General features: G+C 66.1%; 53 protein-coding genes and 2 tRNA genes (1 of these 55 running past the window's edge). 19 read left to right on the plus strand and 36 right to left on the minus strand.

All coding sequences use genetic code 11. The features are described from left to right. The 14 genes from rpsO to rlmE all read right to left on the minus strand — a co-directional run. Positions 1-131, minus strand: partial view of a 30S ribosomal protein S15 gene (rpsO, locus tag ACYAF3_RS06995; protein WP_003095184.1) — the 5' portion only. Its footprint begins 139 nt before the window's first position; only the first 131 of its 270 coding nucleotides appear in the window; the start codon lies at positions 129-131; its stop codon lies beyond the left edge, outside the window. Between the two features lie 95 nt (positions 132-226). Next, complete coding sequence (gene truB / locus ACYAF3_RS07000) at positions 227-1,141, minus strand: tRNA pseudouridine(55) synthase TruB (RefSeq protein WP_003100522.1); 915 nt, start codon at positions 1,139-1,141, stop codon at positions 227-229. Positions 1,142-1,143: 2 nt separating this feature from the next. Beyond that, a complete protein-coding gene (gene rbfA, locus ACYAF3_RS07005; RefSeq protein ID WP_003095188.1) occupies positions 1,144-1,533 on the minus strand; it encodes a 30S ribosome-binding factor RbfA in 390 nt (129 codons plus the stop codon). Between the two features lie 102 nt (positions 1,534-1,635). Then, positions 1,636-4,158, minus strand: coding sequence for a translation initiation factor IF-2 (gene infB / locus ACYAF3_RS07010; RefSeq protein ID WP_003095190.1), 2,523 nt, complete (start codon positions 4,156-4,158; stop codon positions 1,636-1,638). A gap of 27 nt (positions 4,159-4,185) precedes the next feature. Then, entirely contained in the window at positions 4,186-5,667 is a 1,482-nt protein-coding gene (gene nusA, locus ACYAF3_RS07015) for a transcription termination factor NusA (RefSeq protein ID WP_003095192.1), read from the minus strand. A 44-nt stretch (positions 5,668-5,711) separates the two neighbouring features. Further along, positions 5,712-6,170, minus strand: a complete 459-nt coding sequence (gene rimP / locus ACYAF3_RS07020; RefSeq protein WP_003095193.1) for a ribosome maturation factor RimP — start codon at positions 6,168-6,170, stop codon at positions 5,712-5,714. Between the two features lie 126 nt (positions 6,171-6,296). Continuing rightward, positions 6,297-6,373, minus strand: a tRNA-Met gene (locus tag ACYAF3_RS07025). Positions 6,374-6,463: 90 nt separating this feature from the next. Next, positions 6,464-6,549, minus strand: a tRNA-Leu gene (locus ACYAF3_RS07030). 13 nt (positions 6,550-6,562) lie between these two features. Further along, on the minus strand, positions 6,563-6,952 hold the full coding sequence (gene secG / locus ACYAF3_RS07035) for a preprotein translocase subunit SecG (protein WP_003095194.1): 390 nt from the start codon (positions 6,950-6,952) through the stop codon (positions 6,563-6,565). A gap of 2 nt (positions 6,953-6,954) precedes the next feature. Continuing rightward, on the minus strand, positions 6,955-7,710 hold the full coding sequence (tpiA, locus tag ACYAF3_RS07040; RefSeq protein ID WP_016264150.1) for a triose-phosphate isomerase: 756 nt from the start codon (positions 7,708-7,710) through the stop codon (positions 6,955-6,957). A gap of 65 nt (positions 7,711-7,775) precedes the next feature. Beyond that, the gene (glmM, locus tag ACYAF3_RS07045) at positions 7,776-9,113 is read right to left on the minus strand and encodes a phosphoglucosamine mutase (RefSeq protein ID WP_003095196.1); all 1,338 of its coding nucleotides are present in this window, start codon (positions 9,111-9,113) and stop codon (positions 7,776-7,778) included. Between the two features lie 16 nt (positions 9,114-9,129). After that, positions 9,130-9,981 (minus strand): dihydropteroate synthase, encoded by an 852-nt coding sequence (gene folP / locus ACYAF3_RS07050; RefSeq protein ID WP_003121077.1) that lies wholly within the window; start codon positions 9,979-9,981, stop codon positions 9,130-9,132. A gap of 9 nt (positions 9,982-9,990) precedes the next feature. Continuing rightward, entirely contained in the window at positions 9,991-11,910 is a 1,920-nt protein-coding gene (ftsH, locus tag ACYAF3_RS07055) for an ATP-dependent zinc metalloprotease FtsH (RefSeq protein ID WP_003095200.1), read from the minus strand. 198 nt (positions 11,911-12,108) lie between these two features. Then, complete coding sequence (gene rlmE / locus ACYAF3_RS07060) at positions 12,109-12,732, minus strand: 23S rRNA (uridine(2552)-2'-O)-methyltransferase RlmE (protein ID WP_003095202.1); 624 nt, start codon at positions 12,730-12,732, stop codon at positions 12,109-12,111. 94 nt (positions 12,733-12,826) lie between these two features. Between rlmE and yhbY the strand changes: the two genes are divergently transcribed. Then, positions 12,827-13,141 (plus strand): ribosome assembly RNA-binding protein YhbY, encoded by a 315-nt coding sequence (yhbY, locus tag ACYAF3_RS07065; protein WP_003095204.1) that lies wholly within the window; start codon positions 12,827-12,829, stop codon positions 13,139-13,141. Positions 13,142-13,181: 40 nt separating this feature from the next. On the opposite strand, the gene ACYAF3_RS07070 is transcribed toward yhbY, so the two are convergent. The 9 genes from ACYAF3_RS07070 to grpE form a co-directional block, all read right to left on the minus strand. Next, on the minus strand, positions 13,182-13,589 hold the full coding sequence (locus ACYAF3_RS07070; RefSeq protein WP_003113906.1) for a hypothetical protein: 408 nt from the start codon (positions 13,587-13,589) through the stop codon (positions 13,182-13,184). A 10-nt stretch (positions 13,590-13,599) separates the two neighbouring features. After that, positions 13,600-14,076, minus strand: a complete 477-nt coding sequence (gene greA, locus ACYAF3_RS07075) for a transcription elongation factor GreA (RefSeq protein ID WP_003095206.1) — start codon at positions 14,074-14,076, stop codon at positions 13,600-13,602. Then, positions 14,073-17,294, minus strand: coding sequence for a carbamoyl-phosphate synthase large subunit (carB, locus tag ACYAF3_RS07080; protein ID WP_003095207.1), 3,222 nt, complete (start codon positions 17,292-17,294; stop codon positions 14,073-14,075). The genes greA and carB overlap by 4 nt, the downstream gene beginning before the upstream one ends. 19 nt (positions 17,295-17,313) lie before the next feature. Then, positions 17,314-17,964, minus strand: coding sequence for a leucine efflux protein LeuE (leuE, locus tag ACYAF3_RS07085; protein ID WP_003121078.1), 651 nt, complete (start codon positions 17,962-17,964; stop codon positions 17,314-17,316). An 11-nt stretch (positions 17,965-17,975) separates the two neighbouring features. Next, the gene (carA, locus tag ACYAF3_RS07090; protein WP_003095209.1) at positions 17,976-19,112 is read right to left on the minus strand and encodes a glutamine-hydrolyzing carbamoyl-phosphate synthase small subunit; all 1,137 of its coding nucleotides are present in this window, start codon (positions 19,110-19,112) and stop codon (positions 17,976-17,978) included. Positions 19,113-19,294: 182 nt separating this feature from the next. After that, positions 19,295-20,101, minus strand: a complete 807-nt coding sequence (gene dapB, locus ACYAF3_RS07095) for a 4-hydroxy-tetrahydrodipicolinate reductase (protein WP_003095210.1) — start codon at positions 20,099-20,101, stop codon at positions 19,295-19,297. A gap of 56 nt (positions 20,102-20,157) precedes the next feature. Further along, positions 20,158-21,291, minus strand: coding sequence for a molecular chaperone DnaJ (gene dnaJ / locus ACYAF3_RS07100; RefSeq protein ID WP_003095211.1), 1,134 nt, complete (start codon positions 21,289-21,291; stop codon positions 20,158-20,160). 115 nt (positions 21,292-21,406) lie between these two features. Next, positions 21,407-23,320, minus strand: a complete 1,914-nt coding sequence (gene dnaK / locus ACYAF3_RS07105; RefSeq protein WP_003095212.1) for a molecular chaperone DnaK — start codon at positions 23,318-23,320, stop codon at positions 21,407-21,409. Between the two features lie 89 nt (positions 23,321-23,409). Continuing rightward, positions 23,410-23,970 (minus strand): nucleotide exchange factor GrpE, encoded by a 561-nt coding sequence (gene grpE, locus ACYAF3_RS07110; protein ID WP_003095213.1) that lies wholly within the window; start codon positions 23,968-23,970, stop codon positions 23,410-23,412. 167 nt (positions 23,971-24,137) lie between these two features. Here grpE and recN point away from each other — a divergent pair, with 167 nt between their 5' ends. Continuing rightward, positions 24,138-25,814, plus strand: coding sequence for a DNA repair protein RecN (gene recN / locus ACYAF3_RS07115; protein WP_003100507.1), 1,677 nt, complete (start codon positions 24,138-24,140; stop codon positions 25,812-25,814). 69 nt (positions 25,815-25,883) lie between these two features. On the opposite strand, the gene fur is transcribed toward recN, so the two are convergent. After that, complete coding sequence (gene fur / locus ACYAF3_RS07120) at positions 25,884-26,288, minus strand: ferric iron uptake transcriptional regulator (RefSeq protein ID WP_003095216.1); 405 nt, start codon at positions 26,286-26,288, stop codon at positions 25,884-25,886. 97 nt (positions 26,289-26,385) lie between these two features. Here fur and ACYAF3_RS07125 point away from each other — a divergent pair, with 97 nt between their 5' ends. Beyond that, entirely contained in the window at positions 26,386-26,916 is a 531-nt protein-coding gene (locus ACYAF3_RS07125; RefSeq protein WP_003113904.1) for an outer membrane protein assembly factor BamE, read from the plus strand. Positions 26,917-26,983: 67 nt separating this feature from the next. Here the strand turns inward: ACYAF3_RS07125 and ACYAF3_RS07130 are convergent, their stop codons facing one another. Together ACYAF3_RS07130 and ACYAF3_RS07135 are read right to left on the minus strand one after the other, a co-directional pair. Continuing rightward, positions 26,984-27,289 carry an RnfH family protein gene (locus tag ACYAF3_RS07130; protein ID WP_003457175.1) on the minus strand — a complete coding sequence of 102 codons (306 nt, stop codon included), beginning with the start codon at positions 27,287-27,289 and terminating at the stop codon, positions 26,984-26,986. After that, positions 27,282-27,716: a type II toxin-antitoxin system RatA family toxin gene (locus tag ACYAF3_RS07135; RefSeq protein WP_003100497.1), complete on the minus strand. Its 435-nt coding sequence runs from the start codon at positions 27,714-27,716 to the stop codon at positions 27,282-27,284. Before ACYAF3_RS07135 ends, ACYAF3_RS07130 begins: the two co-directional genes overlap by 8 nt. Before the next feature lie 275 nt (positions 27,717-27,991). Between ACYAF3_RS07135 and smpB the strand changes: the two genes are divergently transcribed. Beyond that, positions 27,992-28,471, plus strand: coding sequence for an SsrA-binding protein SmpB (gene smpB / locus ACYAF3_RS07140; protein ID WP_003100496.1), 480 nt, complete (start codon positions 27,992-27,994; stop codon positions 28,469-28,471). A gap of 22 nt (positions 28,472-28,493) precedes the next feature. On the opposite strand, the gene ACYAF3_RS07145 is transcribed toward smpB, so the two are convergent. Further along, on the minus strand, positions 28,494-29,267 hold the full coding sequence (locus ACYAF3_RS07145; protein WP_003095221.1) for an FCD domain-containing protein: 774 nt from the start codon (positions 29,265-29,267) through the stop codon (positions 28,494-28,496). Between the two features lie 328 nt (positions 29,268-29,595). Between ACYAF3_RS07145 and ACYAF3_RS07150 the strand changes: the two genes are divergently transcribed. From ACYAF3_RS07150 to cueR, 9 genes are all read left to right on the plus strand, one after another. Next, positions 29,596-31,278 (plus strand): lactate permease LctP family transporter, encoded by a 1,683-nt coding sequence (locus ACYAF3_RS07150; RefSeq protein WP_003100495.1) that lies wholly within the window; start codon positions 29,596-29,598, stop codon positions 31,276-31,278. A 126-nt stretch (positions 31,279-31,404) separates the two neighbouring features. Next, the gene (gene lldD / locus ACYAF3_RS07155) at positions 31,405-32,550 is read left to right on the plus strand and encodes an FMN-dependent L-lactate dehydrogenase LldD (RefSeq protein ID WP_003100494.1); all 1,146 of its coding nucleotides are present in this window, start codon (positions 31,405-31,407) and stop codon (positions 32,548-32,550) included. A gap of 66 nt (positions 32,551-32,616) precedes the next feature. Next, on the plus strand, positions 32,617-35,433 hold the full coding sequence (locus ACYAF3_RS07160) for an FAD-binding and (Fe-S)-binding domain-containing protein (protein ID WP_003123510.1): 2,817 nt from the start codon (positions 32,617-32,619) through the stop codon (positions 35,431-35,433). A gap of 327 nt (positions 35,434-35,760) precedes the next feature. Next, positions 35,761-36,243 carry an adenosylmethionine decarboxylase gene (speD, locus tag ACYAF3_RS07165; protein ID WP_003095236.1) on the plus strand — a complete coding sequence of 161 codons (483 nt, stop codon included), beginning with the start codon at positions 35,761-35,763 and terminating at the stop codon, positions 36,241-36,243. Next, positions 36,243-37,370 (plus strand): fused MFS/spermidine synthase, encoded by a 1,128-nt coding sequence (locus ACYAF3_RS07170; RefSeq protein ID WP_003457185.1) that lies wholly within the window; start codon positions 36,243-36,245, stop codon positions 37,368-37,370. Before speD ends, ACYAF3_RS07170 begins: the two co-directional genes overlap by 1 nt. A gap of 2 nt (positions 37,371-37,372) precedes the next feature. After that, complete coding sequence (locus tag ACYAF3_RS07175; RefSeq protein WP_014603335.1) at positions 37,373-38,233, plus strand: hypothetical protein; 861 nt, start codon at positions 37,373-37,375, stop codon at positions 38,231-38,233. Between the two features lie 12 nt (positions 38,234-38,245). Next, complete coding sequence (gene pmrA / locus ACYAF3_RS07180) at positions 38,246-38,911, plus strand: two-component system response regulator PrmA (protein WP_003095244.1); 666 nt, start codon at positions 38,246-38,248, stop codon at positions 38,909-38,911. Between the two features lie 23 nt (positions 38,912-38,934). Next, on the plus strand, positions 38,935-40,368 hold the full coding sequence (pmrB, locus tag ACYAF3_RS07185) for a two-component system sensor histidine kinase PmrB (RefSeq protein ID WP_034022594.1): 1,434 nt from the start codon (positions 38,935-38,937) through the stop codon (positions 40,366-40,368). A 63-nt stretch (positions 40,369-40,431) separates the two neighbouring features. Continuing rightward, positions 40,432-40,830, plus strand: a complete 399-nt coding sequence (gene cueR, locus ACYAF3_RS07190; protein WP_003095248.1) for a Cu(I)-responsive transcriptional regulator — start codon at positions 40,432-40,434, stop codon at positions 40,828-40,830. On the opposite strand, the gene ACYAF3_RS07195 is transcribed toward cueR, so the two are convergent. The 6 genes from ACYAF3_RS07195 to yedA all read right to left on the minus strand — a co-directional run bounded on the left by ACYAF3_RS07195 (position 40,799) and on the right by yedA (position 45,820). Further along, the gene (locus ACYAF3_RS07195) at positions 40,799-41,365 is read right to left on the minus strand and encodes a nucleotidyltransferase family protein (RefSeq protein ID WP_016852167.1); all 567 of its coding nucleotides are present in this window, start codon (positions 41,363-41,365) and stop codon (positions 40,799-40,801) included. The two genes, cueR and ACYAF3_RS07195, sit on opposite strands and share 32 nt — an antisense overlap. Next, a complete protein-coding gene (locus tag ACYAF3_RS07200; protein WP_003102239.1) occupies positions 41,362-42,255 on the minus strand; it encodes an EamA family transporter in 894 nt (297 codons plus the stop codon). Before ACYAF3_RS07200 ends, ACYAF3_RS07195 begins: the two co-directional genes overlap by 4 nt. 89 nt (positions 42,256-42,344) lie before the next feature. Next, positions 42,345-43,238: a PA4780 family RIO1-like protein kinase gene (locus ACYAF3_RS07205; protein ID WP_003095255.1), complete on the minus strand. Its 894-nt coding sequence runs from the start codon at positions 43,236-43,238 to the stop codon at positions 42,345-42,347. A 123-nt stretch (positions 43,239-43,361) separates the two neighbouring features. Continuing rightward, positions 43,362-44,543 (minus strand): cyclic di-GMP phosphodiesterase, encoded by a 1,182-nt coding sequence (locus ACYAF3_RS07210; RefSeq protein ID WP_003102241.1) that lies wholly within the window; start codon positions 44,541-44,543, stop codon positions 43,362-43,364. Between the two features lie 107 nt (positions 44,544-44,650). After that, complete coding sequence (locus ACYAF3_RS07215; RefSeq protein WP_003102243.1) at positions 44,651-44,896, minus strand: hypothetical protein; 246 nt, start codon at positions 44,894-44,896, stop codon at positions 44,651-44,653. Positions 44,897-44,929: 33 nt separating this feature from the next. Continuing rightward, positions 44,930-45,820, minus strand: coding sequence for a drug/metabolite exporter YedA (yedA, locus tag ACYAF3_RS07220; protein WP_003102245.1), 891 nt, complete (start codon positions 45,818-45,820; stop codon positions 44,930-44,932). A gap of 154 nt (positions 45,821-45,974) precedes the next feature. On the opposite strand from yedA, the gene ACYAF3_RS07225 reads away from it, so the two are divergent. Beyond that, positions 45,975-46,442 carry an Lrp/AsnC family transcriptional regulator gene (locus ACYAF3_RS07225; protein ID WP_003095262.1) on the plus strand — a complete coding sequence of 156 codons (468 nt, stop codon included), beginning with the start codon at positions 45,975-45,977 and terminating at the stop codon, positions 46,440-46,442. Positions 46,443-46,764: 322 nt separating this feature from the next. Here the strand turns inward: ACYAF3_RS07225 and ACYAF3_RS07230 are convergent, their stop codons facing one another. After that, a complete protein-coding gene (locus ACYAF3_RS07230; protein ID WP_003102247.1) occupies positions 46,765-48,042 on the minus strand; it encodes an acetyl-CoA C-acetyltransferase in 1,278 nt (425 codons plus the stop codon). Positions 48,043-48,296: 254 nt separating this feature from the next. On the opposite strand from ACYAF3_RS07230, the gene ACYAF3_RS07235 reads away from it, so the two are divergent. Further along, a complete protein-coding gene (locus tag ACYAF3_RS07235; protein WP_003102250.1) occupies positions 48,297-49,652 on the plus strand; it encodes a 3-oxoacyl-ACP reductase in 1,356 nt (451 codons plus the stop codon). A gap of 60 nt (positions 49,653-49,712) precedes the next feature. Here the strand turns inward: ACYAF3_RS07235 and ACYAF3_RS07240 are convergent, their stop codons facing one another. Further along, the gene (locus tag ACYAF3_RS07240; RefSeq protein WP_003095270.1) at positions 49,713-50,714 is read right to left on the minus strand and encodes an AraC family transcriptional regulator; all 1,002 of its coding nucleotides are present in this window, start codon (positions 50,712-50,714) and stop codon (positions 49,713-49,715) included. Positions 50,715-50,974: 260 nt separating this feature from the next. On the opposite strand from ACYAF3_RS07240, the gene ACYAF3_RS07245 reads away from it, so the two are divergent. The 4 genes from ACYAF3_RS07245 to ACYAF3_RS07260 all read left to right on the plus strand — a co-directional run bounded on the left by ACYAF3_RS07245 (position 50,975) and on the right by ACYAF3_RS07260 (position 53,651). Further along, on the plus strand, positions 50,975-51,832 hold the full coding sequence (locus tag ACYAF3_RS07245; RefSeq protein ID WP_003095272.1) for a MaoC family dehydratase: 858 nt from the start codon (positions 50,975-50,977) through the stop codon (positions 51,830-51,832). Between the two features lie 81 nt (positions 51,833-51,913). Further along, on the plus strand, positions 51,914-52,219 hold the full coding sequence (locus tag ACYAF3_RS07250; protein WP_003102255.1) for a nucleotide pyrophosphohydrolase: 306 nt from the start codon (positions 51,914-51,916) through the stop codon (positions 52,217-52,219). Next, on the plus strand, positions 52,216-52,965 hold the full coding sequence (locus ACYAF3_RS07255) for a methyltransferase (RefSeq protein ID WP_003102257.1): 750 nt from the start codon (positions 52,216-52,218) through the stop codon (positions 52,963-52,965). The genes ACYAF3_RS07250 and ACYAF3_RS07255 overlap by 4 nt, the downstream gene beginning before the upstream one ends. Positions 52,966-53,030: 65 nt before the next feature. Beyond that, positions 53,031-53,651, plus strand: a complete 621-nt coding sequence (locus tag ACYAF3_RS07260; protein WP_003102259.1) for a DUF4136 domain-containing protein — start codon at positions 53,031-53,033, stop codon at positions 53,649-53,651. Here ACYAF3_RS07260 and ACYAF3_RS07265 read toward each other — a convergent pair. Further along, positions 53,636-54,571: a glycerophosphodiester phosphodiesterase family protein gene (locus ACYAF3_RS07265; protein ID WP_003102260.1), complete on the minus strand. Its 936-nt coding sequence runs from the start codon at positions 54,569-54,571 to the stop codon at positions 53,636-53,638. The two genes, ACYAF3_RS07260 and ACYAF3_RS07265, sit on opposite strands and share 16 nt — an antisense overlap. Positions 54,572-54,621 lie beyond the last annotated feature (50 nt).

Consider the following 54,621-nt stretch of genomic DNA (forward strand, 5'->3'; position numbering starts at 1 on the left):
TTGAAGTGATCCTGCAGCTTGTTGATGTTGGCGGACAGCAGGGCTACCTGCACTTCCGGGGAACCGGTGTCGCCTTCAGCTTGCTTGTATTCGTTAACGATCTGCGCTTTTTCTTCAACGCTCAGTGCCATGATGGGCTTCCTCTGAGTGAACAGGCCGGGAATCGCTTCCCGTGTTTTAAAAGGAGGAATGACCGTGCCTGCTGACAGCCACCCTCGTATCGGTCTTATGACCGAATCAGTCGACGCGGGGCGATACGCCCGTCGTCGGTCACTTCACCGATACCGATGAAACGACCTGTGTGATCCTGCACCCGCAGCCAGCCGAACTTCGGCGCTTCCGGGGCCCGCACCGGCTGCCCGTGCAGCCAGTAGTACGCACTGTGCTCGGACAACTGCAACACCGGCCAATGCAACAGGCCGCTGTCTTCCGGCATCAGGAATTGGTCCAGCGCTTCCGGACCACCTTCGGCATGCACGCGTTCGAGCGTCTCGAGGGTGATCGCCTGGGCCAGGGCGAACGGCCCGGCCTGGGTCCGCCGCAGTGCCGCGACGTGCGCGCCGCAGCCCAGGACCTGGCCGAGATCTTCCACCAGCGTACGCACGTAGGTGCCTTTGCTGCAGGAAACGGCCAGGGTCGCACAGGGCGGCTCGAAGGAGAGCAAATCCAGGCGCGTAATAGTAACAGAACGCGCCTCGCGCTCCACTACCTCTCCTGCACGGGCGAGCTTGTACAGCGGCTGTCCGTCTTTCTTCAGCGCCGAGTACATCGGCGGCACCTGCTCTATGTCGCCACGGAAGCGCGGCAGGGCCTGTTCGAGATCGTCCCGACCGACGGTCACGTCCCGCTCGGCGAGCAGTTCGCCCTCGGCGTCGCCGGTGGTGGTGGTGATGCCCATGCGCATCACCGTCTCGTAACCCTTGTCGGCATCGAGAAGATACTGGGAGAACTTGGTCGCCTCGCCGAAGCACAGCGGCAGCACCCCGGTGGCCAGCGGGTCGAGGCTGCCGGTGTGGCCGGCCTTCTCGGCATTGAGCAGCCAGCGGACTTTCTGCAGTGCCTGGTTGGAACTCATGCCGCGCGGCTTGTCGAGCACCAGGATGCCGCTGATGGAGCGGCGGATACGCTTCACCTGGGCCACGCTCAGTCCTCGGTCTCGTCGCCGTGGCGGCGGCCGTCTTCGGCCACCGCACGCTCGATCAGCGCCGACAGCTCGGCGCCGCGGCGGATGCTTTCGTCGTAGTGGAAATGCAGTTGCGGCACGCTGCGCAGCTTCATCGACTTGCCCAGCAGCATGCGCAGGTAGCCGGCGGCGTCGTTGAGGATTTCCATGTTCAGGGCGATCTTGCCGGCATCGTCCTGGCCCATGACGGTGATGAACACCTTGGCGTGCGCCACGTCGCGGCTGACCTCGACACCGGTGATGGTGACCAGGCCCAGGCGCGGGTCCTTGATCTCGCGCTGGATCAGTTGAGCCAGTTCGCGTTGCATCTGATCGCCGATACGCTGGGTACGGCTGTAGTCTTTTGCCATTTTTCAACCTGCCTCCAGCGACACCCGGTCACTGGAAAAAAAAGCGACAAACGCCCGGGACAGCTGGAAGCCGGCCCGGGCGCTGTGGTTACGCACTCGCCATCAAAGGCTGCGTGCGACTTCGACCTTCTCGAACACTTCGATCTTGTCGCCGACCTTGACGTCGTTGTAGCTCTTCACGCCGATGCCGCACTCCATGCCGGCACGCACTTCGGCGACGTCGTCCTTGAAGCGACGGAGAGACTCCAGCTCGCCTTCGAAGATGACCACGTCGTCGCGCAGCACGCGGATCGGACGGTTGCGGTGCACCATGCCCTCGGTGACCATGCAGCCGGCGATCGCGCCGAACTTCGGCGAGCGGAACACGTCGCGCACCTCGGCGATGCCCAGGATGTTCTCCCGCAGATCGCTGCCGAGCATGCCGGTCAGGGCCTTCTTGACGTCCTCGATGATGTCGTAGATCACGTTGTAGTAACGCATATCCAGACCTTCGGCTTCGACGATCTTGCGCGCGCCGGCGTCGGCACGCACGTTGAAGCCGAACAGCACCGCGTTGGAAGCCAGCGCCAGGTTGGCGTCGGACTCGGTGATGCCACCGACGCCGCCACCGACCACGCGGACCTGCACTTCGTCGTTGCCCAGGCCGCTGAGCGAGCCTTGCAAAGCCTCGAGCGAACCGCGCACATCGGCCTTGAGGACGATGTTCAGGGTCTTCTTCTCTTCCTGGCCCATGTTCTCGAAGATGTTTTCCAGCTTGCCGGCATGGGCACGCGCCAGTTTCACCTCACGGAACTTGCCTTGACGGAACAGGGCGACTTCGCGGGCCTTCTTCTCGTCGGCGACCACGGTCATCTCGTCACCGGCATCCGGCGTACCGTCCAGGCCGAGGATCTCGACCGGGATCGACGGGCCGGCTTCCTTGATCGGCTTGCCGTTCTCGTCGAGCATGGCGCGGACACGACCGTAGTTGATGCCGACCAGCACCATGTCGCCCTGGCGCAGGGTACCGTCCTGGACCAGCACGGTGGCCACCGGGCCGCGTCCCTTGTCCAGGCGCGACTCGACCACCACGCCACGGCCCGGGGCCGACGGAGTGGCTTTCAGTTCGAGCACTTCTGCCTGCAGCAGGACCGCTTCGAGCAGTTCATCGACGCCAGTACCGAGCTTCGCCGAAACCGGGACGAAGGGAGCGTCGCCGCCCCACTCTTCCGGGATCACGTCGAGAGCGGCCAGGCCGTTCTTGATGTTGTCCGGGTTGGCCTCGGGCTTGTCGATCTTGTTCACCGCGACCACGATCGGCACGCCCGCCGCTTTCGCGTGCTGCACGGCTTCCTGGGTCTGCGGCATGACGCCGTCGTCGGCCGCGACCACCAGGATCACGATGTCGGTCGCCTGGGCGCCACGGGCACGCATCGCGGTGAACGCGGCGTGGCCGGGGGTATCCAGGAAGGTCACCATGCCACGCTCGGTTTCGACGTGGTAGGCACCGATATGCTGGGTGATGCCGCCGGCCTCGCCCGCGGCGACCTTGGCGCGACGGATGTAGTCGAGCAGCGAGGTCTTGCCGTGGTCGACGTGGCCCATGACGGTGACGACCGGCGCGCGGGTGACCGCCTCGCCTTCGAACTTCAGGGACTCGGCCAGTTGTTCTTCCAGCGCGTTCTCGCTGACCAGCTTGACCTTGTGGCCCAGCTCTTCGGCGACCAGTTGGGCGGTCTCCTGGTCCAGGACCTGGTTGATGGTCACCGGGGAGCCCATCTTGAACATGAACTTGACGACTTCGGCGCCCTTGACCGACATCTGGGCGGCCAACTCGGCTACGGTGATGGTCTCACCGATGTTCACTTCACGCACGATCGGTCCTGTCGGGTTCTGGAACCCGTGCTGGTTGCGCTTCTTCAGCTTCGACTTGCCACCACGACCGCCGCGACGGTAACCATCGCTTTCCTCGTCGGTGCTGCGTGGAGCCACGCGCGGAGCAGGAACCTTTTCCTTCTCCTTGACCGAGGGACGGTGCTGGGTGTGCTTGCGGTCGCGGCGGTCATCGTCCTCGTCACGCTTGGGCGCACGGCGCGGCTCTTCCTTCTTGCGCTCTTCCACGGCGGCAGGCTTGGCCACCGGTTCGGCAACCGCGACATCCGCCACCACGGCAGGCTCGGCACCGGCAGTAGCCGCTGCTTCCTGGGCAGCCTTGGCACGCGCAGCTTCCTCGGCCTTGCGCGCTTCCTCTTCGGCACGCTGGCGGGCAGCGGCCTCTTCGGCCTTCAGACGCTCCGCCTCTTCCGCCGCGCGCTGCTCCTCGAGTTCGCGCTGGCGCTCGGCCTCGATCTCGTCGGGGCTGCGCTTGACATAGGTTTTCTTCTTGCGAACTTCGACGCTCACCGTCTTGCTGCCACCCACTTTCAGCGTGGTAGTGGTCTTGCGTTGCAGGGTGATCTTGCGCGGCTCGCTGGCGCGATCGCCATGGCTGCCTTTCAGGTGGGTCAGCAGGGCTTGCTTCTCGCTATCCGTTACAACTTGTTCGGCACTGGTGTGCGGCAGACCTGCGTCACGCATCTGCAGCAGCAGGCGCTCCACCGGTGTGTCGACCACCTGGGCCAGTTCTTTCACCGTGACTTGCGTCATGCACTTCTCTCCTCAGGCCGCGACTGCTTACTCGAACCAATGGGCCCGGGCGGCCATGATCAACTTGCCGGCACGCTCTTCGTCCATGCCGTCGATGTCGAGCAGATCGTCGATCGATTGCTCGGCCAGATCTTCACGGGTGGTTACGCCACGCAGCGCCAGGTCCAGGGCCAGCTCCTTGCTCATGCCATCGAGGCTGAGCAGGTCTTCTGCCGGTTGTGCGTCGGCGAGCTTCTCTTCGGTCGCAATGGCCTTGGTCAGCAGGCGATCCTTGGCACGGGAGCGCAGCTCGTTGACGATGTCTTCGTCGAAGCCATCGATGCTGAGCATCTCTTCCATCGGTACGTAGGCGATTTCCTCAAGAGTCGTGAAGCCCTCTTCCACCAGTACCTGGGCCAGTTCCTCGTCGACATCCAGCTCGTCGACGAAGCGCTGCAGGATATCCCCGGTCTCGGCCTGTTGCTTGGCCTGGATATCCGCCTCGGTCATCACATTCAGGGTCCAGCCGGTCAACTGGCTGGCCAGACGGACGTTCTGGCCACTGCGGCCGATAGCCTGCGCCAGATTGTCCTCGGCGACGGCGATATCCATGGTATGGGTATCCTCGTCGACGATGATCGCCGCCACCTCGGCCGGAGCCATGGCGTTGATCACGAATTGCGCCGGGTTGTCGTCCCACAGGACGATGTCCACCCGCTCTCCACCGATCTCGCCGGATACCGCCTGGACGCGCGAACCGCGCATACCGATGCAGGCGCCCTGCGGGTCGATGCGCTTGTCCTTGGAACGAACGGCGATCTTGGCGCGCGAGCCCGGGTCACGGGCGGCGGCCATCACGTCGATCAACTGCTCGGCGATTTCCGGTACTTCGATGCGGAACAGCTCGATCAGCATTTCCGGCGCGGTACGCGACAGGACCAGTTGAGGACCGCGGTTCTCGGTACGGATCTCCTTCAGCAGGGCACGCACGCGGGTGCCAACGCGGAAGGTCTCGCGCGGAATGATCTGGTCGCGGGCCAGCAGCGCCTCGGCGTTGTTGCCGAGATCGACGATGACGTTGTCGCGGGTGACCTTCTTCACGGTACCGGAAATGATCTCGCCGACCTTCTCGCGGTAGGCATCGACCACCTGGGCGCGCTCGGCCTCGCGGACCTTCTGCACGATGACCTGCTTGGCAGTCTGCGCAGCGATGCGGCCGAACTCGATGGATTCGATCTTTTCTTCGATGACCTCGCCGACCTTCGCGCCCGGCTTCTGCTCCTGGACGTCCTCGACGGTGATCTCGGTGGCGGGGTCCTGGTAGTCCTCGTCGGCGACGACGTGCCAACGACGGAAAGTCTCGTAGCTGCCGTTATGACGATTGATCTCGACGCGCAGGTCGACCTCGTCCTCGAAACGTTTCTTGGTGGCGGTCGCCAGAGCCAGCTCCAGCGCCTCGAAAATCACGCCGGCCGGTACGCCCTTTTCGTTGGATACCGACTCAACAACCAGCAGTACTTCTTTGCTCATTGTACGCCTCGCCTTTCAATCCATTGGATCCGCGGATTCGCGTCTCAATCAAAACGGGGAATGATGTTGGCCTTGTCGATCGAATCGATCGGCAGCAGGTACTCGTGATCGTCCACCAGGACCACCACATCCTGCTCCTCCACACCACGGAGAATGCCTTGGTAGTTACGCCGCCCCTCATAGGGCGAACGCAGCCTGATCTTCACTTGCTCGCCGGCATGCTTGGCGAACTGTTCGAGGGTGAACAGCGGCCGATCCATGCCCGGAGAGGACACCTCCAGGGTGTACTCGCCGCTGATCGGGTCTTCGACGTCGAGAATACCGCTGACCTGCCGACTGACGGCTTCACAGTCATCGATGAGGATGCCTTCGGGGCGGTCGATATAGACGCGCAACACCGAATGACGACCCTGGGAAATGAACTCGACGCCCCAGCACTCATAGCCGAGCGCCTCGACCACAGGGGCCAGCAAGGCCTGCAACTGTTCTAGCTTGCTCGACACCTGATCGCCTCGCGTATGTCGTAGAAACAAAAAATGGGCGAAACGCCCATCCCTAAATTGCCACTCGGAACCGTGGCATGGACTGTCCAGCTAACAAAAAGCCCCTAAAAAGGGGCCCTGAAAAACTGGTTGCGGGGGCTGGATTTGAACCAACGACCTTCGGGTTATGAGCCCGACGAGCTACCAGACTGCTCCACCCCGCGTCAAAGCTGGTGCAAGATTATACGACCGACACCCTGATGGGTCAACCGAACCTTGCGGAGACAAACCCCGCAGGACGGGGCTTGCTTATATGGTACCGAGGAGGGGACTCGAACCCCTACAGCCTATGGCCACTACCACCTCAAGGTAGCGTGTCTACCAATTCCACCACCTCGGCAGAAACCTTTCTCTTACTTCTGTTCAGGAGCAGCCGGTACATCGCCTGCACTTTCCGCAGGCTTGGACTGCTCCTGAAGAACCGGCACATCGTCAGCGGCCGGCGCTTTCTCTTGCTTCTGCTCCAGAACTGCCGGATCCGGCAGCCCGATGTGTTGCAGAGCATCAGACTTTTCTTTAGCGAAGTACGCTAAGCCAAGGCTGGTCAAGAAAAAAACCGCTGCCAGTATACCAGTAATCCGACTCAAAAAGGTAGCGGAACCTTGGCTTCCGAAAACAGTTGCCGAAGCACCTGCACCGAAAGAAGCCCCTGCATCCGCACCCTTGCCATGCTGAACGAGGATCAGGCCAACAAGACCCAATGCCATCAGCAGATGCACGACAATTACGACCTTTTCCAGCATCTTCAGCTTCCCGCGGCACGACAGATCGCGCCGAACTCATCCGCATTGAGGGAGGCTCCACCTACCAGCCCCCCATCGATATCCGGCATGCCGAACAACTCGGCTGCACTTGCCGCCTTTACACTGCCGCCGTAAAGGAGTCGCACACCTTTTGCGACCTCGGCATTTTCCGCTGCCAGTTGCGCGCGGATCGCCGCGTGCACTTCCTGGGCTTGCGCGGGGGACGCGGTCAACCCGGTCCCGATCGCCCAGACCGGCTCGTAAGCCACGACTGCGCGAGCAAAAGCTCCAACACCCAACTCGTCGATCACGCTTCCCAGCTGCCTTGCGACAACCTCCAGCGTCTTGCCCGCCTCGCGCTCCGCCCGGGTCTCCCCGACACACAGCACCGGCACCAGGCCGCACGACTGAGCCGCGGCAAACTTGCGACTCACAACCTCGTCACTCTCGCCGAGAATCAGGCGACGCTCCGAGTGGCCCACGAGGACCATGCTACAACCGACATCCGCCAACTGACTGGGAGCAGTCTCACCGGTCAGCGCGCCTTGCATCGGCTCGACGGCGCTGTTCTGCGCACCTACATCGATCGCCTTGCCGGCCAGGCCCTGGATGACCTGGCTGATGAACAAGCAAGGTGGCATCACAGCTACATCGACTCCGCCCGGCAACGCCAGCTGACGCAAGCCTTTGATCAACTCGGCCACACTGGAATGCGTACCGTGCATTTTCCAGTTACCGGCCACCAAGGGTCGACGCATGCTGTACCTCGCGGGGCAAAGTGGGCGCAGATGTTACTCAACAGTTTCCAGACTGGCAAGCAAAATCAAGCACATACCTCAGAAACAATTTTTGCCAGCTGTTCGGCGTGGGCACGAACGCTAGCTTCCTCGTCACCCTCGACCATCACCCGGACCAACGGCTCTGTGCCGGATTTGCGCAGCAGGACACGACCGCGCCCGCCCATTTGCTCGGTGACGCGGACGCTGGCCTCCTTCACCGAGGGGTGCTCGAGCGGATCGTTTTCGCCCTTGAAGCGCACATTGATCAGCACCTGGGGGCACTTGCGAATCCCCTGGCGCGCCTCGGCCAGGGTCTGGCCGCGATGCTTGAGCGCCATCAGCACCTGTAGCGCCGCGATGATGGCATCGCCCGTCGTGGTGTTCTGGCAGCAGACGATATGTCCCGAATTCTCCCCTCCCAGCATCCAGTTCCGAGCCAGCAGTTCGGCCATCACATAGCGATCGCCGACCTTCGCCCGCACGAACGGGATATGCAGTTCCTGCAAAGCCAGCTCCAGGCCGAGGTTGCTCATCAGGGTGCCGACCACACCGCCCTGCAGGCGCCCGCTTTCCTGCAGGTCGCGCGCGATGAGGAAAAGCAGTTCGTCGCCATCCACGACCGCACCGGTATGGTCGACCATCATCACCCGGTCGCCGTCGCCGTCGAAGGCGATGCCGAGGTCGGCATGGTGCTCGACCACCGCAGCCTGCAGGCCATCCAGGTGAGTGGAACCGCACTTGTCGTTGATGTTCAGGCCATTCGGGCTGGCCGCCAGCACCGTCACTTCCGCGCCCAGTTCCCGGAAGACGCTGGGAGCGATCTTGTAGGTAGCGCCGTTGGCGCAGTCGAGCACGACCTTGAGACCGTTGAAGTCGGTGCTGGTCGGCACGCTGCTCTTACAGAATTCGATGTAGCGCCCCGCCGCGTCATTGATCCGCGAAACCTTGCCGAGACGGGCGGACTCCACCACGGTCATCGGCGCATCGAGCAGCTCCTCGATCATCAGCTCGACGTCGTCCGGCAGCTTGGTCCCCTGCCCGGAGAAGAACTTGATGCCGTTGTCGTCGTGGGGATTGTGCGAAGCGCTGATCACCACCCCGGCCTCGGCGTGGAAAGTCCGCGTCAGGTAGGCGATGCCGGGGGTAGGCATCGGTCCCAGCAACAGGGTATCGGCGCCGGAAGCGGAGAGCCCGGCCTCGAAGGCCGACTCGAACATGTAACCCGAGCTGCGCGTGTCCTTGCCGATCAGGACCCGGCAGTTGCCCTGCCGGCGGAAGGCCATGCCCACCGCCCAGCCCAGCTTGAGAACGAAGTCCGGAGTAATCGGAAACTCGCCAACACGACCACGGATACCGTCAGTCCCGAAGTATTTTCTGCTCATCTTTTGTCTTCCGTGCTCAATCCGCCATTTCAACGGCGGAGATCATTCGCATCACGTCGACGGTCGCCGCCACGTCATGCACTCGAATTATCCGTGCGCCCTTGGCCAGCGCCAGGGCCGCCAGAGCTAGGCTGCCGTAGAGGCGTTCGTCCACCTCCCGCCCCAGTACCTTGCCGATCATGCTCTTGCGCGAAACGCCGACCAACAACGGCAAGCCCAGGCCATGGAGTGCCTGCAGATGCCTGAACAGCACCAGGTTGTGCTCCAGTGTCTTGGCAAAACCGAAACCCGGATCCAGCAACAGCCGCTCGCGGTCGATTCCGGCCGCCACGCAGGCATTCACACGCTCCTGCAGGAACGCGCCGACTTCCGCCACCACATCCTGGTAGGCAGGCGCATCCTGCATGGTCTGCGGTTCTCCACGCATGTGCATGAGGCAGACCGCCAGGCCGCTATCCACCGCAGCATCCAGCGCACCGTCGCGCTGCAGCGAACGGACGTCGTTGATCAGACCCGCTCCGAGACGCGCAGTTTCGCGCATGACCGCGGGCGTGGAGGTATCCACCGAAATCACGACGTCCAGCTCGCGAGCGATGCGTTCGACTACCGGAGCGACCCGCTCCAGCTCCTCCGTCGGAGAAACGCTGCGCGCACCGGGACGGGTCGACTCGCCGCCGACGTCGATGAGCGTTGCGCCTTCCCGCACCATGCGCTCGGCATGCCGCAGGGCATCGTCCAGCCGGTCGTAACGGCCGCCATCGGAAAAGGAATCGGGGGTGACATTGAGGATGCCCATGACATGTGGGCGGGCCAAATCAAGAACCCGACTGCCGCAAGGCAGTCGGGTCGGGTATTGCGGATTGCTCATTCAGGGCTCTCAGTGCTCGCCGGCCGGCCCACCGATGGGAGGGGTGTTCTCGCGGCGGCCCGACTCTTCCAGGTTGGCCGGCGGGGTGCCGGTACCCGAACCACCCTGCCAGTCACGCGGCTCGCGCGGCACGCGACCGGCCATGATGTCGTCGATCTGGTCGGAGTCGATGGTTTCGTACTTCATCAGTGCGTCGGCCATCATCTCCAGCTTGTCGCGGTTCTCGTCGAGCAGTCGCTTGGCGGTACCGTAGCAGTCGTCGATGATGCGCCGGACTTCCTGGTCGATCATCTTAGCGGTCTCGCCCGACACATTGGCGTGCTGGCTGCCGGCGCTACGGCCGAGGAACACCTCGCCCTCCTCCTCCGCGTACATCAGCGGGCCGAGCTTCTCGGACAGCCCCCACTTGGTCACCATGTTCCGCGCCAACTGGGTAGCACGCATGATGTCGTTGGAAGCGCCAGTGGTGACGCCTTCGAAGCCGAGGGTCATCTCTTCCGCGATACGGCCGCCGAACAGCGAGCAGATCTGGCTTTCCAGCGCGCGCTTGGACAGGCTGTAGCGATCTTCCTCGGGGAGGAACATGGTCACGCCCAGGGCGCGTCCGCGCGGAATGATGGACACCTTGTAGACCGGGTCATGCTCCGGCACCAGGCGACCGACGATGGCGTGGCCGGCTTCGTGGTAGGCGGTGTTGCGCTTCTCCTTCTCGGACATGACCATGGTCTTGCGCTCGGCGCCCATCATGATCTTGTCCTTGGCCAGCTCGAACTCGCGCATGTCGACGATGCGCTTGTTGGAGCGCGCGGCGAACAGCGAAGCCTCGTTGACCAGGTTGGCCAGGTCGGCGCCGGAGAAACCGGGCGTACCGCGGGCGATGACGGCAGGATCGACATGGTCGCCCAGCGGCACCTTGCGCATGTGCACCTTGAGGATCTGTTCGCGCCCGCGGATATCCGGCAAGCCGACCACCACCTGGCGGTCGAAGCGGCCCGGGCGCAGCAGCGCCGGGTCCAGAACGTCCGGACGGTTGGTGGCAGCGATGACGATGATGCCATCGTTCATCTCGAAGCCATCCATCTCCACCAGCAACTGGTTGAGGGTCTGCTCGCGCTCGTCGTGACCACCGCCCAGGCCGGCGCCGCGGTGGCGGCCGACGGCGTCGATCTCGTCGATGAAGATGATGCACGGCGCATGCTTCTTGGCCTGGTCGAACATGTCGCGGACACGGGAAGCGCCCACGCCGACGAACATCTCGACGAAGTCGGAACCGGAAATGGTGAAGAACGGCACCTTGGCTTCGCCGGCGATGGCCTTGGCCAGCAGGGTCTTGCCGGTGCCGGGCGGGCCGACCATCAGCACGCCGCGCGGGATACGGCCGCCCAGGCGCTGGAACTTGCCCGGATCGCGAAGGAACTCGACCAGCTCGCTGACCTCCTCCTTGGCCTCGTCGCAGCCGGCGACGTCAGCGAAGGTGGTCTTGACCTGGTCCTCGGACAGCAGGCGCGCCTTGCTCTTGCCGAAGCTCATCGGGCCGCCGCGACCGCCGCCGCCACCCTGCATCTGGCGCATGAAGAACATGAAGACGGCGATGATCACCAGGATCGGGAAGCTGGCGACCAGCAACTGGGTCCAGATGCTCTGCTGTTCGGGCTGCTTGCCCTCGACCACGACGTTGTTGTTGACCAGGTCGCCGATCAGGCCGTTGTCCTGGATCGCCGGGCGGATGGTCTTGAAGGTATCGCCGTCGCTACGCTTGCCGGTGATGACATAGCCATCCACGGTCACTCGCTCGACCTTGCCATCCTTGACCTGCTGGATGAAGTCCGAGTAGTTCAGCGTCTGTGGCTCGCTCGGGCTCGAGAAATTGTTCATCACGGTCACCAGTACCGCCGCGATGATCAGCCACAGAATCAGATTCTTTGCCATGTCGTTCAATTGACTACCCTCTGAAGCCGGCTCCGTCCTGGAAACCGCTTCACACGACGGCCAGACTCCTTCCGGCCAAAAGTACTACACAAGCGCCCGCGCACGCAGGCGTTGTCTGTAACCCTTTATGAACCCTCGCCCGTCCCGGCACAACAGGTCATCGACCAATAGACAGGCTATAGGGTCAATCATTCCAGTCTATTCCCCGCGAAAGCCGCGTGCGAGCAGATACTGTTCCCGCGAACGATCACGCGACGACAGGGGCTTGCGCATCTGTACCTTGTCGAACATTTCCCGGGCCTGCTTGTGGTACTGGTCGAAACCTTCGCCCTGGAAGATCTTGATCAGGAAATCGCCGCCCGGCCGCAGCACACGGCCGGCCAGGTCCAGCGCCAGTTCGCAGAGATACATGGCGCGCGGCTGGTCGGCGGCCCGCACTCCACTCATATTGGGGGCCATATCGGAAATCACAAGGTCTACCGGATGGTCGCCGATCGCCTCGAGGATCCGCGCGAACACCGCGTCCTCGGTGAAGTCGCCCTGGATGAAGGTGACGTCGGGGATACTGTCCATCTCGAGGATGTCCGAAGCGATCAGCCGGCCGCGGTCGCCGATCACCCGGCTGGTGACCTGCGACCACCCGCCCGGCGCGGCGCCCAGGTCGACCACGGTCATGCCCGGACGCAGGATGCGGTCCTTCTCCTGGATCTCCAGCAGCTTGTAGCTGGCGCGCGAGCGATAGCCATCGCGCTGGGCCATCTTCACGTAGGGATCGTCGAAATGTTCTTTCAGCCAACGCTGGCTGGTTTTGGAGCGGGCCACGGAATACCTCTTCGGGCACCCCCGGTCGGCGGGGGCAGCATCACTTGGACTAAAACTGGGGTAAAATAGACGACTTTTTCCCAGGGGTCTGATTATGGCGCTCACTCAAGAGCAGAAGAAACAGTTCAAATCTATCGGTCACCACCTGAAACCGGTATTGATCGTAGCCGAGAACGGCTTGACCGAAGGCGTTCTCGCCGAACTCGAGCGCGCACTCAACGATCACGAACTGATCAAGGTGAAACTGGCGCTGGCCGAGCGCGACGATCGCCGCGCCCTGCTCGACGAACTCTGCGCGCAGTCGCGCAGCGACCTGGTGCAAAGCATCGGCAAGATGGCGCTGGTCTATCGGAAGAACCCGAAGCCGAACAAGAATCTCTCGAACATCAGCCGTTTCGCCGGCATCTGATGCCCCATCCAACCAAGGTCGGGAAACTTCCCGACCTGGTTCAGACGCCTTCCTCGTCCCGCCCCGGTACCGGCTGCAACACCAGCAGCAGGCCACACATCGCCACCGCCAGGTAGTTGAACAGCAGCCAGCGCACCGCCTCGGGCGCCAGCCCACGCACCAGGAAATACACCAGGCAGAGCAGCGCGACGGCGAGCAACAACTGACCGCGAAGGTCTCGCCAGAGGCTCCTCGGCCCGTGGCTCGACACCAACACCAGCGCCTGCAGCGCCGCACAGAATCCGGCGAAGCCGATCAGCAGCGGCGTCAACGCCGCGGCTACGGTTTCCACCAGCAGCGGCGCCAGTCCGGTCTTGGCCAACGCAGGCAGGACCACGAACTGCAGCAACCAGAGGCCGCCGACCCAGAACGTCTGGGCCAGCAGCCAACTGATCGCGCCTGCGCGCAACGGGGCGCGCTTAGATATGGCGAACCTCGACGATCTCGTACTCGACGTCGCCGCCCGGGGTTCTCACCAGCACGGCATCGCCTTCGGTCTTGCCGATCAGCGCACGGGCGATCGGCGAATTCACCGAGATCTTGCCACCCTTGATATCCGCCTCGTCGTCGCCGACGATCTGGTAGGTCACGGTCTCGTCGGTCTCGACATTGGCGATGTCGACGGTGGTGCCGAAGATCACCTTGCCGCTGTGCGGGATGGCGGTGACATCGATGACCTGGGCGTTGGACAGCTTGGCCTCGATGTCGCGGATACGCGCCTCGACCATGCCCTGCTGTTCGCGCGCCGCATGGTACTCGGCGTTTTCCTTGAGGTCGCCCAGTTCACGCGCTTCGGCGATGGCCTGGCTGATCTGCGGGCGCAGCACGCCCTTCAGGTGTTTCACTTCTTCTTCCAGGGCGCGGGCGCCCTGGACGGTCATGGGGAACTTGCTCATGCCTTGATTCCTGCGTGGAGATCCTGCAGACGCCGAACGGTCTTCTCGGGACCGAACTTGAGCGCCTCACAGATCGCCTGCCCACCCGCAATGGTGGTGGTGCAGCAGATCTTGTGCTGCAGGGCGTTTCGACGAATGGAGTAGGAGTCAGCGATGGACTGCCGGCCCTCGGTGGTGTTGATGATCAGGGTGACCTCGTCGTTCTTGATCATGTCCACCACGTGCGGGCGACCTTCGGTCACCTTGTTCACGCGACGCACCGGCAGGCCCGCGGCCTCGATGACACGCGCGGTACCGGCGGTGGCTACCACTTCGAAGCCCAGCGCGACCAGGTCGCCAGCCACCTGGGCGGCGAACGGCTTGTCGTCTTCGCGGACGCTGATGAAGGCGCAACCGGCGGTCGGGAGAATCTCGCTGGCCCCCAACTGAGCCTTGGCAAAGGCTTCGGCAAAGCTATCACCGACGCCCATCACTTCACCAGTGGACTTCATTTCCGGGCCGAGGATCGGATCGACGCCGGGGAACTTGGCGAACGGGAACACCGCTTCCTTGACGCTGAAGAACGGCGGGATGATTTCCTGGGTGAAGCCGACCTCGGCCAGGGTCTTGCCGGCCATGACGCGGGCGGCGACCTTGGCCAGCGACTCGCCGACGCACTTGGAGACGAACGGCACGGTACGCGAGGCGCGCGGATTGACCTCGATGACGAAGATATCCTCGCCCTGCACCGCCATCTGCACGTTCATCAGGCCGACCACGCCAAGCTCCAGGGCCATTTTCTTGACCTGCTCGCGGATCTCGTCCTGGATGTGCTGCGGCAGCGAGTACGGCGGCAGCGAACAGGCGGAGTCGCCGGAGTGAACGCCAGCCTGCTCGATATGCTGCATGATCGCGCCGATCACCACGATCTCGCCGTCGCATACCGCGTCGATGTCGACTTCGATGGCGCAGTTGAGGAAGTGGTCGAGCAGCACCGGGCTGTCGTTGGAAACCTGCACCGCCTCACGCATGTAGCGCTTGAGTTCTTCTTCCTGGTAGACGATTTCCATCGCCCGCCCGCCCAGCACGTAGGACGGGCGTACCACCAGCGGATAACCGATGGCCTTGGACGCGGCCAGGGCCTCGTCTTCGCTGCGCGCGGTGGCGTTGGCCGGCTGGCGCAGGTTCAGGCGCTGGACCATCTGCTGGAAGCGCTCGCGGTCTTCGGCACGGTCGATGGCGTCCGGACTGGTGCCGATGATCGGCACGCCGGCCTCTTCGAGGGCGCGGCAGAGCTTCAGCGGGGTCTGGCCGCCGTACTGGACGATCACGCCCTTGGGCTGCTCGACGCGGACGATCTCAAGGACGTCCTCGAGGGTCACCGGCTCGAAGTACAGGCGGTCGGAGGTGTCATAGTCGGTGGAGACGGTTTCCGGGTTGCAGTTGACCATGATGGTCTCGTAGCCGTCTTCGCGCATCGCCAGCGCCGCGTGCACGCAGCAGTAGTCGAACTCGATGCCCTGGCCGATGCGGTTCGGACCGCCGCCGAGGATCATGATCTTCTCGCGGCTCGACGGGTTGGCCTCGCACTCTTCCTCGTAGGTCGAATACATGTAGGCGGTGTCGGTGGCGAACTCGGCGGCGCAGGTATCGACACGCTTGTAGACCGGCAGCACCTTCAGCTTGTGGCGATGGCTGCGCAGGTTCTTCTCGGTGACGCCTAGCAGCTTGGCCAGGCGCGCGTCGGAGAAGCCCTTGCGCTTGAGCTTGTACATCAGCTCGCGATCGATGGAGGACAGGCCGAGGGTCTTGACCTTCTCCTCGTCCTTGACCAGGTCCTCGATCTGCACCAGGAACCATTCGTCGATGCGGGTCAGCTCGAACACTTCCTCGACGCTCTTGCCGGCGCGGAAGGCGTCGGCGACGTACCAGACACGCTCGGCGCTGGGCACGGTCAGCTCGCGCTTGAGGATGCTGTCGGCCTCCGGGTCGTTCAGGTCGAGCTTCGGATCGAAGCCGGTGGCGCCGACTTCCAGGCCGCGCAAGGCTTTCTGCACCGACTCCTGGAAGGTCCGGCCGATGGCCATGACTTCGCCGACCGACTTCATCTGGGTGGTCAGGCGGGCATCAGCTTTCGGGAACTTCTCGAAGGCGAAGCGCGGGATCTTGGTCACCACGTAGTCGATGGCCGGCTCGAACGACGCCGGGGTGCGGCCGCCGGTGATGTCGTTCTGCAGTTCGTCGAGGGTGTAGCCGACCGCCAGCTTGGCGGCGATCTTGGCGATCGGGAAACCGGTGGCCTTGGAGGCCAGGGCCGAGGAGCGGGAAACCCGCGGGTTCATCTCGATCACCACCATGCGCCCGGTGTTCGGGCAGATGCCGAACTGCACGTTGGAACCGCCGGTTTCCACGCCGATCTCGCGCAATACCGCCAGCGAGGCGTTGCGCATGATCTGGTATTCCTTGTCGGTCAGGGTCTGCGCCGGCGCCACGGTGATCGAGTCACCGGTGTGCACGCCCATCGGGTCGAAGTTCTCGATGGAGCAGACGATGATGCAGTTGTCCTTCTTGTCGCGGACCACCTCCATCTCGTATTCCTTCCAGCCGATCAGCGACTCGTCGATCAACAGCTCGTTGGTCGGCGACAGGTCGAGGCCACGGGCGCAGATCTCTTCGAACTCTTCACGGTTGTAGGCGATACCGCCGCCGGTGCCGCCCATGGTGAAGGACGGACGGATGATGCAGGGGAAGCCGACCTGCTCGAGCACGCCGTAGGCCTCCTCCATGCTGTGGGCGATGCCCGAGCGCGGACAGGCCAGGCCGATATCCTTCATCGCCTTGTCGAAGCGCGAGCGGTCCTCGGCCTTGTCGATGGTATCGGCATTGGCGCCGATCATCTCCACGCCGAACTTCTCCAGCACGCCGTGGCGCTCCAGGTCCAGGGCGCAGTTCAGCGCGGTCTGGCCGCCCATGGTCGGCAGCAGCGCGTCGGGGCGTTCCTTCTCGATGATCTTGGCCACGGTGGCCCACTTGATCGGCTCGATGTAGGTCGCGTCGGCCATCGCCGGATCGGTCATGATGGTCGCGGGGTTGGAGTTCACCAGGATGACGCGGTAGCCCTCCTCGCGCAGGGCCTTGCAGGCCTGGGCGCCGGAGTAGTCGAATTCGCAGGCCTGGCCAATCACGATGGGGCCGGCACCGAGGATCAGGATGCTCTTTATGTCTGTACGTTTTGGCATGGGACTCTCGTTGCAATAATCAGGACAGGGTTGCGGTGGCCAGCTTCACACCAAAGCCGACGAACAGGGCGCCGACGCCCGAAGTGGCGCCGGCAGCCAACCGTTGCCGCCGGCGGAACCAGGCCGCCAGCCGCACACCGGTGAAAATCAGGAAGCTCAGGTAAAGGGCGCTGACCAGTTCCAGGATCACCGCCAGCACCAGGAACGACAGCCCCGGATAGGCATAGCCGGGATCGACGAACTGGATGAAGAAGGAGATGAAGAACAGGATCGCCTTGGGATTCGACAGGCTGAGCAGCAGCGCCTTGCGGAACGGCTGGTGGACATCCACCTTTTCGGCCTGCGCCGCCGTCGCCTCGGGATTGCGCAGCTTGCGCCAGGCGCCCCGCAGCATGCCGACGCCGAGATAGAACAGGTAGGCCGCACCGAGGTACTTCAGGCCGATGAACAGCATCGGCTCGGCCTTCAGCAGGGAGGCCACACCGAGGGCCGACAGCAGCATCAGCACCGCGTCTCCGAGGAACACGCCGCAGGCGGCCCGGTAGCCGGTCGCCACGCCACGCTGGGCCGAAGTCGCGAGGACGAACAACGAGTTCGGTCCGGGCAACAGGATCACGAAAACCACACCCAGCACGTAGGTCCAGAAATCGGTTATCCCCAGGGTCGGCATGGCTCTGCTCCTCAGCGACGCTCGGCCATCGCCGAGATGAAGCGGTCGAACAGCGGGGCGACGTCATGCGGACCGGGGCTCGCCTCGGGGTGGCCCTGGAAGCTGAAAGCGACCTTGTCGGTGCGCTCGATACCCTGCAGGGTACCGTCGAACAGCGACTTGTGAGTGGCTCGCAGGTTGTCCGGCAGGGTGCTCTCGTCGACCGCGAAACCGTGGTTCTGGCTGGTGATCATCACCACGCCGCTGTCCAGGTCCTGCACCGGGTGGTTGGCGCCGTGGTGGCCGTGGCCCATCTTCAGGGTCTTGGCGCCAGAGGCCAGGGCCAGCAACTGATGGCCGAGGCAGATGCCGAACACCGGGATCTCGGTATCGAGGAATTCGCGGATCGCCTGGATCGCGTAGTCGCACGGTTCGGGGTCGCCGGGGCCGTTGGAAAGGAAGATGCCGTCAGGGTTCAGCGCCAGCACTTCGCTGGCCGGTGTCTGCGCCGGCACCACGGTCAGGCGGCAGCCGCGCGCCACCAGCATGCGCAGGATGTTCAGCTTGACGCCGTAGTCGTAGGCCACCACGTGATACGGCAGTTCACCGGCCGGGATCTCCGGGTGACTGTCGCTTTCCAGGTTCCAGACGCTGGAGCGCCACTCGTAGCGCTCGGCGGTGGTGACCTCCTTGGCCAGGTCCATGCCCTTCAGGCCGGGGAAGGCGCGAGCCAGCTCCAGCGCGCGTTCCTCGGTAGCGTCGGCACCAGCCAGGATGCAGCCGTTCTGCGAACCCTTCTCGCGGAGGATGCGGGTCAGGCGACGGGTATCGATGCCGGCGATGGCGACGGTGCCGTTGGCTTTCAGGTAGTCAGGCAGCGACTGCTTGCTGCGCCAGTTGCTGGCGATCAGCGGCAGGTCGCGGATGATCAGGCCGGCGGCCCAGACACGGTTGGCCTCGGCGTCTTCCGGGGTGGTACCGGTATTGCCGATGTGCGGGTAGGTCAGGGTGACGATCTGCTGGGCGTAGGAAGGATCGGTGAGGATTTCCTGGTAGCCGGTCATGGCGGTGTTGAACACCACCTCGCCAACGGTCTGACCGTCGGCACCGATGGCTTCACCGCGAAAAATGCTGCCGTCGGCAAGTGCAAGTATGGCTGGCTTAGTCAAGAAGACCTCCCGTAAATCAAGCCTGACTGGTCGCGCAGGTGTAAAAAAGCGGGATGACACCGTGAAGAGTCATCCCGCTTTTTTTCGATTCATGCTGCGCTGCTTTTAGTGGACACACTAAAGCTGTAGTTTACAGAATCGCGACATTCCGGTCCACCAATAAGACGACGTGCGGCAGCGCCTCAGCGTAGGCCGAGCACATCCTGCATGTCGTACAGGCCGTTCTCCTTGCCCTCCAGCCACAGCGCCGCACGCACCGCGCCACGGGCGAAGGTCATGCGACTGGAAGCCTTGTGGGTGATCTCCACGCGCTCGCCCTCGGCGGCGAACAGCACGGTGTGGTCGCCCACCACGTCACCGGCGCGCACGGTGGCGAAGCCGATGGTTTCCCGCGCCCGCGCGCCGGTCTGCCCCTCGCGTCCGTAGACCGCCACTTCCTGAAGGTCCCGGCCGAGCGCCTGGGCTACCACCTCGCCCATGCGCAAGGCGGTGCCGGACGGTGCATCGACCTTGTGCCGGTGATGGGCCTCGATGATCTCGATATCCACTTCGTCGCCCAGCACCCGTGCCGCGGTATCCAGAAGCTTCAGGCAAAGGTTCACGCCGACGCTGAAGTTGGCAGCGAAGACGATCGGGATATCCTTCGCCGCCTCGGCCAGCAGCAGCTTCTCGTCGGCGCTGAAGCCGGTGGTGCCGATGACCATCGCCCGGCGCGCCTTGCGGCACTGCTCGATGTTCTTCAGGGTTACGGAGGGATGGGTGAAGTCGATCAGGACGTCGAACTCCTCGCAGACCTTGCCCAGGTCCCCGGACAGCGGCACGCCGATCCGGCCGAGACCGGCCAGCTCGCCGGCGTCCGCCCCCACCAGGGTGCTATCCGGACGATCCACCGCCGCCGTCAGCCCGGCGGCACCGCCGGTCTGCTGAACGGCCTCGATCAGGTTCTTGCCCATGCGCCCGGCGGCGCCCACTACGGCTATACGTCGCATAAAACCACTCCACGCGGAACCCGGACGCGGCTGTCAGGCCGCGCCCATGGCTTTGTTTATAGGTCGTCGAAGAAACGCTTCATGCCTTCGAACCAGCCACTGGCCTTGGGCGAATGCGAGGTGTCGCTCTGCAACGACTTGCGGAACTCCTCGAGCAGCTCGCGCTGGCGCTTGTCCAGGTTCACCGGGGTTTCCACCACCACCTTGCACATCAGGTCGCCGGCGCCGCCGCCGCGCACCGGGGCCACGCCCTTGCCGCGCAGGCGGAACAGCTTGCCGGTCTGGGTGCTTTCCGGAATCTTCAGCTTGACCCGGCCATCCAGGGTCGGCACTTCCAGCTCGCCACCCAGCGCAGCGTCGGCGAAACTGATCGGCACTTCGCAGTACAGATGCTTGCCGTCGCGCTGGAAGATCGGGTGCTCGCGCACATTGACCACCACGTACAGGTCGCCCGCCGGACCACCCATGCTGCCGGCCTCGCCTTCGCCGGTGAGGCGGATGCGGTCGCCGGTGTCGACGCCGGCCGGCACCTTCACCGACAGGGTCTTCTGCTCTTCCACGCGCCCCTGGCCATGGCAGGAGCCACAGGGATCGGAAATCATCTTGCCGGTGCCGTGGCAGCGCGGGCAGGTCTGCTGGACCGAGAAGAAGCCCTGCTGCATGCGCACCTGGCCGATACCGCCGCAAGTGGTGCAGGTGACCGGTGTGGTGCCGGGCTTGGCGCCGCTGCCGTTGCAGGTCTTGCAACCGACCAGGGTCGGCACGCGGATGGTGACGGTGGTGCCACGTACCGCCTCCTCCAGGTCGAGGTCCAGGGTGTAGCGCAGGTCCGCGCCGCGCTGCGCGCCGCCGCGCGAGCCACCGCGGGCACCGCCGCCACCGAAGAAATCGCTGAACACATCGCCGAAGATGTCGGAGAAGCTCGCCCCGCCGAAACCGGCGCCAGCGCCCCCACCCATATTCGGATCGACGCCGGCATGGCCGTACTGGTCGTAGGCCGCCCGCTTGCTGGCATCGGAGAGGACCTCGTAGGCCTCGTTGGCCTCCTTGAACTTGTCCTCGGCTTCCTTGTCGCCAGGATTGCGGTCCGGGTGGTATTTCATCGCCAGGCGGCGGTAGGCCTTCTTCAGGTCCGCCTCGCTGGCGCCACGCTCAACCCCCAGAACCTCGTAAAAGTCTCGTTTCGCCATAACCTTTCCGTCTCAATTAAGGACCCTCCAGACACGCCAACGCGGGAGCAGGCTCCCGCGTGGCGGATCATGCGTACCGGCCTGGCCGGCACGCGGGGCAGAAGCAAGCCGGGGCTTACTTGTTGTCCTTGACCTCTTCGAACTCGGCGTCCACCACGTCGTCAGCGGCTTTCGCCTGCTCGCCCTGGGGAGCGTCTTCGCCCTGCTGGGCCTGTTCGGCGTACATCTTCTGCGCCAGCGGGGTGGAAGCCTGGGACAGAGCGTTCATCTTGGCCTCGATCTCGGCCTTGTCGTCGCCCTTCACCGCCGCTTCCAGCTCGCCCAGCGCCTTCTCGATGGTCGCCTTGTCCTCGGCGGTGGCCTTGTCGCCCGCCTCGGTGATCATCTTGCGGGTCGCGTGGACCAGCGCGTCGCCCTGGTTGCGAGCGGCAGCCAGTTCCTCGAACTTGCGGTCCTCCTCGGCGTTCGCCTCGGCATCGCGGACCATCTGCTGGATCTCATCCTCGGACAGGCCGGAGGATGCCTTGATCACGATGGACTGCTGCTTGCCGGTGGCCTTGTCCTTCGCCGAGACGTGCAGGATGCCGTTGGCATCGATATCGAAGGTCACCTCGATCTGCGGCACGCCGCGCGGAGCCGGCGGAATGTCGGCCAGGTCGAACTTGCCCAGCGACTTGTTCTGCGCGGCCTGCTTGCGCTCGCCCTGCAGCACGTGGATGGTCACCGCGCCCTGGTTGTCGTCGGCGGTGGAGAACACCTGCGACTTCTTGGTCGGGATGGTGGTGTTCTTCTCGATCAGACCGGTCATCACACCGCCCAGGGTCTCGATGCCGAGGGTCAGCGGGGTCACGTCGAGCAGCAGCACGTCCTTCACGTCGCCGGCCAGGACCGCGCCCTGGATGGCGGCACCGACAGCCACGGCTTCGTCCGGGTTGACGTCCTTGCGCGCTTCCTTGCCGAAGAACTCGGCAACGGTCTTCTGTACCAGCGGCATGCGGGTCTGGCCGCCGACCAGGATCACTTCATGGATATCGGAAACATCCAGGCCGGCATCCTTCAGCGCGGTGCGGCACGGCTCGATGGTGCGCTGCACCAGGTCTTCGACCAGGGACTCCAGCTTGGCGCGGGAAACCTTGACGTTCAGGTGCTTCGGACCGCTCGCGTCGGCAGTCACATACGGCAGGTTGACGTCGGTCTGCTGGGTCGAGGACAGCTCGATCTTGGCTTTCTCGGCCGCTTCCTTCAGACGCTGCATGGCCAGCGGGTCGCCCTTCAGGTTGATGCCGCTTTCCTTCTTGAACTCGTCGACGAGGTAGTCGATCAGGCGGATGTCGAAGTCTTCGCCGCCGAGGAAGGTGTCGCCGTTGGTGGCCAGCACTTCGAACTGGTGCTCGCCGTCGACTTCGGCGATCTCGATCACCGACACGTCGAAGGTACCGCCGCCCAGGTCATAGACGATCACGGTGTGGTCGCCCTTGGCCTTGTCCAGGCCATAGGCCAGCGCCGCCGCGGTCGGCTCGTTGATGATCCGCTTGACGTCGAGGCCGGCGATGCGGCCGGCGTCCTTGGTGGCCTGGCGCTGGCTGTCGTTGAAGTAGGCCGGAACGGTGATCACCGCTTCGGTGACCGGCTCGCCGAGGTAGTCTTCGGCGGTCTTCTTCATTTTCTTCAGCACTTCGGCGGAAATCTGCGGAGGCGCCATCTTCTGGCCCTTCACTTCCACCCAGGCGTCGCCGTTGTCGGCCTTGACGATGCTGTACGGCACCATCTGGATGTCTTTCTGAACCACGTTCTCTTCGAAGCGACGGCCGATCAGGCGCTTCACCGCATACAGGGTGTTCTGCGGGTTGGTGACCGCCTGGCGCTTGGCCGGCTGGCCCACCAGGGTTTCGCCATCGTTGGTGTAGGCGATGATCGAGGGGGTGGTACGCGCGCCCTCGGCGTTCTCGATGACCTTGACGTTACCGTTCTCCAGGATAGCCACGCAGGAGTTGGTGGTACCCAGGTCGATGCCAATGATTTTGCCCATATTCACTCTCCAGAAACTTTGATTCCGTGCGACCCGCCCGTGGGTCTCGTGCTCGGTTGACTACCCAGATGGGGTCGTCGCGTCGAATTTCAAGCCTGCTCGTCGATGGAAGGCGGGGTTTCCGCCGGCGCCTTGCTGACCACCACCATCGCCGGACGCAGCAGGCGGCCGTTGAGCAGGTAGCCTTTCTGGAACACCTTGAGGACACTGCCCGGCTCGGCCGAAGCGCTTTCCTGCATGGCCATCGCCTGGTGCTGCTCGGGGTTGAAAGGCTCGCCTTCCGGGTTCAGCGCCTCCACCTGGTAGCGGCGCAGGGTGTCGTCGAACATCTTCAGGGTCAGTTCCATCCCTTCGCGCATCGGCTTGATCGCCTCGTCGTTGGGATCGGACATCTCCAGGCCGCGCTCGAGGGTGTCGACCACCGCCAGCAGGTCGCCGGCGAATTTCTCCAGCGCGAACTTGTGCGCCTTCTCGACATCCTGCTCCGCACGCCGGCGTACGTTCTGCAGATCCGCGACCATGCGCAGCGCCTGGTCCTGGGCGGCAGCCAGCTGCTCCTCCAGCTCCTGCACGCGGGCGGTCAGGTCCTCGGCGGCGCCGGTGGGCTGCTCGGGGGTCTGTTGATCCAGGGTCTGCTGTTCGTCAGCCATGCCACTCTCCTTCAAAAATAAGCTGGCAAATACAAGGCGAACGCATAAGTTCGCAACGTTGCCGGCTATATGGGGACGGCTTTCCACGGTTCAAGGGGCGAGCGGCAATTGCCAGCCGGAAAAAATACTGTATAAATAACCAGACAAAACCCACGGAGCCGCCCGCCATGCTGGTTCACCTGTCCGTTCACAACTACGCCATCGTCGAGCACCTGGATCTCGAACTCGCTACCGGCATGAGCGTGATCACCGGCGAAACCGGTGCGGGCAAGTCGATCATGCTCGACGCCCTCGGCCTTACCCTCGGCGACCGCGCCGACAGCGGCGCGGTCCGTCCCGGAGCGGACAAGGCCGACATTCTCGCCAGCTTCGACGTCAGCGCCATCGCCGAGGCCCGCGACTGGCTCGCCGAGCGCGACCTGGAACAGGACGGTCCGTGCATCCTGCGCCGGGTGATCACTGCCGAAGGTCGCTCGCGTGCCTACATCAACGGCACGCCTTGCCCGCTGGGCGACCTGAAGAGCCTGGGCGAACTGCTGATCGACATCCATAGCCAGCACGAGCACCAGTCGCTGCTGAAGAGCGAGACCCACCGGCGCCTGCTCGACGAGTACGCCGGCTGCCAGGAGCTGGCGCGCCAGGTGCAGCTCGCCGCGCAACGCTGGAAGCAGACCAGCCAGGAACTCGAACGCCTGTCGCGTAGCGGCGACGAACAGCGCGCCCGCCACCAGTTGCTCAGCTACCAGCTGGAAGAACTGGAAAACCTGTCCCTCGGCGAAAACGAACTGGAAAGCCTGGAGCAGGAGCAGAAGACCCTGAGCAACGCCGAAAGCCTGCTCGCCGCCTGCCGCCAAGTCGTGGAAATGTGCAGCGAGAGCGATGCCGGCAACGTCCTTTCCGCGCTCAATGCCAGCCTCAACCGCCTGACCTCGTTCAGCGGCCAGCCCGCCGCTCTCGGCGAAGCGGTCAATCTGTTGTCCAGCGCGCAGATCCAGGTCGAGGAGGCGATCGGCGAACTGAACCGCTTCGTCGACCACTTCGATGCCGATCCCAATCGCCAGCAGCAGGTCGAGGAGCGCCTGGACGTCATTTACTCCCTGGCGCGCAAGCACCGGGTCCAGCCCGCCGAACTGGCCGACCTGCAGCAGCGCCTGTTCGACGAACTGGAGGCGCTGAACGCCGACGACGAAGCGGTCGGACGCCTGGGCGACGAGCTGGCCGCCTACGCCCGGCATTACCAGGAAAAAGCCGAAGAACTGAGCCGCCTGCGCCAGGCCGCGGCCGCACCTCTTGCCGCCAGCGTGGAGCAGGAGATGCAGCGCCTGGGCATGCCCGGGGGGCGCTTCGCCATCGTCCTGCATCCCGGCGACAGCGCCGAGCCGCAGGCCAACGGACTGGAAAGCGTGGAGTTCCTGGTCAGCGCCAACCCCGGGCAGCCGCTGAAAGGGCTGGCCAAGGTCGCCTCGGGCGGCGAACTGTCGCGGATCAGCCTGGCGATCCAGGTGATCACGGCACAGACCTCGCGCATCCCCACCCTGGTCTTCGACGAAGTCGACGTCGGCATCGGCGGCCCCACCGCCGAAGTGGTCGGACAGTTGCTGCGCCGCCTCGGCGAACGCGGCCAGGTCCTCACCGTGACCCACTTGCCGCAGGTCGCCGCCCAGGGCCACCAGCACCTGTTCGTGCACAAGGAACGCGGCAGCAGCGAAACCCGTACGGCGGTCGCCACCCTGAACAAGGCCCAGCGGATCGAGGAGATCGCCCGCATGCTCGGCGGCGTCGACCTGACCAAGGAATCCCTGGCCCACGCGAAGAAACTGGTCAACCTGGCCGCCCAGAACTGAACGTTCCTTCAATGGAAAATGAAAACGGCGACCCCAGGGTCGCCGTTTTCGCATGGAACCGTTGCGCGACTACTTCTTCTTGCGCACGTAGAGCACCAGATTGTGATCGACCAGCTCGAAGCCGCGCTCGCGGACGATTTCCTTCTGGCGCTTCTCGATTTCCGCATCCATGAACTCGATCACCTCGCCGGTATCGACGCAGACCATGTGGTCGTGGTGGCCGCTATCGGCGAGCTCGAACACGGCATGGCCGCCATCGAAGTTGTGACGCACCACCAGGCCGGCGGCCTCGAACTGGGTCAGCACCCGATAGACGGTTGCCAGGCCCACGTCCTCGCCTGCTTCCATCAGCGCCTTGTACACGTCTTCGGCGCTCATGTGGCGTTGCTCGGCCGAGTCGAGCATCTGCAGGATCTTGACCCGCGGCAGGGTCACTTTAAGGCCGGCTTTTCGAAGTTCGCTATTTTCAACCATGTCTGCTTTCTCAGCGCGGGATGTTTCGCAGTATCCCGGAATACGGGTATGATCGGGCTTTTATTTGCCCAGCCAAGATAGTGGAAGTCGCTCACCGATGCAAAACGCCAAGCTCATGCTGACCTGTCTCGCTTTCGCGGGGCTTGCCGCACTCGCCGGTTGCTCGTTTCCTGGCGTCTATAAAATCGACATCCAGCAAGGCAACGTCGTAACGCAGGACATGATAGACCAGTTGCGTCCCGGAATGACCCGACGCCAAGTGCGGTTTATCATGGGCAACCCGCTCATCGTCGATACCTTCCACGCCAATCGTTGGGACTACCTCTACAGCATCCAGCCGGGCGGCGGTCGTCGCCAGCAGGAGCGCGTCAGCCTGTTCTTCAACGACAGCGACCAGCTGGCCGGCCTGAACGGCGACTTCATGCCCGGCGTCAGCCGCGACGAAGCGATCCTCGGCAAGGAAGGCAGCACCACCGTCACCCAGCCGGCCGACCAGCAGAAACCGGAAGCGCAGAAAGAAGAGCCGCCGAAACCGGGCTCCACCCTGGAACAGCTCCAGCGCGAAGTGGACGAAGCCCAGCCGGTACCGGTCCCGACCCCCGAACCTCTGGACCCCAGCCCGCAATGACGGCTGGCGTTCCACGAAAAAGCCCGGCATTCGCCGGGCTTTTTCATTTCCGCAGGAAACCCCGCGGCTAACCGCCTTCGCGCTCGCTCCGGGCACGTGCGGCACGCTGCTTGCGCACCTCCTTGGGATCGGCGATCAGCGGACGGTAGATCTCCACCCGCTCGCCAGCCTCCAGCATCCGCTCCTCCGGGCGTGCCAGGAGCTTGCCGAAGATACCCAGCGGACAACCTTGCACATCCAGCCCTGGAAACGCCTCGGCGATGCCGGAGAGCAGCACGGCCTCGCGTGCGCTGGTACCTGCCGGCACGCTCAGGCGCAGTAACGCCTGTCGCTCCGGCAGCGCGTAGACCACCTCGACGGCGATCTCAGCCATAGAGTTGCTTGGCGCGCTGGCAGAACGCGTCGACCATGGTGTTGGCGGCCTGGGTGAACAGCGGCCCGAGGGTCGCCTTGACCAGCGGCCCGGCGTAATCGAAGGTCAGGTCGAGGGTGATCTTGCAGGCCTTCTCGCCCAGCGCCTTGAACTGCCAGACGCCATGCAGTTCGGTGAACGGTCCGTTTTCCAGGTTCATCTCGATGGAAGCTCCCGGCACCAACACGTTGCGGGTGGTGAAGCGCTGGCTGAGGCTACCCTTGGCCACGGTCAGCTCGGCGCGCATCAGGCTTTCGCTCTCCTCCAGGACCTGGCTGGCCGAACACCAGGGCAGGAACTCCGGATAGCGCTTCACGTCGTTCACCAGATCGAACAGCGCGCGGGCGGGATAAGGCAACAGCGCCGAACGCTGGATATGGGTGCTCATAGAACTCTCACTTCTGCTGTCGAGCGGGCGACTCCCCAAGCATAGCCGGCGGGACGGCGGCATCCGCCACGGCGGCGCGCTGCGCCCGTCGACCGGGGCCAGGGTTCGGCAGAAAAAACGCTCAGCGCAGCCTGACGCCACTTGAAGACTTTTCTTACAAAACCTTGGCCAGCGGCCAGGAAAAGAGTGGGCATTGTCCGAAATTCGCCTCTATCCCTCAAGCGCGACGCCGCCCCATAGCGGTGAAGCCGGCGACTCCCTATAATGCGCCGCCTATGGCTAAGCAGAAGAAACACCCTTCGGGGACCATCGCGCAGAACAAGAAGGCTCTGCACGACTATTTCATCGAACAACGCTTCGAGGCGGGCGTCGCCCTGGCGGGCTGGGAAGTGAAAAGCCTGCGCGCCGGCAAGGCCCAGCTGGTCGACAGCTACGTGCTGCTCAAGGATGGCGAGGCCTGGCTGCTCGGCAGCCACATCACGCCCCTGACCACCGCCAGCACGCACGTGATCGCCGACCCGGTGCGCACGCGCAAGCTGCTGCTGCACAAGCGCGAACTGGGCAAGCTGTTCGGCGCCGTGCAACAGAAGGGCTACGCCTGCGTCGCCCTGTCGATGTACTGGAAGAAGCACCTGGTCAAGTGCGAGATCGCCCTGGCCAAGGGCAAGAAGGACTTCGACAAGCGCCACACCGAGAAGGAGCGCGACTCCGATCGGGAGATCCAGCGCGCCATGCGCCACGGCAAGGACGACTGAGCGCGTCCCTGCCCGCGCCTCGCTAGTCTTCCTGCACGCTGCGCCGGCGCTGCGAGCGCTTCATCCTGCGCGCCTCTTCCTGGACCTCCGCCAGGACCTCCTGCACATAGTGGATGTGCTGGTTGGACACCTCCCGGGCCAGCTCCGCCTGACCGCTGATGATCGCGTCGTATAGGCGCTGGTGCTGCTCCATCAGTTGCGCGCGGGTTTCCGTGCGCTGCGCGTACATCCCGCCGATATTGGTCACCACGTTGCGCCGCAGCAAGTCGAACAGGCCCTTGATGGTGTGCAGCAGCACGGTGTTGTGGCTGGCCTCGGCGATCGCCAGGTGGAAGCGCGCGTCGGCGGCGCCCTCTTCCGCGCTGACCTGGTCGTTGCGCGCATAGCAGGCCTGGAGCGCCTCGAAGGCCTCGGTCAGGCGCTGGTGATCGAGGGAGGTCGCACGCAGCGCCGCGTAGTAGGCACAGGACCCTTCCAGCGTGTGGCGAAACTCCAGCAGGTCGCGCTGGGCCTCCGGGTTACCCTCCAGCAGGTGCAGCAGCGGATCGCTGAAAGTCGCGCCCAGCGATTCGGTCACATAGTTGCCGCCACCCTGGCGGCTGACCAGCAGCCCCTTCGCCACCAGTTTCTGGATCGCCTCGCGCAGCGACGGCCGGGAAACCCCGAACTGCTCGGCAAGCACGCGCTCGGCGGGCAGCCGCTCGCCGGACTTCAGCGTGCCCTCCAGGATCATCGCCTCCAGTTGCGCAACGATGTCATCCGACAGACGGCGCTGCCTGACCTGACCAAATTCCATATCCCGACACCCTTACCCGAAGTTTCGTCGCAAAGCCTCTGCCATGCGCCCAGCGCGAAAAAGAGAGGAAGCGTACCGAGCCGCTCCCCGCACCACAAGCGAGGCGCCACGAGCCCCGCACGAGCATCCTTAGACAAAAGTCGTAGACGGGCAAATTGACACGCCGAACGCTCGACTCTTAACCTGAGCGCTCGCTTTTGTAAATTGGTCTTACCAATTATGCGAGCTTTGCCAGGTTCGGCTGCCCAGCGCCCTTGCACACACAGGTCTTGGCGCGTGTCCGATCTGGTCACAGGCAAACCCAACAACAATTAGGGAGCCAACCCCCATGCAAGCCTGGCAACAACTCTATACCCCCCTGGGCAGTCTCGGCCTGTCGGCCGCCGCGGCCGTCATCCCGATCGTGTTCTTCTTCCTCGCCCTGGCGGTATTCCGCCTCAAGGGCCACATCGCCGGCAGCATCACCCTGGCGCTGGCCATCGCGGTGGCCATCTTCGCCTTCCACATGCCCGCCGACATGGCCTTCGCCGCCGCCGGCTACGGCTTCCTCTACGGTCTCTGGCCGATCGCCTGGATCATCGTCGCCGCGGTCTTCCTCTACAAACTGACGGTGAAGAGCGGCCAGTTCGAGGTGATCCGCAGCTCGGTGCTGTCGATTACCGGCGACCAGCGCCTGCAGGTACTGCTGATCGGCTTCTCCTTCGGGGCCTTCCTCGAAGGCGCCGCCGGTTTCGGCGCGCCGGTGGCGATCACCGCCGCCCTGCTCGTCGGCCTCGGCTTCAATCCGCTCTACGCCGCCGGCCTGTGCCTGATCGCCAACACTGCGCCGGTGGCCTTCGGCGCACTGGGCATCCCGATCATCGTCGCCGGCCAGGTGACCGGCATCGACGCCTTCAAGATCGGCGCCATGACCGGCCGCCAACTGCCGTTCCTGTCGATCCTGGTACCGTTCTGGCTGGTGTTCATGATGGACGGCTGGCGCGGCATCCGCGAAACCTGGCCGGCCGCCATCGTCGCCGGCGGCAGCTTCGCCATCACTCAGTACCTGACGTCCAACTTCATCGGCCCGGAGTTGCCGGACATCACCTCGGCGCTGGTCAGCCTGGTCTCCCTGACCCTGTTCCTCAAGGTCTGGCAGCCGCAGGGCGCCAGCGAAGCGCTCGCCGCCAGCGGCGGCGCGGCCGTGGCCGGTGGCGGCTACGGCGGGCAACGCAGCGTCGAACCGTCCGCCTACAGCTTCGGCGAGATCCTCAAGGCCTGGTCGCCGTTCCTGGTGCTCACCGTACTGGTGACCATCTGGACCCTGAAACCTTTCAAGGCCCTGTTCGCCCCGGGCGGCGAGCTCTACTGGCTGGTGTTCAACTTCGCCATCCCGCACCTCGACCAACTGGTGGTCAAGGGCGCGCCGATCGCCACCAGCGCCACGCCGATCGCCGCGGTATTCAAGTTCGACCCGATCTCCGCCACCGGCACGGCGATCTTCCTCTCGGCGCTGGTATCGATGTTCATCCTGCGCATCGGAGCGAAAATTGGTATTACCACTTTCAAGGAAGTCTTGGTGGAGCTGAAGTGGCCGATCCTGTCCATCGGCATGGTCCTGGCCTTCGCCTTCGTCACCAACTACTCGGGCATGTCCACCACCCTGGCCCTGGTCCTGGCCGGTACCGGCGCGGCGTTCCCGTTCTTCTCGCCGTTCCTCGGCTGGCTGGGGGTATTCCTGACCGGTTCGGATACATCCTCCAACGCCCTGTTCAGCTCCCTGCAGTCGACCACCGCGCACCAGATCGGAGTCAGCGACACCCTGCTGGTGGCCGCCAATACCAGCGGCGGCGTGACCGGCAAGATGATCTCCCCGCAATCCATCGCCGTGGCCTGCGCCGCGACCGGGATGGTCGGCAAGGAATCCGACCTGTTCCGCTTCACCCTGAAGCACAGCCTGATCTTCGCCGCGCTGGTCGGACTGATCACCCTGGCCCAGGCATACCTATTCACCGGCATGCTGGTGCACTGACCGCGCCCTGATCGGCCGCGCGTCGGCGATACTGCGCAGGAAATGGCCCGGCTCCCTCGGCCATTTCCGCCGTGTCCCGCTCCACTGCGCTCGATGCGAAACCTTTCGACACAACGGAAGAGCCCAATGATCATTTCCGCTTCCACCGACTACCGCGCCGCCGCCCAACGCAAGCTGCCGCCGTTCCTCTTCCACTACATCGACGGCGGCGCCTACGCCGAATACACCTTGCGTCGCAACGTCGAAGACCTGTCGGCCATCGCCCTGCGTCAGCGGGTGCTGAAGAACATGTCCGAGCTGAGCCTGGAAACCCGCCTGTTCGACGAGACCCTGGCGATGCCGGTGGCGCTCGCCCCGGTCGGTCTCACCGGCATGTACGCCCGCCGCGGCGAGGTCCAGGCGGCGCGCGCGGCGGCGGCGAAGGGCGTGCCCTTCACCCTGTCGACGGTATCGGTGTGCCCGATCGAGGAGGTCGCCCCGGCCATCGACCGGCCGATGTGGTTCCAGCTCTACGTGCTGAAGGACCGCGGCTTCATGCGCAACGCCCTGGAGCGGGCCAAGGCCGCCGGCGTCACCACCCTGGTGTTCACCGTCGACATGCCGGTCCCCGGCGCCCGCTACCGCGACGCCCATTCCGGCATGAGCGGCCCCTACGCCGCGCCGCGCCGCATCCTGCAAGCCATGACCCACCCGGCCTGGGCCTGGGACGTCGGCCTGCTGGGCAAGCCCCACGACCTCGGCAACATTTCCGCCTACCGCGGCAACCCGACCGGACTGGAGGACTACATCGGCTGGCTGGGCGCCAACTTCGACCCGTCGATTTCCTGGAAGGACCTGGAGTGGATCCGCGAGTTCTGGGACGGCCCGATGGTGATCAAGGGCATCCTCGACCCCGAGGATGCCAGGGATGCGGTGAAGTTCGGCGCCGACGGCATCGTCGTCTCCAACCACGGCGGCCGCCAGCTCGACGGCGTGCTGTCCAGCGCCCGCGCGCTGCCGGCGATAGCCGATGCGGTGAAGGGCGAACTGGCGATCCTTGCCGACTCCGGCATCCGCACCGGTCTCGACGTGGTGCGGATGATCGCCCTCGGCGCCGACAGCGTGCTGCTCGGCCGCGCCTTCGTCTACGCCCTGGCCGCCGCCGGCGAGGCCGGGGTGCGCAACCTGCTCGAACTGATCGAAAAGGAAATGCGCGTGGCCATGGTCCTCACCGGGGCCAAGTCGATCGGCGAGATCAGCGCCGACTCGCTGGTCCGCGAACTGGGCGCCTGAGACGCCCACCAGAAAAGCCTGAAAACGCCCGGGGCGTGACCGTCGTCCCAGGGCCGAGGAAAGCCGATGAGCCTGCCGATTCCCTTTCTCGAGACCGTCGAGCGGCTGATACCGCGCGAACGCCGCTTCGACGACCCGCTGTCGACCCTGGCCTTCGGCACCGACGCCAGTTTCTACCGGTTGATTCCCAAGCTGGTGCTGCGCGTCGAAAGCGAGGACGAGGTCGCCGCGATCCTATCCGCCGCCTACCGCGAGCAGGTCCCGGTGACCTTCCGCGCCGCCGGCACCAGCCTCTCCGGCCAGGCCATCAGCGACTCGGTGCTGCTCGTCCTCGGCGACAACTGGAACGGCCGGGAAATCCGCGCCGACGGCGCGCAGATCCGCCTGCAGCCGGGTGTCATCGGCGCCCAGGCGAACGCCTGGCTAGCGCCGTTCGGCCGCAAGATCGGTCCCGACCCGGCCTCGATCAACGCCTGCAAGATCGGCGGCATCGTCGCCAACAACGCCAGCGGCATGTGCTGCGGCACCGCGCAGAACAGCTACCACACCCTCGCCGGCCTGCGCCTGCTGCTGGCCGACGGCACCCGTCTGGACAGCGAGGACCCGGCCAGCGTCGCGGCCTTCCGCGCCAGCCACGGCGAGCTGCTGGAACGGCTCGCCGAACTCGGCCGCGAGACCCGCGCCAACGCCGAACTGGCCGCGAAGATCCGCCACAAGTACCGGCTGAAGAACACCACCGGCCTGTCGCTGAACGCGCTGGTCGACTACGACGAGCCGCTGGACATCCTCACCCACCTGATGGTCGGCTCCGAGGGCACCCTCGGCTTCATCAGCGCGGTGACCTACGACACCGTCCCGGAACACCCGCACAAGGCCTCGGCGCTGCTGGTTTTCCCCACGGTGGAAACCTGCTGCACGGCGGTCGCGGTGCTCAAGCGCCAGCCGGTCTCGGCGGTGGAACTGCTCGATCGGCGCAGCCTGCGCTCGGTGGAGAACATGCAGGGCATGCCGGAATGGGTGAAGAGTCTTTCCGCCGGTGCCTGCGCCCTGCTCATCGAGTCCCGCGCGGCGAGCCGCACGCTGCTGCACGAACAGCTCGGGCGGATCATGGCCTCCATCGCCGAATATCCGCTGGAGAAGCAGGTCGACTTCAGCGAAGACCCGGCGGTCTACAACCAGCTCTGGCGCATCCGCAAGGACACCTTCCCGGCTGTCGGCGCGGTGCGCGAGACCGGCACCACGGTGATCATCGAGGACGTCACCTTCCCCGTCGAACGACTGGCCGAGGGAGTCAACCGCCTGATCGAGCTGTTCGACAAGCACCGCTACGATGAGGCGATCCTCTTCGGCCACGCGCTGGAGGGCAACCTGCACTTCGTCTTCACCCAGGGCTTCGACTCGCCCGAGCAGATCGCCCGCTACTCGGCGTTCATGGACGACGTGGCGCACCTGGTGGCGGTGGAGTACGGCGGCTCGCTGAAGGCCGAGCATGGCACCGGGCGCAACATGGCGCCGTTCGTCGAGCTGGAGTGGGGCGAGGACGCCTATCGCTTGATGTGGCAGCTCAAGCGCCTGCTCGACCCGCGCGGCATCCTCAACCCGGGTGTGGTCCTCAGCGACGACCCGCAGAGCCACCTGAAGAACCTCAAGCCGCTGCCGGCTGCCGACGAGATCGTCGACAAGTGCATCGAGTGCGGTTTCTGCGAACCAGTCTGCCCGTCGCGCGGACTGACCCTCACGCCACGCCAGCGCATCGTCCTGTGGCGCGACATCCAGGCGAAGAAGCGCGCCGGCGTCGACACCACGGCGCTGGAGCGCGACTACCGCTACCAGGGCATCGACACCTGCGCCGCCACCGGCCTATGCGCCCAGCGCTGTCCTGTGAACATCAACACCGGCGAGCTGATCCGCAAGCTGCGCGGCGCCGACGCCCGCCACGCCGAAGGCGCCACCTGGCTGGCGCGCAACTTTGCCGGCGCCATGCGTGCTGCGCGCTTCGCCCTGCTCGCTGCCGACGGCGCCCGGCGCCTGCTTGGCGCGCCCCTGCTGGCCAGGGCCAGCCGCGGCCTCAGCCAGGCCAGCGGCGGCCGCGTGCCGCAATGGACGCCGGCGCTGCCGCAGCCGGTACGCCTGGCGCCGCCGACCGCCCCGCTCGACGACGAGCGGCCGAGGGTGGTCTATCTCGCCGCCTGCGTCTCGCGTGCCATGGGCCCGGCCTTCGGCGACGAAGAGCGCGAGCCGCTGCTGGACAAGACCCGCCGTCTACTGGAAAAGGCCGGCTACCAGGTGGTGTTCCCGGATAACCTGGACAACCTCTGCTGCGGCCAGCCGTTCGCGTCCAAGGGGTATGCGAAGCAGGCCGACGACAAGCGCGACGAGCTGCTCGCCGCCCTGCTCCAGGCCAGCCGCGGCGGCCTCGACCCGATCTACTGCGACACCAGTCCCTGCACCCTGCGCCTGGTCCAGGGTCTGGACGATCCGCGGCTGCAGATCCACGACCCGGTGAAATTCATCCGCAGTCACCTGCTCGATCGCCTGGAGTTCATCCCGCAGGACAAACCGGTAGCGGTGCACGTCACCTGCAGCACCCAGCACCTCGGCGAGAGCCAGGCGCTGATCGACCTGGTCGGCCGCTGCACCCGCAAGGTGGTGATCCCGGAAGGCATCCACTGCTGCGGCTTCGCCGGCGACAAGGGCTTCACCACGCCGGAACTGAACGCTCACTCCCTGCGCAGCCTGAAGGATGCCGTGCAGTTCTGCGAGGAAGGCGTATCCACCAGCCGTACCTGCGAGATCGGCCTCAGCGAGCACGGCGGGATCGACTACCGCGGGGTGGTCTACCTGGTGGACCGGGTGACGCAGGCGAAGGGCGCGCCTCGGTAGGGCGAATAACCACTCGCGGTTATCCGCCGGGCCATGCTCCGCAGAAGCAGCGGATAGCGCCGCTGGCGCTATTCGCCCTACCTCACGACTCCCACCGGTAGGGCGAATAACCGCTCGCGGTTATCCGCCGGGCCATGCTCCGCAAAAGCGGCGGATAGCGCCGCTGGCGCTGTTCGCCCTACGTCAGGCGAAATGGCTGCTCCGGCGTCGTCGGCCCGCGCCGGGTCGGGCAAAAAATCCGTCGTTAAGCACCTCTTAAGTCAGCCGCGCCTATCGTGCCTTCCACCGCGAGGACATCCCTCGCCGAAACGGAAGCAGGAGGCCTTCATGGCAATTCAACCGTTGCGACTCGATCCGATCACCGTGCTCGGCAAGCAACTGGTCATCGAGCTGTTCGACTGCGTCGACCAGCGCTTCGACGATATCCAGTGGATCGAGGAAAGCATGCTCGAGGCCGCCCGCCAGGCCAACGCCACCATCATCACCTCGGCGTTCCACAAGTTCAGCCCGATCGGCATCTCCGGCGTGGTGGTGATCGCCGAATCGCACCTGGCGATCCATACCTGGCCGGAGTACGGCTATGCCGCGGTCGACGTGTTCACCTGCGGCGACGTGCTCGATGGCGCCCAGGCCGTGCGCGTGCTCAGCGAACGCCTGGGCAGCCGTCGGCACCTGATCTCGAGCATGGACCGCGGCCTCGGCGGCCATCGCCTGGGGCTGCTCAGCCGCAGCCTGGCCGGCAATGGCCCGGTCGACGAAGACAGCCCGACCCTGCGCTGGGCGCTGGGCCAGGGCACGGGGGTGGCCTGATGGATACGCCGATCGAACGCGCCCCGCTGGCTCCCGACCTGAGCCAGACCCGTTACGCCGTCGACCTCACCGGCCTGGTGCCGGCGGAGGTCGCCGCCGGGCTGCCGCCGCTGCCGCCGAACCACTTCTATTTCTATCCGCCGGACCCGCTGCTGGAAGGCGACGGCGCGATCACCGCGATCGAGGACAGCGACCCCTTCGACCAGTACGTCTACCGCCTGCGCCGGGTGCTCTACCAGGGCCGCACGCGCTGGCAGAACGTGCTGATCGCCGACACCTACAACTACGACCGCGTGCTGATGCTCGACGGCGCGATCCAGAGCGCCGAGAGCGATGAGTCGCTGTACCACGAGCTGCTGGTGCAGCCGGCCATGCTCGCCCACGACGAGCCGCGCGACGTACTGATCATCGGCGGCGGCGAAGGCGCCACCCTGCGCGAGGTGCTGTCCCATGCCAGCGTGCGGCGGGCGGTGATGGTCGATCTCGACCGGGAGTTGGTGGAACTGTGTCGCGAACACCTGTTCCAGTGGCACCAGGGCGCCTTCGACGACCCACGCTGCGAACTGCTCGCCGAGGACGGCCGGGCCTATCTCGAGCGCGACCCGTCGCTCTATGACGTGGTCATCATCGACGTCGTCGACATGCTCGACAACGGCCCGGCCCAGGCTCTCTATACCCGCCAGTTCTACGAGCTGCTGCATTCGCGCCTGCGACCGGGCGGGGTGGTCGCGGTGCAGGGGCTGGAGTTCTCCCACAGCGACGACAAGCCCCACGCGGCCCTCGCCCGCACCCTGCGCAGTGTCTTCTCCCAGGTCCACAGCTACCGCGCCACGGTGCCCTCGTTCCTCTCCTCCTGGGGCTTCCTGCTGGCTTCCGACTGGCTCGACACGAACCACTGGCAGGCCGAGGACATCGACCGACGCATCGAACGCAAGCTCGGCCCGCTGTGGCTCGACCACCTCGACGGCGACTACCTCAAGGCCTGCTTCGTGATGGACCGGGAAACCCGCTTCCTGCTCGCCCAACCGGGACCGGTACTGGAAGACGGCGTACCCTTCGTCGCACCGCCGGATATCGAGGAGATCGAGTTCGGCCCGGCACAATTGCCGGCCCTGGCGAGGACCTGAAGATGTCCGCCGCTCCCCTGGCCAGCGTACCGCTGGCCGTCAACGGCGCGCCCTGCCTGCTGCACCGGGTACGCTTCCGCTCCGCCGCGGACGGCGGCGGCCTGCCGCTACTGGCCACCCTGCGCGATCCGCAGCCGGCGCTGGCCGTCCTGGCGCAACGCATCGAGCTGAGCGAAGACGCGGAACTGCCGGAGACCGCCGTCGACGACGAGCTGCTGGTGATCTTCGCCAACGCCGGGCTACAGACCGGGCACGCCTGGCGCCAGCGCCTGGAAGCCTGGATGGCCGCCGGCGAGGACGAGCGCCAGCCGACCCTGGAAGCGCCCTCGTTCGGCGAGCGGGTGCTGTGGCGCCCCGGCCGCGCGCTGGTCATCGGCAACCCCGAGCGCTGCCGGGAGCTGCTCGAAGGCCTGGCCGTCTTCGCCTGGCACGAAGGTCACCTGCGCCGCCTGGAAGGCGAGACCGCGGCGGCCTGGGAACCGGCCCAGGCCGATGTCGAACTGACCCAGCTACCGCGCCGTGCCGCCCTGCGGCGCCAGGAACATGTGAACCGGCAGGTGCGACGCACTACACTCTGGCGCATGGCCTATGCCCGCCTGGAGTCGCACCTGGAGAAGCCGCCGCTGCAACTGAACGGCGCTGTGCGCCGGCTCTACAACGAACTGGCCATGCAGGCCGAAGTGCACGATCGCCTGGCGACCCTGGACGACCGCATCGAAGTGCTGCAGGACCTCTACGAACTGGCCGCCGACCGCCTCGGCGAATACCGCTACTTCCGGGGCGAACTGTGGGTCGAATGGCTGATCGTCGCCATCCTCCTGCTGGAGGCCGGCCTGAGCCTGTGGGAATTGTGGAATCACTGAAACGAGGCTGCCATGAGAATACTGCTGGCCGAGGACGACCTGCTGCTCGGCGACGGCATCCGCGCCGGGCTGCGCCTGGAAGGCGATACCGTGGAATGGGTGACCGACGGCGTGGCCGCGGAGAACGCGCTGGTCACCGACGAGTTCGACCTGCTGGTGCTCGACATCGGACTGCCGCGCCGCAGCGGCCTGGACATCCTGCGTAACCTGCGCCACCAGGGCCGGCTCACCCCGGTGCTGCTGCTCACCGCGCGGGACAAGGTGGCCGACCGGGTCGCCGGGCTCGACAGCGGTGCCGACGACTACCTGACCAAGCCCTTCGATCTCGACGAACTGCAGGCACGGGTGCGCGCCCTGACCCGCCGCACCACCGGTCGCGCCCTGCCGCAACTGGTGCACGGCGAGCTGCGCCTGGACCCGGCGACCCACCAAGTGACCCTGTCCGGGCAGGCGGTGGAACTGGCGCCGCGCGAATACGCACTGCTGCGCCTGCTGCTGGAGAACAGCGGCAAGGTGCTCTCGCGCAACCAACTGGAGCAGAGCCTCTACGGCTGGAGCGGCGACGTCGAGAGCAACGCCATCGAAGTCCACGTCCACCACCTGCGGCGCAAGCTCGGCAACCAGTTGATCCGCACCGTCCGCGGCATCGGCTACGGCATCGACCAGCCGGCGCCCTGAAAACCGCCTACCGGAGTCCCCCGATGTCCCGTGCCGCCGTCCCCTCCGTCCGCCGGCGCCTGCTGGTCAACCTGCTGGTCGGCTTCGTGCTGTGCTGGCTGAGCGTGGCGGCGCTGACCTACCACCTCTCGCTGAAGCAGGTGAACCGCCTGTTCGACGACGACATGGTGGACTTCGGCGAAGCCGCCCTGCGCCTGCTCGACCTTGCCACCGAAGACCAGGCCGGCGAGGACGGCTCCATCACCGAGATCATCGAACGCAGCCGCGAAGCGATCCAGGGTCTGCCCCTGCTGCGCCGCGAAAGCGCCCTCGGCTACGCCCTGTGGCGCGACGGCCAGCCGCTGCTGTCGAGCCTCAACCTGCCGCCGGAGATCACGGCCCAGGGCCCCGGCTTCAGCACCGTGGAAGCCCAGGGCACCCACTGGCGGGTGCTCCAGCTGAACATCGACGGCTTCCAGATCTGGATCAGCGAAAACCTGATCTACCGCCAGCACACCATGAACCTGCTGCTGTTCTACTCGCTGTTCCCACTGCTGCTGGCGCTGCCGTTGCTCGGCGGCCTGGTCTGGTTCGGCGTTGCCCGCGGCCTGGCGCCGCTACGCGAAGTGCAGGCCGAGGTCCAGCAGCGCTCCGCGCGACACCTGCAGCCGATCGCGGTGGAAGCGGTGCCGCTGGAGATCCGCGGCCTCATCGACGAACTCAACCTCCTGCTGGAGCGTCTGCGCACCGCCCTCGAGGCCGAACGCCGACTGACCAGCGACGCCGCCCATGAAATCCGCACGCCACTGGCCAGCCTGCGCACCCATGCCCAGGTCGCGCTGCGTTCGGAAGACCCCAAGGCCCACGCCCGCGGCCTGCTGCAAGTCAGTCGCAGCGTCGAGCGGATCAGCACCTTGATGGAGCAGATTCTGCTCCTCGCCCGCCTCGACGGCGACGCCCTGCTGGAGCAATTCCACCCGGTCAACCTCGCCACCCTGGCCGAAGACGTACTCTCCGAACTGGCGCGCCAGGCCATCGACAAGGACATCGAGCTGTCGTTGCACCAGGAGACCGTGCACGTGATGGGCATCGACCTGTGGCTGAAGGCGATGGTCGGCAACCTGGTGGGCAACGCCCTGCGCTACACATCGGCCGGGGGCCAGGTCGAGATCCGCGTCGAGAATCGCGCCCAGCACGCCGTGCTGCGGGTGCGCGACAACGGCCCCGGGGTCGCCCTGGAAGAGCAGCAGGCGATCTTCACCCGCTTCTACCGCAGCCCCGCCACCAGCAGCGGCGAGGGCAGCGGCCTGGGCCTGCCGATCGTCAAGCGCATCGTCGAACTGCACTTCGGCAGTATCGGCCTGGGCAAGGGACTGGAGGGCAAAGGGCTGGAAGTGCAGGTGTTCCTGCCGAAGACCCAGCCGGACGCGACGCGGCCGCCGGCCAGAGGTCCGGACAGCGGGCGGTCACATATCTGATAGCCTGCGCATTGGCCGGGAAAGGGATAGGCTAGCGGCTTCGCAACCTCCCAGGAGACCCGGATGAACATCGGTGAAGCGGCGAAGAAAAGCGGACTGACGCCGAAGATGATCCGTTACTACGAGTCCATCGAGTTGCTCCGCCCAGCCGGACGCAGCGCCAGCGGCTACCGCCACTACAACGAGAACGACCTGCATACCCTGGCGTTCATCCGCCGTTCGCGGGACCTCGGTTTCTCCCTCGACGAAGTCGGCAAGCTGCTCACCCTCTGGCAGGATCGCCAGCGTGCCAGTGCCGACGTCAAGGCCCTGGCGGCGCAGCACGTGCGCGAGCTGAATCGCAAGATCGAGGAGCTCAGCACCCTGCGCGACACCCTGCAGGACCTGGTCGAGCACTGCCAGGGCGACCACCGCCCCGACTGCCCGATCCTCAAGGACCTGGCGTCTGGCTGCTGCCACTGATATCCAGCAGCGGCCAGCGCGCCGTCCAGTTCTTCTCCCGCAGGCGCCGCCGGTAGACCTCCGGCTTGCCGGCGAAATGCGCGGTGGGCCGCACCTTCAGCGCCAGCAGGTCGTCGACGCCCAGCGGTGCCAGTAGCTCCAGGCGTTCGCCGACGAGCCGCAGCGCCACCGCCGTGCACGTTTCCGCCCAGTGGCACAGCGCATCGGCGCAATCCCGGTAGGGCCGGTCGCCGTTGCGCAGGTGCATGCGCGCCTGGTTCTTCACCGACCAGGGTACCTCGCAGCAACGGCGCAACGCGGCCTCGAAGTCGGCGTCGGCCTGCGGGTCGAGGGCCCGCGGGGCGAAATGAAGTACGTCGATGTCCGCCAGCGGCGTGGCTTCGCCGTAGCCATGCAGATGGTCCCATACCGCGTTGCGCACGAAGCCGGCGCCGATCCAGGCGCCCTCCGGGCCGACCTCGCGCAGCACGCGGAGCAGATGCAGGCGCGAGGAATCGGCGGCGATCAGCGCGAGGATGTCTTCCGCCGTTTTCATCCCAACCGCCGCACCGGCCAGGCGAAGCGTCGCAGCAGGCTGGCCGGCAACAGGGTGATGGCCAGCCCGACGAACACCAGCGCGCAGGCCAGCAGGCTGTCCAGGTCGAGGCGTTCGCCGAGCAGCAGCCAGCCGGCGAGCATGCCCGACACAGGCACCGCCAGGGCGAACGGCGTCACCAGGCTGGCCGGGTAGTGGCGCAGGAGGAAACTCCAGATGGCGAAGCCCACCGTGGTCGCGCCGAAGGCGATGTAGAGCAGCGCGCCGAAGCCGCCCCAGCTCATGTTCAGCACTGCGCGCTCGATGGCTTGCGGACCTTCGAATAGATAGGAAAGCGCCAGCAGCGGCAACGGCGGGACCAGGCTGACCCAGCAGATCAGGCGCAGCATGTCGGTGGCCCCGGAACGCTTGGTGGCGATATTGGCGAAGGACCAGGCCAGCGCTGCGGCGACCACCAGCAGGAATGCCAGCAGGCTGTCTCCCAGCGGCCGTTCCAGGCCGATCAGGACCAGCCCCGCCGCCGCCAGCAGGAGGCCGAACAACCCGCGCGGCGTCGGCCGCTCGCCCAGCCACAGGGCGGCGATGAGGATGGTGAAGAATACCTGGCTCTGCAGCACCAGCGACGACAGCCCGGCCGGCATGCCTTGGGCCATACCGACGAACAGCAGGCCGAACTTGACCACCCCGAGGAGCACGCCGATCAGCAGGATGCGTCCGAACGGCGCCGGCATCGGCCCGCGCAGGACCAGCAGCGGCAGCGCCGCCAGGGCGAAGCGCAGGGCGCAGAACAGCAGCGGCGGGAAGTCGCCGAGGCCGACCTTGATCACGACGAAGTTCAGACCCCAGATCAGGGTCACCAGCAGGGCGAGCAGGATATGTGCAACAGGCATGGCGGCCTCCGGAAAACTTCAGGCCACGCTAGCAGTTGCGTGCGCAAGGGTCGCGATACAGTTGGCGGGAAAAAACATCCGCCAGCCGCTCACTGCAACCAGGGCGGCGGCGGTTCCTCGCGCTCGCCACGCGGCGCGTCGTCGGCCTGGCGCAGCGCCTGGCGACGCGCCTCCTCGCGCTGCGCGGCCTCGATCTCGCGGAGCACCGCGCGCACGTCGGCGGCCTCTTCGGCTTCGACGAAGGTGCCGCTGAGCGGGGTTTCCGCTGTCAGCTCGCCGGCTTCGTAGAGCGCCCACATTTCCTTGGCATAGCGGGTCTGCCTGAGTTCCGGGGCGAAGCGGCCGAAGTAGGCGGCCATGTTGCCGACGTCGCGTTCGAGCATGCTGAACGCATGGTTGTTGCCGGCCGCGTCGACCGCCTGCGGCAAGTCGATGATCACCGGGCCGTCCGGACCGAGCAGGACGTTGAACTCGGAGAGGTCGCCGTGCACCAGGCCGGCGCAGAGCATGGCGACGATCTGGCGGATCAGGAAAGCGTGGTGGCGCCGTGCCTCGTCGGGCTCCAGCGTCACGTCGTTGAGACGCGGCGCAGCATCGCCGTCGGCGTCCGCCACCAGTTCCATCAGCAACACGCCATCGAGGAAATCATAGGGCTTCGGCACCCGCACACCGGCCCCGGCGAGACGGAACAGGGCCGCCACTTCGGCATTCTGCCAGGCTTCCTCCTGTTCGCGGCGGCCATACTTCGAGCCCTTGGCCATGGCCCGCGCCTGGCGGCTGTTGCGGACCTTGCGGCCCTCCTGGTACTCGGCGGCCTGGCGGAAGCTGCGCTTGTTGGCTTCCTTGTAGACCTTGGCGCAACGCAGGCTGTCGCCGCAACGCACCACATAGACCGAGGCTTCCTTGCCGCTCATCAGCGGGCGCACGACCTCGTCGATCAGACCGTCTTCGATCAACGGTTCCAGGCGTCTGGGTGTCTTCATCGGTGCTACGCGGTTCCTCGGGGCCAATGTGTAAGGCAAAGGGTCTGACGTTATACGGCAAACGCCGTGCCGAGCACAGCCGGACGCGCCGGCTTTCCGCCGGACTGCGCACCGATCGGCGTACTAGGCCGGTGGCGCGGTGAGTTCGATGCTTTCCGCCACCGCCTGTTCCAGCCGCTGCATCTCCACGTCCAGCGCCTCGGCGCTGTCGGCGTAGCGCCGGGCAACCTCGGCGAAAGCGTCGGCCACGGCGACGAAGGCCTCCACCAGCCGTGGGTCGAATTCACTGCCGGCGCCGGCCTGGATCAGCAGCACCGCCTCGGCATGCGCCAGCGGCGGCCGGTAGGCGTGCCGGCTGGTCAGTTCATCGTAGCGGTCGGCCAGGGCGACGATCCGCGCCGCCAGGGGAATCCGCTCGCCCGCAAGGCCTTCCGGAAAGCCCCGGCCATCCCAGCGTTCGTGATGACTGTAGGCGATCTGCCGGGCGAAGCGGAGGAATCCGGAAGGCTGGCCGAGCCGCCGCTCGGCGCTGGCCAGGGCGTCGCGCCCGGCGCGGGTATGGCCCTGTAGCAGGGCGGTGTCGGCGGCGTCCAGTTGCCCGGGGTTGAGCAGGACCCGGTCGGGCACCGCGACCTTGCCGATGTCATGCAACAGCGCCGACTTGCTCAGCAGGTCGACAGCCTCCGGAGTCAGCTCGTCGGCGAACGCCCGCTGCGCCGCCAGGTGCTCGGCGAGCAGCCTGACATAGCGCTCGATACGCGGAAGATGGCGGCTGCGCGGGTTGTCGCGAAGATCGCCAAGGGTCGCCAGGGCTTCGATGACGGCGTCCTGCAACTGTTGCAGCTGGCGCGTGCGACGGCGCACTTCGAGTTCCAGGTATTCGCTCTTGTCGCGCAGGAAATCGGCATTGGCCTTCAATTGCAGATGGGTACGCACCCGCGCCAGGACGATCGGCGGGCTCACCGGCTTGCCCAGGTAATCCACCGCGCCCAGGGCCAGGCCCTGTTGCTCGTCGTCGCGATCGGCGCGGGCAGTGAGGAACATCAACGGGATGTCGCGGGTCAGCGGATCGGCCTTGAGCCGTCGGCAGACCTCGTAGCCGTCCATGCCCGGCATGTTCACATCGAGCAGGATCAGGTCCGGGCGCGGCTCTTCGACGGCCGCCCGCAGCCCGGCCGGGCCGCTGCCGGCGGTGCGCACGCGGTACTGCTCCTCGAGCAGCTCGCGCATCAGCAGCAGGTTGTCCGGGGTGTCGTCCACCACCAGCACGAGTTCCTGCTCGGGCCTGTCCAGCATGCTCTCCATCGCCCCTCCGGCCTTCGCTACGGGGCCGCCTGGCGGCGACCGTCACTCCGTATTGAAGACGCTGGAGACGACTTCTGCACGTCCGGTCAGGCGCCCGGGGCGACCGTTCAGGGCGTCAGGCGGAAACGCAGTGGCGAATCCTCGGCCTCGGCGCCGTTCTCGCTCTCGCCGAAGGCCCGGCGCTCGATGGGGTCCTGGCCGAAATACTCCTTGATCGGCGACTCGATGGCCTTGCCGCCGGGGCTCACGTGACTGGCGCAACCGCCAAGGAACACCAGGACCACACCGATGACCAGCGCTTTCATCTTCGTACCCCCGTCAGCCCGGCCCATCCGGGCGCTGCGCCGCAGCATGGCGCAGCCCGCCTTAGGGATCGCTTAAGGCATTCAGGCGGCGGCGCGGCTGGCGCGCCACTGGGGCAGGCCGATGAGCACCACGGCGCTGATGATCACCAGCATCGCCAGCCCCTCGATACCGCCGATCCGCTCGCCGGCGAACAGGGTGCCGAGCAACACCGCCACCGCCGGATTGACGTAGGCATAGCTGGTGGCCGCCGCCGGCCGTACGTTGCGCAGCAGGTACTGGTAGGCGCTGAAGGCGATGATCGAGCCGAACAGGATCAGGTACACCAGCGCCAGCCAGCCGCTGGTGCTCGGCCAATGCTCCAGGCGCTCGCCGCTGGCCAGGCTGCCGACCAGCAGCACCGCGCCGCCGACCAGCATTTCCGCGGCGCTGGCCATCGGTCCGGCCGGCAGCGACAGGCGCCGGCTCCACACCGAGCCGAAGGCCCAGGACGCGGCGGCGAACAGGATCAAGCCGGCGCCGGCAGGGCTGGCCTGGAGGTTCGAACCGAGGTTGAGCAGGACGATGCCGAACAGCCCGAGCACGATGCCGCCCCATTCCAGGGTGGTGTTGCGCTGGCCGAACAACTGGCTGAACAGCAGGGTGAACAGCGGCACCGTAGCCACCGCGAGGGCCGCCACCCCGGAAGACACGCCCCAGTGCTCGGCCACCGTCACCCCGCCGTTGCCGCAACTGAGCAGGAGGATTCCGACGATCCCCGCGCCGCGCCACTCGCGCCAGGTCGGCAACGGCGCGCCGCGCCAGCGCAACCAGGCGAACATCAGGCCGCCGGCGATGACGAAGCGCACCCCGGCCATCAGCATCGGTGGCCAGGACTCGACGCCGAAGCGGATCGCCAGGTAAGTGGAGCCCCAGATGAAGTACAGGGCGAAGAACGCACCGAAAAGCAACAGCGGAATGCGACGGGCAGGCATGGAAAGCACTCGACAGGGCAGGCGGGAGAAAGACTTCATTTTATGAGGTCGCTACCCGCCGGTTAAGGCACAGCCGCTGGTTATCGGGACGTAACACTTTTCTTTCCATGGAAATCGGCCATGCTTTCCGTCGATTCGACAACCGGGACCCATCATGGACAAATACGACCGTGCGCTCCTCGCCGCCCTGATCGACAACGGCCGCCTGACCTTCGCCGAACTGGCCCGGCGCATCAACCTGTCGCCCCCGGCGGTGGCCGACCGGGTGGCCAAGCTGGAGGCCGAAGGGGTGATCACCGGCTACCACGCCTCGGTGAACCTGGCCAAGCTCGGCCTGCCCATCGAGTGCGTGATCGAACTGCGGATCACCGAGAAGGATTGCCAGTCGGTGCTCGACGAACTGGCCCGGATCCCCCAACTGACCCTCTGCCACCGGATCACCGGCGACGCCTGCGTGCTGATGAAGGCCGCCGTGGCTTCGATGCCGGAGCTGCAGGACCTGATCGACCGGCTGATGAAGTTCGGCATCAGCAAGACCTCGATGATCCTCTCCACCCCCTTCGCCGACCGCCAGCCGGCAAGCCTGCGGGGGCAGGACGGCAATGGCGGATGTGCGGCGTGAGCCCTACGCCGGGGTTATCCGGCAGGCGTCGGGATCCGTACTTCATCGCCGCCACGAACCCGAACGGTAGGGCGCATAACGCCAACGGCGTTATCCGCCGCAGCGGCACTCCCGGCCGATAGCGGAGCCGCCCTCACCCCAACTCTCTCCCTGAAGAGAGAGGGGATTCTCCGTACAAGCGTCGAATTCGCTGTCTCCAACGCCGCCGACGAACCCGAACCGTAGGGCGCCAGCAAAAAAAAGGCGGTCCCGTTCGCACGGCACCGCCCAAGTCACGGAGTTGCTTACATCGTCGAGCGACAAGGCCGCTCGCCCTATTGGATTACCGCTCGATGATCGCGGTCACACCCTGCCCACCGGCGGCGCAGATGGAAATCAGCCCGCGTCCCTGCTCCGCCAGCGAGAGCAGCTTGGCCAGGTTGGCGACGATCCGTCCTCCCGTGGCGGCGAACGGGTGGCCGGCGGCCAGCGAGCTGCCCTTGACGTTGAGCTTGCTGCGGTCGATGGAGCCCAGCGGCTGGTCGAGGCCGAGGCGGGTCTTGCAGTACTCGGGGTCTTCCCAGGCCTTCAGGGTGCAGAGCACCTGGGCGGCGAAGGCCTCGTGGATCTCGTAGTAGTCGAAGTCCTGCAGACTCAGGCCGTTGCGTGCCAGCAGCCGCGGCACCGCGTAGACCGGCGCCATCAGCAGGCCCTCCTGGCGATCGACGAAGTTCACCGCCGCCGCCTCGCCGTCCTTGAAATAGGCCAGGATCGGCAGGCCGCGCGCCTTCGCCCACTCCTCGCTGGCCAGCAGTACCACCGAGGCGCCGTCGGTCAGCGGCGTCGAGTTGGCCGCCGTGAGGGTGCCGCGCGAACCGCGCTCGAACACCGGCTTGAGGGTGCCGATCTTCTCCAGGTCGATATCCGGGCGCAGGTTTTGGTCGCGGGTCAGGCCGCGGAACGGCGTCATCAAGTCGTTCTGCCAGCCCTCCTCATAGGCCGCGGCCAGCTTGTGGTGGCTCTCGAAGGCCAGCCTGTCCTGCTCGTCGCGGGGAATCTGCCAGGTCTGCGCCATCAGTTCGCAGGACTCCCCCATCGACAGCCCGGTGCGCGGCTCGCCGTTGCGCGGGATGGCCGGGACCACGTGGCGCGGGCGGATCTTCAGCAGGCTCTTGAGCTTGTCCAGGTTGCTCTTGCCACGGTTGGCCTCGAGGAGAATCTTGCGCAGGCCCTCGTTGACCCCGATCGGCGCGTCGGAAGTGGTGTCGACGCCGCCGGCGATGCCGCTGTCGATCTGCCCGAGGGCGATCTTGTTGGCCACCAGGATCGCCGCTTCCAGGCCGGTACCGCAGGCCTGCTGGATATCGTAGGCCGGGGTTTCCGGGGCCAGGCGCGAACCGAGCACGCATTCGCGGGTCAGGTTGAAGTCGCGCGAATGCTTCAGCACGGCGCCGGCCACCACCTCGCCAAGGCGCTCTCCGTGCAGGTTGTAGCGCTCCACCAGGCCTTCCAGGGCTGAAGTGAGCATCTCCTGGTTGCTCGCCGTGGCGTACACGGTGTTCGAGCGGGCGAAGGGAATACGGTTGCCGCCGACAATGGCGACCCGGCGCAGCTGGGTCATGGAAGAACTCCTTGCTGGAATCGTTTACGCCGAGCCGAGGCTCGACCCGTTAACTGAGCGGTCAGTGGCGCACAGGCTAACCTTAGCCGGTCGCGTCGCATTGGCCGCCCTGCCGTTATCCCGGTCAGCGCGGTCAATTGCGGCGAACAGGTGGCTGCGTAGAGTTGTCCACACTGTTACCCGCGTTCCCTCGGCATCGTTGGCCGGCGGAATCCACCTTCAGCCTTGGAGCCTTTCCACCGGGAGCCCGTTCCATGACCGATCGTTACATCGCCTTCGCCAACTCCCCCGTCGGCCGCCGCCTGGTTGGCGCCGTCGGCCTTCCCTCCCCGCTGCGCCTGGAGCGCTGGCAGGCCGGCCGGGTGCGGCCGGTGGACGGCCCGCTGGTGATCGGCGGGAGCGGCGCGCTGGCCGAGGCCGTGCTGCCCTTCGCCGGCAAGCTGACCGATGCGGTGTTCGCCGCCGTCGAGGGACAGTTCGAGCTGCCGCGCTGGACCGCCGAACACAGCCCGCGGGCCAAGTCGGTGCTGTTCGATGCCAGCGGCCTGACCCGCTTCGAGCAGTTGGTGGCGCTGCGCGACTTCTTCCAGCCGGTGCTCAAGGGCCTCGACACATGCCCGAAGGTGGTGGTCCTCGGACGCGCCCCCGAGTCTCTCAAGGACCCGGTCGCCGCCAGCGTGCAACGCAGCCTGGAAGGTTTCACCCGCTCCCTGGGCAAGGAAATCCGTCGCGGCGGCAACGTGCAGTTGCTGTACGTCGGCAAGGGCGCCGAGGACCAACTGGAAGGCGCACTGCGCTTCTTCCTCTCGCCGAAGAGCGCCTACGTCTCCGGCCAGGTGATCCGTCTTGCCGCCAACAGCGCCCAGGTCCACGACTGGAGCAAGCCGCTGGCCGGCCAGCGCGCACTGGTCACCGGCGCCGCCCGCGGCATTGGCGCGGCCATCGCGGAAACCCTGGCGCGCGACGGCGCGGAAGTGGTGCTGCTCGACGTGCCGCCGGCCAGGGAGGCCCTCGAAGGCCTCGCCGCGCGCCTCGGCGGCCGTGCCGTGGCTCTCGACATCTGCGCCGCGGACGCCGGGCAGCAACTGGTGGACGCGCTGCCTGAGGGCGTCGATATCGTCGTGCACAACGCCGGGATCACTCGCGACAAGACCCTGGCGAAGATGAGCAGCGACTTCTGGAACTCGGTGATCAACGTCAACCTCAATGCCCCGCAGGTGCTGACCCAGGCCCTGCTCGACGGCGACAAGCTGCATGACAACGGCCGGGTGGTGTTGCTGGCGTCGATCAGCGGCATCGCCGGCAACCTCGGGCAGAGCAACTACGCGGTGAGCAAGGCCGGCCTGATCGGCCTGGCCCAGGCCTGGGCGCCGGCGCTGGGCAAGCGCGGCATCACCATCAACGCGGTGGCGCCGGGGTTCATCGAGACGCAGATGACCGCCGCCATTCCGCTGACCATCCGCGAGGCCGGCCGGCGGATGAACTCCATGAGCCAGGGCGGCCTGCCGCAGGACGTCGCCGAAACGGTGGCCTGGTTCGCCCAGCCGTCGTCCGGCGCGGTCAGCGGCCAGGTGCTGAGGGTGTGCGGGCAGAGCCTGCTGGGGGCCTGAGGCGGCCCCTGACTCCCCGGCAACAGGACGCCGACCCGGTAGCCCCCTTTCGGACAGGCCCTACCCGCGCCCCTGCTGCCCGCGCCGGCGGAACTCCACCGGCGTCTCGCCGACCCAGCGCTTGAACGCGCGATAGAAGGTGCTCGGCTCGGAAAACCCGGTGCGTTCGACGATCACTTCGATGCGCTCGTCGGTCTTCAGCAGCAGTTCCTTGGCCAGTCGGCAGCGGTAGTCGGTGACCAGGTCGTTGAAGCGCACCCCGGCCATCGCCAGGCGTTCGCGCAGACGTCGGGCCGGCATGCCGAGGCGCGCGGCGACCTGCTCCAGGGTGGCGCCTCCGTCCACCAGCAACTCGCCGATCAGTTCGCGGACCTGGCGCACCAGGTCCAGGCGCTCCACCTCGGCCAGTTGCCGGCGCGCCAGCGACTCGTGCATGCGCAGCAGTTCCGGGGCGGCGTGGCGCGAGGGTTTGTCCAGCACCGCGGCATCGAATACCAGCGCGTAGCGCGGCATGCCGAGGATCGTCGGGCAGCCGTAGACCGCACGGTAGCGCTCCATCGGCGCGCCGGTTTCGTTCATCAGTTGCACTTCCAGCGGCTTGAACTCGCCCTCGGTGAGCGCGCCGAACAGGCGGATCACCGCGCCGGCGAGCATTTCCGGGAAGTGGCGGTTGATCGCCGGCGATTCGCCCAGCGACAGCACCGCGCGCTCGCCCTCCACCTCCAGTTGCGCCTGCAGGGTGTCGGACAGCAGGCGTACGTAGCGCAGGGAATGGCGCAGGCCGGCGCCGAAGGTATCGCTGGAGAGGAACAGGTATTCCAGGAGCAGGCCGTGGAACGCCGGCAGGTGCTCGGCCAGGTGCAGGCCGACATGCTCTTCGCCGCACTCGTCGGCGGCGGCCTTCCAGAACAGGTTCTGTGCGGAATGGGGGAAACGGCCGGCCGGCAGGCCACCCGGCGGCAGCCCGACACGGACCAGGACCCGGTCCGGATCGCAGCCGCTGGCGCGCAGGGCGTCGATCACCGGGCGCATCAGCGCTACATCGTCGGTCAGATCACGCATGGTGTTTTTTCTAGTTATCCATGGGGCGGGCCCATCTTAGGCAGCTTTGCCATCCCCTCTCAAGGAGAGGCCATAGAAATAACCCATCCCGCATGACGGAAAAACCCTCAGATCGACTAGCCGCCGGCGTGGTCGAAAATCTCGATGCAGACGCATCCCGGAGCCGATTGACCGCCCTGCCAGCGGCGTCGGCCAGGCGGCCAATGCCTGCTGCGGGTGCTCGACTAAGCTGACAGCCACCTATTTCGAGGAGATGTCCAATGCCCACCGCCTGGCTCGACCTGCCCGCCCCACCCGCCCTGCCCGGCCTGTTCCTGCGCGCCGCACTGCGCCGCGGCATCCGCGGCAAGGCCCTGCCCGAGCGCGGCCTGCGCAGCCAGGTCACGGTGGACCCGAAGCACCTCGAGCGCTACCGCCAGGTCTGCGGCTTCCGCGACGACGGCCTGCTGCCGCCGACCTACCCGCACATCCTCGCCTTCCCGCTGCAGATGGCGCTGCTCACCGACAAGCGCTTCCCCTTCCCGCTGCTCGGCCTGGTCCACCTGGAGAACCGCATCGACGTGCTGCGCGCGCTCGGCGGCCTCGGCCCGTTCACCGTGAGCGTCGCGGTGGAAAACCTGCAACCGCACGACAAGGGCGCCACCTTCAGCATCGTCACCCGCCTGGAAGACCAGCTTGGCCTGCTCTGGGTCGGCGACAGCAAGGTGCTCTGCCGCGGCGTCAAGGTGCCCGGCGAAATTCCGCCGAAAGCCGAGCAGGAGCCGCTGCCGCTGGAGCCGGTCGACAACTGGAAGGCGCCCGCCGACATCGGCCGGCGCTATGCCCGTGCCGCCGGCGACTACAACCCGATCCACCTGTCGGCGCCCAGCGCCAAGCTGTTCGGCTTTCCCCGCGCCATCGCCCACGGCCTGTGGAACAAGGCTCGCAGCCTGGCCGCCCTCGGCGAGCGACTGCCAGCCTCGGGCTATCGGGTCGAGGTGCGCTTCCAGAAGCCGGTGCTGCTGCCGGCCAGCCTCACCCTCCTGGCCAGCGCGGCGGCGGCGGACGGCCAGTTCAGCCTGCGCGGCAAGGACGACCTGCCGCACATGGCCGGGCATTGGAGCCGGCTACAGGGCTGACGCCGGTCCGCCATGCCTTGAAGCTTCGGGCGCAAAGCCCGAAGCTATGCGGCTGCTTACCGCCACCGCGAAGAATCCCCCATGGACCTGCACGAACTCACCGCGCGCCTGCACGCCATCCGCGACCGCAACGACTGGCGCCAATTCCACAGCCCGAAGAACCTGGCCATGGCCGCCAGCGTCGAGATGGCCGAACTGGTGGAGATCTTCCAGTGGCTGACGGAAGACCAGTCGCGCACGCTGTCGGCCGAGCAGCTCGAACACGCTGGCCAGGAAGTTGGCGACATCGTCCTTTATCTGCTGCTGTTCTGCGGGGAAACCGGCCTCGACCTGGAACAGGTGGTGCGCGCCAAGCTGGCCGACTGCGAACGGCGCTTCCTGCCATGAGCGACCGCCATTTCGACGAACTGGCGACGCGCTTCGCCGAAAAGATCTATGGCGGCGCCAAGGGTGCGATCCGCCTCGCGGTACTCCAGGCCGACCTCGCCGAGGCCCTCCCGGAGCGACCTCTGCGGGTCCTCGACATCGGCGCCGGGCTCGGCCACATGTCGCTCTGGCTGGCCGCTCGCGGCCACCGCGTAACCCTCGCCGAGCCAGCGCAACCCATGCTCGACGGCGCCCGCCAGCGCTTCGCCGAAGCCGGGCAGGCCGCCGAATTCATCCAGGCGCCATGGCAGGAACTGCTCGGCCAGTTCACCGAGCCCTACGACCTGGTGCTCTGCCACGCCGTGCTCGAGTGGCTGGCCGAACCCCATGCGATCCTGCCGGTGCTGCACCAACTCTGCGCACCCGGCGGCTGGCTGTCGCTGGCCTTCTACAATCGCGACGCGCTGATCTACCGCAACCTGCTCAAGGGCCACTTCCGCAAGCTGCGCAAGCAACGCTTCGCTGGCGAGGGGCAGAGCCTGACCCCGCAGCGCCCGCTCGACCCGCGCGAGCTGGAACAGGCGCTGGCAGCGCGTTGGCGCATCGAGGCGCGCAGCGGCGTGCGGGTGTTCCACGACTACATGCCGAGCGAGTTCCAGGCCAAGGCCGAACGGCTCGACCTGGTGGAAATGGAACTGGCCTACCGCCGCCACCCGGCCTTTGCCGGGCTTGGCCGCTACCTGCACTGGCTGTGCCGCCCGCAATGAAAGGCGCAGAATGCAGTCTGAGCCTGCAAGGGCCGCCGACGTAGCGCGGCCACGGAGCGTCGAGCATGCAATCGCGACTGTTGATCCTGCCGTTACTCGCCAGCCTGGCCGCCCTCGGTGCCTGCCAGGGCGACAATCCCTACCGCGCCAGCTCTCTGCCCTACCCGCCGCAGCCGGCCACCGCGGCCAATCCCGGCCTCGATCCCGGCGCCTATCCGGCGGCGCCGCGCGACTACGCCCGCTACCGTAGCTGGAGCTGGGCCGCCGCCGGGGTCAGCGGCTTTCCCCAGGGCCTGGACGACAACCAGTTGCGCGACGCCGTCAGCCAGCAGCTCGACCAGCGCGGCCTGCGCCCGGCGCGGCCGGGCAGCGCGGCCGACCTGCAGGTCAGCGCGTTCCTGCGCAACGAACTGCGCACCCGCCAGGTTACCGACTACTACGGCGGCTACTACGGCAACTACGGCGGCTGGCGCGATCCCTGGTACGGCTATGGCGCCAGCTACCCGGTGACCCGCAGCTACACCGTGCAGGTCACCGTGGTCCGCGTCGAGCTGAACGACGCCCGCAGCGGCCAGCCGGTGTGGGGCAACAGCGCCGAGTTCGACTCCGGCGACTCCGCCAGCGAACAGGCCAAGGCCCTGCGCGAAGCGGTGAAACGGGCGCTGTCGAGCTACCCGCCGGGCTGATCGGCGAGCACCCGGCGGCGGATCGCCTCCATCTTCCTGGGCGAGTTGCTCATCACCGCGTCGGCGCCCAGGGCGCGCGCGGTGCGGTAGTCCTCGGCGGTCTCGATGCCGAACATCACCACCTTCACCGGCTCGCGGCGCACGCAGTCCATCGCTTTGCGCGTCCACAACTGCGCCGCCGGCACCTTGTAGGAAGACTCGCCAAGGGTGAAGCGCTCGGTCACCGTCAGTTCGCGGCGCAGCTCGATGCCCATCCAGGTGCCGCCGGCCGGCGGTGCCTCGCAGCGCTCGCCGAAGGCCAGGCCGACCAGGCGGTTGCGCGTCGCATCGCGGCTTTCGAACTGTCGCGCGCGGTCCGCGTAGCGCTGCGTCAGGTAGTCGTTGGCGGCCTTCTCGGTGGAATAGAAACGCACCCGCGACCAGGCCTTCTGCCGCTCCAGCTCGCCGGCCACGGCATCGACCAGCGGCTCCACCGGCAGCGACTTCATGTCGAGGAACACCGGCACCTGCGGCGGGATCGCCCGCAGCGCCTGGCGCAGCGTAGGAATCCGCAGCGGCTTCTGGCGGTAGGGATAGCTGCCGTCCTCGGCCTTGAACATATAGCCGGCGTTCAAGCGCGCCAGCTCGGCCAGGCTCGACTGGCCGACCGCGCCGGCGCCCTGGGTCAGGACCGCCAGGTCAGCGGGGCGATAGAGCACCGGATGGCCATCGGCGCTCAACTGCACCGACAACCATAGCGCGTCGGCGCCGTTGTCCAGCGCCTTGCGGATCGCCAGCAGGGTGTTCTCCGGGTAGTCCGCGGTGCCGGCGCGATGGGCCACCAGCAGCGGGCCCGGGCCATCCGCCGGTACCACCGAGCGTGCCTCGACGCAGCCGGTCAGCGACAGGCCCAGCAGCAGGATCGCAATACTTCGATTCATTTCATTCTCCCGTCGCGCCCTATAGGGCGGGTGCTCGCCAACGTTACTTG

Source organism: Pseudomonas sp. TZ252 (assembly GCF_056110345.1).

What these genes read in the sequence shown, in the direction of transcription:
- rbfA (WP_003095188.1), bottom strand. Translation starts at nt 1,533, where the DNA reads ATGGCAAAAGACTACAGCCGTACCCAGCGTATCGGCGATCAGATGCAA.
- infB (WP_003095190.1), bottom strand. Translation starts at nt 4,158, where the DNA reads ATGACGCAAGTCACGGTGAAAGAACTGGCCCAGGTGGTCGACACACCG.
- nusA (WP_003095192.1), bottom strand. Translation starts at nt 5,667, where the DNA reads ATGAGCAAAGAAGTACTGCTGGTTGTTGAGTCGGTATCCAACGAAAAG.
- secG (WP_003095194.1), bottom strand. Translation starts at nt 6,952, where the DNA reads ATGCTGGAAAAGGTCGTAATTGTCGTGCATCTGCTGATGGCATTGGGT.
- tpiA (WP_016264150.1), bottom strand. Translation starts at nt 7,710, where the DNA reads ATGCGTCGACCCTTGGTGGCCGGTAACTGGAAAATGCACGGTACGCAT.
- glmM (WP_003095196.1), bottom strand. Translation starts at nt 9,113, where the DNA reads ATGAGCAGAAAATACTTCGGGACTGACGGTATCCGTGGTCGTGTTGGC.
- folP (WP_003121077.1), bottom strand. Translation starts at nt 9,981, where the DNA reads ATGAGCAATCCGCAATACCCGACCCGACTGCCTTGCGGCAGTCGGGTT.
- ftsH (WP_003095200.1), bottom strand. Translation starts at nt 11,910, where the DNA reads ATGGCAAAGAATCTGATTCTGTGGCTGATCATCGCGGCGGTACTGGTG.
- yhbY (WP_003095204.1), top strand. Translation starts at nt 12,827, where the DNA reads ATGGCGCTCACTCAAGAGCAGAAGAAACAGTTCAAATCTATCGGTCAC.
- greA (WP_003095206.1), bottom strand. Translation starts at nt 14,076, where the DNA reads ATGAGCAAGTTCCCCATGACCGTCCAGGGCGCCCGCGCCCTGGAAGAA.
- carB (WP_003095207.1), bottom strand. Translation starts at nt 17,294, where the DNA reads ATGCCAAAACGTACAGACATAAAGAGCATCCTGATCCTCGGTGCCGGC.
- leuE (WP_003121078.1), bottom strand. Translation starts at nt 17,964, where the DNA reads ATGCCGACCCTGGGGATAACCGATTTCTGGACCTACGTGCTGGGTGTG.
- dapB (WP_003095210.1), bottom strand. Translation starts at nt 20,101, where the DNA reads ATGCGACGTATAGCCGTAGTGGGCGCCGCCGGGCGCATGGGCAAGAAC.
- dnaJ (WP_003095211.1), bottom strand. Translation starts at nt 21,291, where the DNA reads ATGGCGAAACGAGACTTTTACGAGGTTCTGGGGGTTGAGCGTGGCGCC.
- dnaK (WP_003095212.1), bottom strand. Translation starts at nt 23,320, where the DNA reads ATGGGCAAAATCATTGGCATCGACCTGGGTACCACCAACTCCTGCGTG.
- grpE (WP_003095213.1), bottom strand. Translation starts at nt 23,970, where the DNA reads ATGGCTGACGAACAGCAGACCCTGGATCAACAGACCCCCGAGCAGCCC.
- recN (WP_003100507.1), top strand. Translation starts at nt 24,138, where the DNA reads ATGCTGGTTCACCTGTCCGTTCACAACTACGCCATCGTCGAGCACCTG.
- fur (WP_003095216.1), bottom strand. Translation starts at nt 26,288, where the DNA reads ATGGTTGAAAATAGCGAACTTCGAAAAGCCGGCCTTAAAGTGACCCTG.
- ACYAF3_RS07125 (WP_003113904.1), top strand. Translation starts at nt 26,386, where the DNA reads ATGCAAAACGCCAAGCTCATGCTGACCTGTCTCGCTTTCGCGGGGCTT.
- ACYAF3_RS07130 (WP_003457175.1), bottom strand. Translation starts at nt 27,289, where the DNA reads ATGGCTGAGATCGCCGTCGAGGTGGTCTACGCGCTGCCGGAGCGACAG.
- ACYAF3_RS07135 (WP_003100497.1), bottom strand. Translation starts at nt 27,716, where the DNA reads ATGAGCACCCATATCCAGCGTTCGGCGCTGTTGCCTTATCCCGCCCGC.
- smpB (WP_003100496.1), top strand. Translation starts at nt 27,992, where the DNA reads ATGGCTAAGCAGAAGAAACACCCTTCGGGGACCATCGCGCAGAACAAG.
- ACYAF3_RS07145 (WP_003095221.1), bottom strand. Translation starts at nt 29,267, where the DNA reads ATGGAATTTGGTCAGGTCAGGCAGCGCCGTCTGTCGGATGACATCGTT.
- ACYAF3_RS07150 (WP_003100495.1), top strand. Translation starts at nt 29,596, where the DNA reads ATGCAAGCCTGGCAACAACTCTATACCCCCCTGGGCAGTCTCGGCCTG.
- lldD (WP_003100494.1), top strand. Translation starts at nt 31,405, where the DNA reads ATGATCATTTCCGCTTCCACCGACTACCGCGCCGCCGCCCAACGCAAG.
- ACYAF3_RS07160 (WP_003123510.1), top strand. Translation starts at nt 32,617, where the DNA reads ATGAGCCTGCCGATTCCCTTTCTCGAGACCGTCGAGCGGCTGATACCG.
- speD (WP_003095236.1), top strand. Translation starts at nt 35,761, where the DNA reads ATGGCAATTCAACCGTTGCGACTCGATCCGATCACCGTGCTCGGCAAG.
- ACYAF3_RS07170 (WP_003457185.1), top strand. Translation starts at nt 36,243, where the DNA reads ATGGATACGCCGATCGAACGCGCCCCGCTGGCTCCCGACCTGAGCCAG.
- ACYAF3_RS07175 (WP_014603335.1), top strand. Translation starts at nt 37,373, where the DNA reads ATGTCCGCCGCTCCCCTGGCCAGCGTACCGCTGGCCGTCAACGGCGCG.
- pmrA (WP_003095244.1), top strand. Translation starts at nt 38,246, where the DNA reads ATGAGAATACTGCTGGCCGAGGACGACCTGCTGCTCGGCGACGGCATC.
- pmrB (WP_034022594.1), top strand. Translation starts at nt 38,935, where the DNA reads ATGTCCCGTGCCGCCGTCCCCTCCGTCCGCCGGCGCCTGCTGGTCAAC.
- cueR (WP_003095248.1), top strand. Translation starts at nt 40,432, where the DNA reads ATGAACATCGGTGAAGCGGCGAAGAAAAGCGGACTGACGCCGAAGATG.
- ACYAF3_RS07195 (WP_016852167.1), bottom strand. Translation starts at nt 41,365, where the DNA reads ATGAAAACGGCGGAAGACATCCTCGCGCTGATCGCCGCCGATTCCTCG.
- ACYAF3_RS07200 (WP_003102239.1), bottom strand. Translation starts at nt 42,255, where the DNA reads ATGCCTGTTGCACATATCCTGCTCGCCCTGCTGGTGACCCTGATCTGG.
- ACYAF3_RS07205 (WP_003095255.1), bottom strand. Translation starts at nt 43,238, where the DNA reads ATGAAGACACCCAGACGCCTGGAACCGTTGATCGAAGACGGTCTGATC.
- ACYAF3_RS07210 (WP_003102241.1), bottom strand. Translation starts at nt 44,543, where the DNA reads ATGGAGAGCATGCTGGACAGGCCCGAGCAGGAACTCGTGCTGGTGGTG.
- ACYAF3_RS07215 (WP_003102243.1), bottom strand. Translation starts at nt 44,896, where the DNA reads ATGCTGCGGCGCAGCGCCCGGATGGGCCGGGCTGACGGGGGTACGAAG.
- yedA (WP_003102245.1), bottom strand. Translation starts at nt 45,820, where the DNA reads ATGCCTGCCCGTCGCATTCCGCTGTTGCTTTTCGGTGCGTTCTTCGCC.
- ACYAF3_RS07225 (WP_003095262.1), top strand. Translation starts at nt 45,975, where the DNA reads ATGGACAAATACGACCGTGCGCTCCTCGCCGCCCTGATCGACAACGGC.
- ACYAF3_RS07230 (WP_003102247.1), bottom strand. Translation starts at nt 48,042, where the DNA reads ATGACCCAGCTGCGCCGGGTCGCCATTGTCGGCGGCAACCGTATTCCC.
- ACYAF3_RS07235 (WP_003102250.1), top strand. Translation starts at nt 48,297, where the DNA reads ATGACCGATCGTTACATCGCCTTCGCCAACTCCCCCGTCGGCCGCCGC.
- ACYAF3_RS07240 (WP_003095270.1), bottom strand. Translation starts at nt 50,714, where the DNA reads ATGCGTGATCTGACCGACGATGTAGCGCTGATGCGCCCGGTGATCGAC.
- ACYAF3_RS07245 (WP_003095272.1), top strand. Translation starts at nt 50,975, where the DNA reads ATGCCCACCGCCTGGCTCGACCTGCCCGCCCCACCCGCCCTGCCCGGC.
- ACYAF3_RS07250 (WP_003102255.1), top strand. Translation starts at nt 51,914, where the DNA reads ATGGACCTGCACGAACTCACCGCGCGCCTGCACGCCATCCGCGACCGC.
- ACYAF3_RS07255 (WP_003102257.1), top strand. Translation starts at nt 52,216, where the DNA reads ATGAGCGACCGCCATTTCGACGAACTGGCGACGCGCTTCGCCGAAAAG.
- ACYAF3_RS07260 (WP_003102259.1), top strand. Translation starts at nt 53,031, where the DNA reads ATGCAATCGCGACTGTTGATCCTGCCGTTACTCGCCAGCCTGGCCGCC.
- ACYAF3_RS07265 (WP_003102260.1), bottom strand. Translation starts at nt 54,571, where the DNA reads ATGAATCGAAGTATTGCGATCCTGCTGCTGGGCCTGTCGCTGACCGGC.